The 52,224-nt window shown below is 72.1% G+C and carries 43 protein-coding genes and 1 pseudogene; 18 read left to right on the forward strand and 26 right to left on the reverse strand.

Annotation, left to right across the window (positions count from 1 at the left end; genetic code table 11):
- Positions 1 to 125 precede the first annotated feature (125 nt).
- Complete coding sequence (locus ACFRFC_RS21345) at positions 126 to 1,394, reverse strand: ABC transporter substrate-binding protein (RefSeq protein WP_382678737.1); 1,269 nt, start codon at positions 1,392 to 1,394, stop codon at positions 126 to 128.
- Positions 1,395 to 1,534: 140 nt separating this feature from the next.
- Here ACFRFC_RS21345 and ACFRFC_RS21350 point away from each other — a divergent pair, with 140 nt between their 5' ends.
- Complete coding sequence (locus ACFRFC_RS21350; RefSeq protein WP_382678734.1) at positions 1,535 to 2,260, forward strand: hypothetical protein; 726 nt, start codon at positions 1,535 to 1,537, stop codon at positions 2,258 to 2,260.
- Positions 2,261 to 2,374: 114 nt separating this feature from the next.
- Here the strand turns inward: ACFRFC_RS21350 and ACFRFC_RS21355 are convergent, their stop codons facing one another.
- Positions 2,375 to 3,565, reverse strand: a complete 1,191-nt coding sequence (locus ACFRFC_RS21355) for an acetyl-CoA acetyltransferase (protein WP_382678731.1) — start codon at positions 3,563 to 3,565, stop codon at positions 2,375 to 2,377.
- A gap of 1 nt (position 3,566) precedes the next feature.
- Positions 3,567 to 4,937 carry an OB-fold domain-containing protein gene (locus ACFRFC_RS21360; RefSeq protein WP_382678729.1) on the reverse strand — a complete coding sequence of 457 codons (1,371 nt, stop codon included), beginning with the start codon at positions 4,935 to 4,937 and terminating at the stop codon, positions 3,567 to 3,569.
- 57 nt (positions 4,938 to 4,994) lie between these two features.
- On the opposite strand from ACFRFC_RS21360, the gene ACFRFC_RS21365 reads away from it, so the two are divergent.
- Positions 4,995 to 6,206 (forward strand): CaiB/BaiF CoA transferase family protein, encoded by a 1,212-nt coding sequence (locus ACFRFC_RS21365; protein ID WP_382678726.1) that lies wholly within the window; start codon positions 4,995 to 4,997, stop codon positions 6,204 to 6,206.
- Positions 6,207 to 6,583: 377 nt separating this feature from the next.
- On the opposite strand, the gene ACFRFC_RS21370 is transcribed toward ACFRFC_RS21365, so the two are convergent.
- The 6 genes from ACFRFC_RS21370 to ACFRFC_RS21395 form a co-directional block, all read right to left on the reverse strand.
- On the reverse strand, positions 6,584 to 7,399 hold the full coding sequence (locus ACFRFC_RS21370) for an enoyl-CoA hydratase/isomerase family protein (protein ID WP_382678723.1): 816 nt from the start codon (positions 7,397 to 7,399) through the stop codon (positions 6,584 to 6,586).
- Complete coding sequence (locus ACFRFC_RS21375; RefSeq protein WP_382678720.1) at positions 7,399 to 9,042, reverse strand: AMP-binding protein; 1,644 nt, start codon at positions 9,040 to 9,042, stop codon at positions 7,399 to 7,401. The genes ACFRFC_RS21370 and ACFRFC_RS21375 overlap by 1 nt, the downstream gene beginning before the upstream one ends.
- 68 nt (positions 9,043 to 9,110) lie before the next feature.
- Positions 9,111 to 9,863 (reverse strand): GntR family transcriptional regulator, encoded by a 753-nt coding sequence (locus ACFRFC_RS21380; RefSeq protein ID WP_382678718.1) that lies wholly within the window; start codon positions 9,861 to 9,863, stop codon positions 9,111 to 9,113.
- 47 nt (positions 9,864 to 9,910) lie between these two features.
- A complete protein-coding gene (locus ACFRFC_RS21385) occupies positions 9,911 to 11,101 on the reverse strand; it encodes an amidohydrolase family protein (RefSeq protein ID WP_382678715.1) in 1,191 nt (396 codons plus the stop codon).
- 33 nt (positions 11,102 to 11,134) lie between these two features.
- Positions 11,135 to 11,680 carry a DoxX family protein gene (locus ACFRFC_RS21390; RefSeq protein ID WP_382678712.1) on the reverse strand — a complete coding sequence of 182 codons (546 nt, stop codon included), beginning with the start codon at positions 11,678 to 11,680 and terminating at the stop codon, positions 11,135 to 11,137.
- Positions 11,677 to 12,864 (reverse strand): CaiB/BaiF CoA transferase family protein, encoded by a 1,188-nt coding sequence (locus ACFRFC_RS21395; RefSeq protein ID WP_382678710.1) that lies wholly within the window; start codon positions 12,862 to 12,864, stop codon positions 11,677 to 11,679. The genes ACFRFC_RS21390 and ACFRFC_RS21395 overlap by 4 nt, the downstream gene beginning before the upstream one ends.
- A 46-nt stretch (positions 12,865 to 12,910) precedes the next feature.
- Here ACFRFC_RS21395 and ACFRFC_RS21400 point away from each other — a divergent pair, with 46 nt between their 5' ends.
- The gene (locus ACFRFC_RS21400; protein ID WP_382678706.1) at positions 12,911 to 13,681 is read left to right on the forward strand and encodes an enoyl-CoA hydratase-related protein; all 771 of its coding nucleotides are present in this window, start codon (positions 12,911 to 12,913) and stop codon (positions 13,679 to 13,681) included.
- A 361-nt stretch (positions 13,682 to 14,042) separates the two neighbouring features.
- On the opposite strand, the gene ACFRFC_RS21405 is transcribed toward ACFRFC_RS21400, so the two are convergent.
- Complete coding sequence (locus tag ACFRFC_RS21405) at positions 14,043 to 15,206, reverse strand: thiolase family protein (protein ID WP_382678703.1); 1,164 nt, start codon at positions 15,204 to 15,206, stop codon at positions 14,043 to 14,045.
- 24 nt (positions 15,207 to 15,230) lie between these two features.
- A complete protein-coding gene (locus tag ACFRFC_RS21410; RefSeq protein ID WP_382678700.1) occupies positions 15,231 to 15,998 on the reverse strand; it encodes an SDR family NAD(P)-dependent oxidoreductase in 768 nt (255 codons plus the stop codon).
- 86 nt (positions 15,999 to 16,084) lie between these two features.
- On the opposite strand from ACFRFC_RS21410, the gene ACFRFC_RS21415 reads away from it, so the two are divergent.
- From ACFRFC_RS21415 to fabG, 3 genes are all read left to right on the forward strand, one after another.
- Positions 16,085 to 16,537: a MaoC family dehydratase gene (locus ACFRFC_RS21415; protein ID WP_382678698.1), complete on the forward strand. Its 453-nt coding sequence runs from the start codon at positions 16,085 to 16,087 to the stop codon at positions 16,535 to 16,537.
- Positions 16,538 to 16,556: 19 nt separating this feature from the next.
- Entirely contained in the window at positions 16,557 to 17,771 is a 1,215-nt protein-coding gene (locus tag ACFRFC_RS21420) for an acetyl-CoA C-acetyltransferase (RefSeq protein ID WP_382678696.1), read from the forward strand.
- Between the two features lie 138 nt (positions 17,772 to 17,909).
- Positions 17,910 to 18,653 carry a 3-oxoacyl-ACP reductase FabG gene (fabG, locus tag ACFRFC_RS21425; RefSeq protein ID WP_382678693.1) on the forward strand — a complete coding sequence of 248 codons (744 nt, stop codon included), beginning with the start codon at positions 17,910 to 17,912 and terminating at the stop codon, positions 18,651 to 18,653.
- Positions 18,654 to 18,794: 141 nt separating this feature from the next.
- Here fabG and ACFRFC_RS21430 read toward each other — a convergent pair whose 3' ends face one another.
- Both ACFRFC_RS21430 and ACFRFC_RS21435 read right to left on the reverse strand, forming a co-directional pair.
- Entirely contained in the window at positions 18,795 to 19,184 is a 390-nt protein-coding gene (locus tag ACFRFC_RS21430; RefSeq protein WP_382678690.1) for a nuclear transport factor 2 family protein, read from the reverse strand.
- A 16-nt stretch (positions 19,185 to 19,200) separates the two neighbouring features.
- On the reverse strand, positions 19,201 to 20,112 hold the full coding sequence (locus ACFRFC_RS21435; RefSeq protein ID WP_382678687.1) for an SDR family NAD(P)-dependent oxidoreductase: 912 nt from the start codon (positions 20,110 to 20,112) through the stop codon (positions 19,201 to 19,203).
- A 77-nt stretch (positions 20,113 to 20,189) separates the two neighbouring features.
- Here ACFRFC_RS21435 and ACFRFC_RS21440 point away from each other — a divergent pair, with 77 nt between their 5' ends.
- Positions 20,190 to 21,824, forward strand: a complete 1,635-nt coding sequence (locus tag ACFRFC_RS21440) for a FadD3 family acyl-CoA ligase (RefSeq protein WP_382678685.1) — start codon at positions 20,190 to 20,192, stop codon at positions 21,822 to 21,824.
- Here the strand turns inward: ACFRFC_RS21440 and ACFRFC_RS21445 are convergent, their stop codons facing one another.
- Positions 21,825 to 23,078, reverse strand: a complete 1,254-nt coding sequence (locus tag ACFRFC_RS21445) for a CaiB/BaiF CoA transferase family protein (RefSeq protein ID WP_382678682.1) — start codon at positions 23,076 to 23,078, stop codon at positions 21,825 to 21,827. It abuts the gene before it with no gap.
- A 94-nt stretch (positions 23,079 to 23,172) separates the two neighbouring features.
- Between ACFRFC_RS21445 and ACFRFC_RS21450 the strand changes: the two genes are divergently transcribed.
- Positions 23,173 to 23,988 carry an enoyl-CoA hydratase/isomerase family protein gene (locus ACFRFC_RS21450; RefSeq protein ID WP_382678679.1) on the forward strand — a complete coding sequence of 272 codons (816 nt, stop codon included), beginning with the start codon at positions 23,173 to 23,175 and terminating at the stop codon, positions 23,986 to 23,988.
- Between the two features lie 108 nt (positions 23,989 to 24,096).
- Here ACFRFC_RS21450 and ACFRFC_RS21455 read toward each other — a convergent pair whose 3' ends face one another.
- From ACFRFC_RS21455 to ACFRFC_RS21470, 4 genes are read right to left on the reverse strand one after another with little or no spacing between them, the layout of a single operon-like run.
- Positions 24,097 to 24,891 carry an enoyl-CoA hydratase/isomerase family protein gene (locus ACFRFC_RS21455; protein WP_382678676.1) on the reverse strand — a complete coding sequence of 265 codons (795 nt, stop codon included), beginning with the start codon at positions 24,889 to 24,891 and terminating at the stop codon, positions 24,097 to 24,099.
- Positions 24,888 to 26,915 carry an AMP-binding protein gene (locus ACFRFC_RS21460; RefSeq protein WP_382678673.1) on the reverse strand — a complete coding sequence of 676 codons (2,028 nt, stop codon included), beginning with the start codon at positions 26,913 to 26,915 and terminating at the stop codon, positions 24,888 to 24,890. Before ACFRFC_RS21460 ends, ACFRFC_RS21455 begins: the two co-directional genes overlap by 4 nt.
- Positions 26,912 to 28,069, reverse strand: a complete 1,158-nt coding sequence (locus ACFRFC_RS21465) for an acyl-CoA dehydrogenase family protein (protein ID WP_382678670.1) — start codon at positions 28,067 to 28,069, stop codon at positions 26,912 to 26,914. Before ACFRFC_RS21465 ends, ACFRFC_RS21460 begins: the two co-directional genes overlap by 4 nt.
- A complete protein-coding gene (locus ACFRFC_RS21470) occupies positions 28,066 to 29,325 on the reverse strand; it encodes an acyl dehydratase (RefSeq protein ID WP_382678668.1) in 1,260 nt (419 codons plus the stop codon). The genes ACFRFC_RS21465 and ACFRFC_RS21470 overlap by 4 nt, the downstream gene beginning before the upstream one ends.
- Before the next feature lie 77 nt (positions 29,326 to 29,402).
- Here ACFRFC_RS21470 and ACFRFC_RS21475 point away from each other — a divergent pair, with 77 nt between their 5' ends.
- From ACFRFC_RS21475 to ACFRFC_RS21485, 3 genes are read left to right on the forward strand one after another with little or no spacing between them, the layout of a single operon-like run.
- Positions 29,403 to 30,149: an enoyl-CoA hydratase/isomerase family protein gene (locus tag ACFRFC_RS21475; RefSeq protein ID WP_382678664.1), complete on the forward strand. Its 747-nt coding sequence runs from the start codon at positions 29,403 to 29,405 to the stop codon at positions 30,147 to 30,149.
- Positions 30,146 to 31,417, forward strand: a complete 1,272-nt coding sequence (locus ACFRFC_RS21480; RefSeq protein WP_382678661.1) for an acyl-CoA dehydrogenase family protein — start codon at positions 30,146 to 30,148, stop codon at positions 31,415 to 31,417. Before ACFRFC_RS21475 ends, ACFRFC_RS21480 begins: the two co-directional genes overlap by 4 nt.
- Before the next feature lie 9 nt (positions 31,418 to 31,426).
- Entirely contained in the window at positions 31,427 to 32,641 is a 1,215-nt protein-coding gene (locus ACFRFC_RS21485) for an acyl-CoA dehydrogenase family protein (protein WP_382678658.1), read from the forward strand.
- Between the two features lie 252 nt (positions 32,642 to 32,893).
- Here the strand turns inward: ACFRFC_RS21485 and ACFRFC_RS21490 are convergent, their stop codons facing one another.
- Entirely contained in the window at positions 32,894 to 33,643 is a 750-nt protein-coding gene (locus ACFRFC_RS21490; RefSeq protein WP_382678655.1) for an SDR family oxidoreductase, read from the reverse strand.
- Between the two features lie 385 nt (positions 33,644 to 34,028).
- Positions 34,029 to 34,925, reverse strand: coding sequence for a LysR family transcriptional regulator (locus ACFRFC_RS21495; protein ID WP_382680145.1), 897 nt, complete (start codon positions 34,923 to 34,925; stop codon positions 34,029 to 34,031).
- 123 nt (positions 34,926 to 35,048) lie between these two features.
- Here ACFRFC_RS21495 and ACFRFC_RS21500 point away from each other — a divergent pair, with 123 nt between their 5' ends.
- Complete coding sequence (locus ACFRFC_RS21500; protein WP_382678652.1) at positions 35,049 to 36,371, forward strand: aspartate aminotransferase family protein; 1,323 nt, start codon at positions 35,049 to 35,051, stop codon at positions 36,369 to 36,371.
- 20 nt (positions 36,372 to 36,391) lie between these two features.
- Entirely contained in the window at positions 36,392 to 37,924 is a 1,533-nt protein-coding gene (locus ACFRFC_RS21505) for an amino acid permease (RefSeq protein WP_382678649.1), read from the forward strand.
- A gap of 115 nt (positions 37,925 to 38,039) precedes the next feature.
- Here the strand turns inward: ACFRFC_RS21505 and ACFRFC_RS21510 are convergent.
- Positions 38,040 to 38,169, reverse strand: a pseudogene (locus ACFRFC_RS21510) (amino acid ABC transporter ATP-binding protein); the annotation flags it as partial.
- 256 nt (positions 38,170 to 38,425) lie between these two features.
- Between ACFRFC_RS21510 and ACFRFC_RS21515 the strand changes: the two are divergent.
- The gene (locus ACFRFC_RS21515) at positions 38,426 to 39,013 is read left to right on the forward strand and encodes a TetR/AcrR family transcriptional regulator (RefSeq protein ID WP_382678647.1); all 588 of its coding nucleotides are present in this window, start codon (positions 38,426 to 38,428) and stop codon (positions 39,011 to 39,013) included.
- A 6-nt stretch (positions 39,014 to 39,019) separates the two neighbouring features.
- Here ACFRFC_RS21515 and ACFRFC_RS21520 read toward each other — a convergent pair whose 3' ends face one another.
- Positions 39,020 to 40,036, reverse strand: coding sequence for an SMP-30/gluconolactonase/LRE family protein (locus ACFRFC_RS21520; protein ID WP_382678644.1), 1,017 nt, complete (start codon positions 40,034 to 40,036; stop codon positions 39,020 to 39,022).
- A 249-nt stretch (positions 40,037 to 40,285) separates the two neighbouring features.
- Between ACFRFC_RS21520 and ACFRFC_RS21525 the strand changes: the two genes are divergently transcribed.
- Both ACFRFC_RS21525 and ACFRFC_RS21530 read left to right on the forward strand, forming a co-directional pair.
- Positions 40,286 to 42,103, forward strand: coding sequence for a flavin-containing monooxygenase (locus ACFRFC_RS21525; protein WP_382678642.1), 1,818 nt, complete (start codon positions 40,286 to 40,288; stop codon positions 42,101 to 42,103).
- Between the two features lie 26 nt (positions 42,104 to 42,129).
- On the forward strand, positions 42,130 to 42,987 hold the full coding sequence (locus tag ACFRFC_RS21530) for an SDR family oxidoreductase (protein WP_382680143.1): 858 nt from the start codon (positions 42,130 to 42,132) through the stop codon (positions 42,985 to 42,987).
- A gap of 256 nt (positions 42,988 to 43,243) precedes the next feature.
- Here the strand turns inward: ACFRFC_RS21530 and ACFRFC_RS21535 are convergent, their stop codons facing one another.
- The 3 genes from ACFRFC_RS21535 to ACFRFC_RS21545 all read right to left on the reverse strand — a co-directional run bounded on the left by ACFRFC_RS21535 (position 43,244) and on the right by ACFRFC_RS21545 (position 47,919).
- Positions 43,244 to 44,950: an FAD-dependent monooxygenase gene (locus ACFRFC_RS21535; protein ID WP_382678640.1), complete on the reverse strand. Its 1,707-nt coding sequence runs from the start codon at positions 44,948 to 44,950 to the stop codon at positions 43,244 to 43,246.
- 75 nt (positions 44,951 to 45,025) lie between these two features.
- Entirely contained in the window at positions 45,026 to 46,441 is a 1,416-nt protein-coding gene (locus tag ACFRFC_RS21540; protein ID WP_382678637.1) for a carboxylesterase/lipase family protein, read from the reverse strand.
- Positions 46,442 to 46,494: 53 nt separating this feature from the next.
- Entirely contained in the window at positions 46,495 to 47,919 is a 1,425-nt protein-coding gene (locus ACFRFC_RS21545; protein WP_382678634.1) for an FAD-binding oxidoreductase, read from the reverse strand.
- 152 nt (positions 47,920 to 48,071) lie between these two features.
- Between ACFRFC_RS21545 and ACFRFC_RS21550 the strand changes: the two genes are divergently transcribed.
- Together ACFRFC_RS21550 and ACFRFC_RS21555 are read left to right on the forward strand one after the other, a co-directional pair.
- On the forward strand, positions 48,072 to 49,964 hold the full coding sequence (locus ACFRFC_RS21550; protein WP_382678631.1) for a helix-turn-helix domain-containing protein: 1,893 nt from the start codon (positions 48,072 to 48,074) through the stop codon (positions 49,962 to 49,964).
- Positions 49,965 to 50,057: 93 nt separating this feature from the next.
- Complete coding sequence (locus ACFRFC_RS21555) at positions 50,058 to 50,534, forward strand: Lrp/AsnC family transcriptional regulator (RefSeq protein WP_382678628.1); 477 nt, start codon at positions 50,058 to 50,060, stop codon at positions 50,532 to 50,534.
- A 165-nt stretch (positions 50,535 to 50,699) separates the two neighbouring features.
- Here the strand turns inward: ACFRFC_RS21555 and ACFRFC_RS21560 are convergent, their stop codons facing one another.
- Complete coding sequence (locus ACFRFC_RS21560; protein WP_382678626.1) at positions 50,700 to 52,085, reverse strand: MFS transporter; 1,386 nt, start codon at positions 52,083 to 52,085, stop codon at positions 50,700 to 50,702.
- Positions 52,086 to 52,224: the final 139 nt, after the last annotated feature.

Raw genomic sequence — 52,224 nt, forward strand, 5'->3', positions numbered from 1 at the left:
ACCACAACACGGCTAACCCCCCCCCGTACCCCTCCCCGCTCACCAAATCCCCCAATATTCCCTACATGCGGGCCCCCCGGGGGTTACCCCCCGGGGGGCCGGGCGGGGCCGACGGGAGGGGTGGATCACTTGGTGAAGCACTTCAGGGGCTGTGCCATGACGTACTCGCCCTGCCGCACCTGGACGAGGGAGCCGCAGGGAGTGGGTTCCGTCGAGTTCAAGGGGAAGGTGAGCGTGCCGAGGGCGGGATTCTCGTAGGTCATCTCGCCCGCGGCGGACAGGAACGATTCGGCGGTGAGGTCCTTGCCCGCGTCGGACAGCGCCTTGAGGAAGACGTCCGCGGACCAGTAGCCCAGCGCGGTGGCCTGGGTGAACTGGTGGTCCGGGTCGATCGCGCGGACGTCGTCCATCAAGGTGCGCATCTCGGGGGTGTCCGCCTCGAAGGGGGCGAACTGACTGACCGTGTAGACCCCTTCGAGGACCTGGGCGGCCTGGGGATCGGCGAGGAGGTTGGGGTCGTAGCTCGCGGCGTCGATGATGGCGCCCTGGTAGCCGGCCTTGCGCAGGGCCCCGATCATGCTCAGGTTGGTCTTGCCGGACATCACCGAGAAGACGACGTCGGGCGGACCGCCGTTGTCGGACTCCATGATCTTGTTGACATAGGGGAGCCAGTCCTGTGGCGGAGTGGCGGAAGGGATGGAGGACGACGAGCCGACGACCCGGTAGCCGGAGGCGTCGAAGAGCCCGACGGAGCTCTTCACACCCTCGCTGCTCTCACTGTTGTCGAAGCCCTGGATCCAGACGGTCTGGCCGTCGGCCGTTCCGTCGGTGCCGCCGAGTTCCTCGGCGAGCAGGTGCGCGGTGACGGCGCGGCTCCATGTCCTGTCCGGGTCCGTGGTCTCCGGCGGCTGCATGCAACCGCTCACGCCGAAGGCGGTCTTCGATCCGCACCACAGGCTGCTGACCGCCCAGCCCCACCGTGAGACACCGGCCTCGTCCGCGGCGTTCGCGGCACCGGCGCCGAAGGCCACCCAGGGAACGATGGCGAAGACCTCCTCGCGCTGGACGAGTTCCTTGACCGCGGCGTCGGCCGTCGCCGGGTTCATGGCGTCGTCCTGGGCCCCGGTGAAGTCGACCGTGCGGCCGTGCACCCCGCCCTCCGCGTTGGCCCGCTCGAAGCGGGCCTTCGCTCCGATCTCCGCCGCGGCGGTGGTGTAGCCGATCGCGCTGGTCCTGGTGACGAGCCCGCCCACCTTGACGGTGTCGCCGAGGACATCGCTCTTGGCGCCGGAGGACCCGTCGTCGGTCTGCGCGGCGCAGGCCGTGGACAAGGTCGTCAGCGCCACCACGGCGATGAGCCAGGTCCGGGCTCTCATGGTCTTCTGACTGTGCATACAACACTCCCGCTTCGCTGCCGGGGTGGACGCGCCGATCCGCGCATTGCGGCGAGAGTAGGAAGGCACAAGTAGGCTGTCAATAAAGAAAACAATATATAAGATACATCCATCATCGTTCGGCGGAGGGACCCTCTCGGATGAACACCAAGGTCTACATCCATGAGTTCATCGACATCACGGGACACAACCGGGCCCGATACATGCAGCACATGACAGCCAACTGGAGCCCGGTCGCGCAGGAGGAGCGCGGACAGCTCTGCTACGGGGTCTGGGGTGTCGTCGGTTCGACCGGGCCGTGGCCCAAGGTCGTCAACATCTGGGAGGAGGACGGTTTCCAGGGACTCGCCGACTCCTTCCGGCACGAGCTGGGCCATGCCGACCTCCAGGATCCGGCGCTCGCCCGCTGGTGGGCGGCGGCGGCCGGGATGCGGTCCGGCGGCTTCGACCGCATCCTCGTCCCGCACCCCGAGATGCCCGCCGTCGAGGATCTGGCCCGCGACCGGCACCGGGGCGAGGTGTACGCCCATGAACTCATCACCGTGAGTCCGGGCTCGGCGTGGCGGTTCCTCGACGCGGTGTGGGAGGACGCCGGGAAGATCGGTGCCTCTTTCGGCTGGCGGCTGACCGGCGCCTGGTGCACGGCCATGCGCAACCGGGACGAGTGCGTGCTGCTGTGGTCGATCCCCACCTGGGACGCCTGGGCCGGGGCCGAACGGGAAGCGGCCCGGGGCCGTGAACTGCTGCCGACCACCGAGGTGTTCGTCCGCGGCCGGCAGCGCGTCCTGCTGGCCGACGCCCCGCTGTCCCCGATGCGGACGGGTCGCCAGCCATCCCGGGAGGACCGCGTCGACTGGAGCGACTGAGGCCCTCGGCCCGGGCGTTCCCGTTCAGGTCCGGCCGGAGCCCCGGTGCGCCACCTCCCGTAGCACCCCTCGCCGGACCACCTCGGCCGGACCGTCCTGGCCGGACCGCCCTCGTCACTCCGTGCCGAACACCCCCACGAAGCTCACCATCTCCCCCGGATAGCCGCCGAGGTTGTGGGTGAGCGCAAGGGAGCGCCTGCCATAGGTGGCGATCCGGCGGTCGGCGGGCGCCTCGCCCCGCAGTTGCAGCCAGGTCTCGAACACCATGCGCAGGCCCGTGGCGCCGACCGGGTGGCCGAACGACTTGAGCCCGCCGTCAGGATTGACCGGCAGATCGCCGTCGAGGTCGAAGGCACCCTCCTGGACCTGGCGGTGGGCGGTGCCTCGGTCGGCGAGCCCCAGGTCCTCCAGCAGGACCAGCTCCGCCGGGGTGAAGCAGTCGTGGACCTCGGCCATGGCCAGCTCCGCGCGGGGATCGCTGATTCCGGCCTGCCGGTACGCCTCGCGCGCCGCGGCGGCCACCTCCGGGAACGTCGTGTAGTCGTAGGACGGATCCATCAGCCCTGAGCCGTCGCCGGAGACGAAGGACAGCGCCTTCACCAGCAGCGGGCGATCTGTGTACCGGTGGGCGTCCGCCGCCCGCACCACGACCGCCGCGGCGGCGCCGTCCGCCACTCCCGCGCAGTCGAGCACCGACAGTCCCCCCGCGACCGGCGGCATGGCGAGCAGCCGTTCCACCGGCATCTCCTTGCGGAACTGCGCCCTCGGATTGCGGGCGCCGTTGGCGTGGTTCTTCGAGGCGATGTGTGCGAGGGCGGTGCGCATCTCCTCCTGGTCCACGCCGTAACGCCGCGCGTAGGCGGGGACGATCATCGAGAACATGGCGGCGGCCGTGAGCGAGCGGGCGGTCCCGTCACCGGGGACGGGAAAGGCGTTGAGCCCCTGGTAGCCGGAGTCCTTGACCTTCTCGGCGCCGATCGCCACGGCCACGTCGTAGGCGCCGGACGCGACCGCGTACACCGCCTGCCGCAGGGCCTCCGAGCCGGTGGCGCAGTAGTTCTCGACGCGAGTGACGGGCTTGTTCCGCAGCCTCAGGGGGCGCGACAGTGCCAGGCCGCTCATGCCCGACTGCACGGTGCCCAGCCAGAACGCGTCGACATCGTCCTTGGTGACGCCCGCCGACACGAACGCCTCGTCGGCCGCCGCGCGCAGCAGGTCGTCGAAGCCCATGTCCCATCGCTCGCCGAAGCGGGTGCAGCCCATGCCGACGATCGCGACGCGATCGGTGATCGGGTGCGCGGCCATGTCAGTCCCCCGTCTCGCGGACCAGCCGCGCCTTCCAGAAGTAGTTGTGCACCCCGTCGGCCGTGTGGAGCCGGCGGAAGGTCATCTCGACCCGGCCGCCGAGGGCCAGTTCGTCGATGTCGACGTCGGTGAGTTCCACCGGGAGCCGGCCGCCGCCGTCGAAGTCCACGACGGCGAACACCACGGGCGGGCTGGGCGAGTAGGCGAGCCGGTCCACGGTGAAGGTGACGACGGTGCCGAGCCCCTCGGCCATGGGGACCCGCTTGGGGTCCAGCGCCGACGGTGGCAGGCTGACGGTCCCGTCGGCGTCCGCCGACCCGACGAAGCCGTACTTGAAGTCCTGGCCGCGCAGCGCCGCCGAGGCCGAGGTACGCGCGGGTTCCGGGCGCCGTGGGGGTTCGGGCGCGAGCATCCCGCGCCAGTCCAGGAAGGTCCGGTACGGCACCGTCCGGCCACGGCCGGCCTGGGCCGCGACCGGGTCCGGCCGCGGATGCGCCTTGAGCGCCGGTGTCGTCCGCAGTACGACGGCGTCCGCGCCGTCGGACAGCGAGAGCAGGACGATGTACTGGCCGGGCACCGCCCGCTCCAGCGCGGCCACCAGGAGCAGCGCCGGCTGTGCGGCGCCCACGTTGCCGACCTGCCCGTCGAGCCGGTCGGTCCGGGCGGCGGCGGGCACGTGCGAGGTGTCCGCGACCGCCTTCGCGGCCCTGGCGTGCAGGCCCGCCACCACGAGCGCGCCGACCTGACCGGGCGCGATCCCCGCCTCGTCGAGGACGCTCGCCAGCGCCTCGCGCCCGAGGTCCGTGTAGACCGTCTCGCCGAACCGCTCCTCCCACAGCCGGGAGAAGGACTCGCCGGGGACCCGCCACCGGTCCAGGAACTCCGCGGTGCGCGAGGCGGTGGCCACGATCTCGGCGAGGACCGGGCCCTCGGCATCGGAGCCGATGAGCAGGGCGGCGGCCCCGTCCCCGCCGGCCGCTTCGTCCGGGCCTCCGGGCCGGCCGGTACGCAGGTCCGACGCCACCACCAGGGCCGGTTCCGCCGACTGTGCCGCGGCGCGCAGGGCGCCCATCGCGGAGCGCACGGAGCCCACGGTGTCGTAGGCGGCGCAGGCCGGCTCCAGCCGCAGGGCCGCGTGGACCGCCGTCGCGTTGGTGCGGTCGGCGTACGGCGGATCGGTGGTGGCGAACCACAGGGCCCTCGGTGCGGCCCGGGTCCGCCGCAGCGCCAGCCGGGCCGCGGCCACCCCCATCGTCGTCGCGTCCTCGTCATATCCGGCGACGGACCGGGTCCCCTTCAGAGTGGGCGCGATCTCGGCCCGGTCCAGGCGCCAGAAGGGGACGTAGCCTCCCCAATCCAGGATTCCTCGCATGCAGTCAGGCTATCTGTATTTTGTATAAAAGATCTAATCTTCATCTACCATGGCGACATGACTTCGAGCACACCGCTGGCCGGCGTCCGCGTCCTGGCACTGGAGCAGATGCAGGCCCTCCCCTACGCCACCCAGCTGCTCGGCCGGCTGGGCGCGGACGTCGTCAAGGTCGAACCACCCGGGAGAGGAGACAGCGGACGCGGCTCGCTGCCCGCCATGACCGACCCGCGGGGCCGGGGCGTCGGCGCCACCTTCCTCCGCAACAACCTGGGCAAACGCAGCGTCTGCGTCGACCTCAAGGATCCTCGCGGCCGGAACCTCGTGCTGCGCCTGGCCCCCCGCTTCGACGTGATAGCCGAGAACTCGCGGCCCGGCGTGCTGTCCCGGCTGGGCCTCGGCTACGACGACATCAGGGCGATCCATCCCCGCGGGATCTACGTCTCGGTCTCCGGCTTCGGCAACACCACCCCCACGCCGTACCGCGACTGGCCGGCCTACGCCCCCGTCGTCGAGGCGATGTCCGGGATCTACGAGATGAAGCGCGCGGACGGCGCCGCGCCGGCCGTCGCCCCGGTCGGCGCGCTCGGCGACATCGGCGCCGCTCTCTTCGCCACCATCGGCATCCTGACGGCCCTGCGGCACCGGGAGACGACGGGGCGCGGACAGTACGTCGACATCGCCATGTTCGACACCATGGTCGCGATGACGGACATCGTCACCAACTTCTGGTCCATGGGCCTGCGCCGGGGTGAACTGGGCCCGCTGATCATGCACGGCTTCCGGGCCAGGGACGGCTGGTTCGTGCTCCAGGTGGCCCGCGAAGGGCACTTCGCCCGGCTGGCCGAGGTCGTGGGCCACCCGGAATGGACCACCGATCCCCGGCTCGCCACCCGGGCGGGCTGGCTGGAGCACCTGGAGGACGTGCTGCGCCCGGCCATCGAGTCCTGGGCGGCCGACCGGACCGCCCACGAGGCAGCGGCGCTGCTGGCCGGGCACGGCATCGCCGCGGGCCCCTGCCTGGCCGACGCCCAGGTGGCGGCCGACCCGCACGTCCGCGCCCGCAACATGCTGGTCGAGATCCCCCGCACGGACGGCGTCCGGCAACCGGTCCTCGTGCCGGGAAACCCGGTGAAACTCAGTGAGCTGCCGGAGTCGGACGCCGGGCGGCCACCCTGGCTCGGCGAACACACCGACGACGTCCTCGCCGCCGAACTCGGCCTGGAAGCCGCCGAACTGGCCGCGCTGCGTGCCGCGGAGGTCATCGCCTGACAGTGAGGATTGACCATGGCATCGCCCGGAGGTCCGACTCTCCGCCTGACTGACGCTTCGGTTGTCCTTCTGGGGAATCGTCGGCCGGTCGGGCTTCCCCGGCGGCACGGGCCGCTCGCGCCGGTCGGCGGCGGACAGCGGCTGCGGGCTCCCCCGAACCGTCGGCGGCGACGGACCTCAGGGCCGCTCCAGCGACGAGCTGCCGGTCCGCCGGGGGCCGTGTCGACGTCGGCCGCCGGTCGCGCCCCGGCGACGACGCCGGTGTCCGCCGGCTCCTGGACCACCGGATCGCCCCCGTGCACCCGGACGCCGACGAGCGCGTGCTGCCGCTCCCGCAGGTGGGCGCGTCGGCCCTTCGGCGGGGCGCACAGCGTGCGTCACAGGCGGCGGCCGGTGCGGAACTCCTCGGGCACCCAGGACGGCTCGCGCTTCTCGGCGAAGGCGCGGGTGCCCTCCCGCATCTCGTCGGAGTGGAGGAAGGCGTCCATGGTCGTGCGGTCCACCATGCCGTATCCGTCGTTGATGATGCGCTTCACCTGGAGTCTGGCCCGCGGGGCGGTCCGGCAGATCTGCACGGCCACCTCGCGTGCCGTCTCCCGTACCTGCGCGTCGGGGACGACCCGGCTGAACATGCCCCAGCTCTCGGCCTCGGCGGCGGTCACCTCGCGTCCGGTCAGGAGCATGTCGCGGGCGCGGGCGATGCCGATCTGCGCGGGCAGGTAGGCCGCGTAGCCGGTGTCCGCGATGCCCCGCAGCAGTTCCGGGGCGCGGACGGTGACGCTCTCCCCCGCCACCGCGACATCGGAGAGCATCGCGATGATCAGACCGCCGCCCTGCGCCTTGCCGTTCACCGCGGAGACGACCGGCTTGGGCGAGCGCCGGATCGCCTCGAAGGGCGTGGAGTCCATGCCGAGCAGGTCCGGGAAGTCCAGCCAGCGGTCCGGCTCACTGCCCCGCAGCTCACCACCGGGCATGAAGATGTCGCCGGTGCCGGTGATGAGGAGGGCCGCCAGGGTGTCGTCCCGGTTGACCACGTCCACGGCACGCCGGATGCCGAAGTACATGGCACTGGTCAGGGCGTTGCGGGAGTCGGGCCGGTCCACGACGCACCACGCGAGGGAGCCCTCGCGTTCGAGGCGGAGGTACGGGGTGCCCAGATCGTCGCCGGACAGGCCGGCCGGGGTGGCGCCCATCAGCGCCGCTCGAAGGTGACGCCGGCCGCCTCGCGGTCCCAGGTGGCGCCGGTGACGCCCTCGGCCCTCAGGAGGTGCTTGGTGGAGCGGCCGGTCCGGCTCAGCGGCAGCGCGGCGCGGAACTCGAAGTAGCGCGGGACGGCGTAGTAGGGCAGTTGATCGATGGCCCAGCGGCACAGGGCCTCCGCCGTCAGGGCCGCGCCGTCCGCCTCCGTCCGCAGGACGACGGTGACCTTGACATCGTCCTCGGAGACCTCGCTCGGCACGGCGTGGACACATACGTCGCGCACCGCGGGATGGGTGTGGAACACCTTCTCGATCTCCCAGCTGGAGATGTTCTCGCCGCGCCGCCGCAGATAGTCGGACTTGCGGTCGACGAAGTACAGATAGCCGTCCTCGTCGAGGCGGCCGATGTCACCGGTGTGGAACCACAGGTTGCGCCAGGCCGCGACGGTCGCCTCGGGGCGGTTCCAGTAGCCCTCGAACATGACATGGGGTTTGCGCGGCCGGCAGACGATCTCGCCTTCGGCGCCGATGGGGACCGCGCGGTCGTCCTCGTCGAAGACACCGACGACGAACGCCTCGGCGTTGACCAGTCCGGCGGAGCCGGGCCGCCCCGGGTTCCCGGCCGGCAGCCAGGAGATGAGGGACGCCTCGGTGGTGCCGTAGGCGTTGCTGAAGGTGGCCGCGCCGAACCGGGTCCGGAAGATCTGGTCGGTCTCCGGAGGCATGGGGGCGCCGGTGACCAGCCGCAGGGTGGTGTTGCTGGTCCGCGCCCCGCCGTTCTTCGCCTGGGGATGGTCGTCGGCCTTGGCGACGAGCACGGCCAGGGAGCCGAGCATGGAGGCGATGGTGGCGCCGGTGCGGTTGATCTCCGGCCAGAATCCGGAGACGGAGAACCGGCGGGCCAGCGCGGCCCGGCCGCCGCTGAGCAGGGTGCCGGTCAGCAGGCACGAGATGGCGTTGAAGTGGAAGAGCGGGAGCGGGCTCCACACCACGTCGTCCGGGGTACGTCCCCAGGAGTCGATGATCTGCCGCGCGATCGACAGGTGGTACTGGTGGCTGAGCGCACAGCCCTTGGACGGTCCGGTGGTGCCGCCCGTGTAGACGATGGTGCCCAGGTCGGCCGGGCGCACGACGACGCCCGGCCGGGGTCCGGAGGCGGTCAGCAGGTCCGCCCAGGCGTGGACGGCGGCCCCGGGCGCGGCGGGGAGCGCTCCCCCGCCGTCGTCCACGACGACGAGGTGGCGCACCGAGTCCAGGGTGCCGAGGACGGCCAGGGCACGCTCCGCCAGGTCCGCGTCCACGATGATCACGGCCGAGTCCGCGTCCGCCAGTTGGTGGCGCAGCAACTCACCCTTCAGGGCCGTGTTCACCGGTACGGCTATCGCGCCGAGGCGGTGGATGGCGAACCAGGCGACGACGGCCTCGGAGCCGTTCTCCAGCAGGGTGGCGACCGTCGCGCCCTGGCCGACGCCGAGTGCGGACAGGCCGACCGCGATCCGTTCGGCGGCCCGGTCGAGACCGGCCGCGGTGTACGCGGTGCCGCACAGGTCCAGGAAGGGCCCGTCCGGGTCGGCGGACAGCCGCCGTTCCAGCAGATCGAGCAGAGTGTGCTGTTCCTCGTTCACCCAGTCAGCCATACCGCCCTCATCGCATAAAGTATTCACTCGTCAGGAACAAGAGGAGCGACAACGGGCCGCGTGGCGGGTCAGGAGGCCGATTCCGCCGCCGGCTCCGGGTCGCCGTCGAACATGCCCTTCCCCCGGAAGAGGTCGACCACCAGATCGCCCTGGCGGCGCAGCATGGCCGCGTACTCCCGCTCGGCGAGTTCGGAGTATCCGCGCTCGATCGCGGTCACGATCGCCTCGGTCCCGTCCCGCTCCACGGCGTCGGCGCCCGGCACCAGTTCGAAGAAGTTGCCCGGCACGATGTCGGTCATCTGCCGCACCAGCGTCTTGAGTCGCGGCGACTGCGCGGCGTCGATCACCGTACGGTGGAAGTTCAGGGTCAGTTCGTGCAACGCGCCCGCGTCCTTCTCCTTGCGGATCCGCCGCACGATCGGCTGGAGCCGTTCGGCGAGGTCGGCGCCCTGGCGCTCGACGGCGCGGCGCACACCGAAGCCGTAGAACATGCCGTACAGCTCGTAGTGGTCGCGTACGGAGTTCTCGTCCAGGGCGTTCACGAACGCGCCGCGGTGCGGGATCATGGTCACCCAGCCCTCCCGCTCCAGGGCGATGAGGGCTTCGCGGACGGGAATGCGCGAGACGCCGAGGGCGTCGGCGATCGCGTCCTGCGGGACCCGCTGGCCCGCCTTGAGCACGCCGTCGAAGACCAGCCGCCGTACATAGAGGCGCACCTGTTCGCCGCTGCTCAGCCGGGGCAGGCTGTGACCCGGCAGCGGCTTCTGCTCGTCCGTCGCCGACCGGGTGGCGGAATCCGGAACCTGGCTGATGACCGTCACGTCCTTGACTCGTAGGTACTGCTGCACATTGCAGATTACCTACAATATCAAGTGGGAAGATCCAGCCCGAGCAGCCGAATGGCGTTGCCCCGCGCGATCTTGCGGACGGCGTCCGCGTCCAGATGGCCGAACTGTTCCGCCGCCGCCTCCCGCGAGTGCGGCCAGGTGCCGTCCTGGTGCGGATAGTCGGTCTCGAAGGTCACATTGTCCAGGCCGACCCGGTCGAGCAGCTCCACGCCCACCCGGTCCTTGAAGAAGCAGCTGGTGATCTGCCGGTAGTAGTACGTCGACGGCGGCTCGGGGCACTGGTCCTGTCCCTGTGCCCAGCCCCGGTGGGTCTCCCATACGTCGTCGGCCCGGTCGAGCAGGTAGGGCACCCAGCCGATCTGGGCCTCGGCGTAGAGCAGCTTGAGCCGGGGGAAGCGGTGCAGGACTCCGGAGAACAGGAAGTCCGTCATGCTCGCGACGCTGTTGCCGAAGATGATGGTCGCGGGGACCGCACCCGGCGCGTCGGCGGAGGTCTGCGGGGTCTTGGTGCCGGAGCCGATGTGCATGGCCAGCACCGTGCCGGTCTCCTCGCAGGCGGCGAAGAACGGATCCCAGTAGCGGGAGTGCAGGCTCGGCAGGCCCAGGTAGGCGGGCAGCTCACTGAACGCGACGGCCCGCACCCCCCGGGCGGCGTTGCGGCGCAGTTCGGCGATGGCGAGGCCGACGTCCCACAGGGGGATCAGGCACAGGGGGATGAGCCGGCCACCGCTGGAGCCGCACCACTCGTCGACCATCCAGTCGTTGTAGGCCCTGACCGACTGGAGCGCCAGCTCCCGGTCCTTGCCCCACAGGAAGATCTGCCCGCAGAAGCGCGGGTAGTTGGGGAAGCACATCTGCGCCTCCACACCGTTCAGTTCCATGTCCGCGACGCGTTCGGCGGGGATCCAGCAGCCGGGGCGCATGTCCTCGTAGGTGACGCCCTCATTGGTGACCTGGTCGGCGGGTACTCCCGCGGCGGCGACGTACCGCTTGATCTGGGTCCAGGTGTCCTCGTACACCCACCAGGCGACGTCGGGGCCGTCGGTCCCGGGCTTCTCCACGTACCTGCCGTCGACGAGTTCCACGTCCCCGCGCGGGGCGTGCACGATGCGCGGGCCCCGGTCCCGGAGCCCGGCGGGCAGCCGGCTCTGCCACAGGCCCGGCGGCTCGACGACATGAGCGTCGACGTCGATGAGTTTGGGGATCTCCATGAGGCCCTCCTCGGGGCGGTTCACGCGGATGGGTCAGGACACCGGTGCGCCGTCGGCGGGGAGCGGCGGGTCCGGTTCGGGCCGGCGGGACGGGCGCCAGCAGACGGCGAGCAGCGTGGCGGCGCCGGCGCCTCCGATCCCGGCCGCGGCGGCCAGCCCGGGCCAGCCGTCGAGGCCGGTGCCGAGCAGGTGGTCCGCGGAGACCCGGCCGGGGCCGAGCGCGGCCAGGGCCGCCGCCACGACGGCGATCATCAGCACGTACTCGTAACCCTCGCCGGGGCGGAAGATGAAGAAGCCGTTCCGCAGGTGGTGGGCGATCAGCGCGACGGCCATGGTGCCGATGACGGCGCCCGCGGCCGGCGCGGTCAGCAGCCCGGCCACGAGCAGGAGGCCGGCGCCGGTCTCGGTGACCGTCGCGAGCAGGGCGTGCACCCGGCCGGGCCGGATGCCGAGGGACTCGAACCAGCGCGCGGTGCCGGGGAGGCGTCCGCCGCCGAAGGCGTGGTGCCAGCCGTGCGCGATCATGGTCCCGCCGACGACCAGGCGGAGCAGCAGCGCGGCGGTGTCGACGGGGTTCATCCCCGGCTCCGCTCGGTGGCGGCGGTCAGGTCCGCGATCTCCTCGGGTCCGTAGCCCAGTTCCCCCAGCACGGTCGCGGTGTGCTCGCCCAGTGCGGGCACCGGATCCAGCCGCCACTCCCAGGAGTCCGTCTCCGGCGGCGGCAGCAGCACCGTGACCGGTCCGCCGGGTGAGCCGACCTCGCGCCATCGGTTCCGCGCGGTCAGCTGCGGGTGGTCCAGCACCTCGCCGGGTGAGTTGAGCCGCGCGTGGCCCAGACCCGCGCGTTCGGCCACCGCCCGGCACTCGGCGAGGTCATGCCCCCCGGCCCAGGCGGCGAGCAGCTCGTCCAGTTCGGACCGGCGGGCCACCCGGCGGCTATTGGTCGCGTAGCGGGGGTCGGCGGCGAGGTCCGCGCGGCCCAGCACCCCGGTCGCCAGCCGGCGCCACTCTGCGTCGTTGGTCGTGCCCAGCACCAGTGTCCGGCCGTCGCGGGTCGGGTAGGCGCCGTACGGCGCGACCATGGGTGAGCCGACGCCGTTGGGCTCGATGTCGACACCGGCGTACCGGGCCTGGTTGAGCGCGAAACCCATCCACTCGGCGACGGCGTCGAAGAGCCCGACGGAGATGGCGGCGCCCTCGCCCGTGCGCTGCCGGGTGTAGAGCGCGGCCAGCACGCTCGCGAAGGCGTACATGCCGGCGCCGATGTCGGCGAGCGGGATGCCCGGCTTCGCCGGGGATCCGGGGGTTCCGGTGATCGCGCACGATCCGGCCTCGGACTGGACGAGCAGGTCGTAGGCGCGGGCGTCGGCGTAGGGCCCGCCCTTGCCGTATCCGGAGATGTCGACGGTGATGAGGTCCGGCCGGCCGGTCCGCAGCGCGGCCGATCCGAGGCCCAGCCGGTCGGCCGCGCCCGGGGCGAGGTTCTGTACGACGACATCGGCGCGCGCCAGGAGCCGGTCGAGCGCGGCCCGCCCGGCGGGCCGCTTGAGGTCGAGCACCACGGACTCCTTGTTCCGGTTCGCCCAGGTGAAGTGGGCCGACTGTCCGTGCACCACGTCGTCGTAGTCGCGGGCGAAGTCGCCGCCGTCGGGGCGCTCCACCTTCACGACCCGGGCGCCCAGGTCCCCGAGGTGTCGCGTGCACAGGGGCGCGGCGACGGCCTGTTCGAGGGCGACGACCAGTATTCCGGCGAGAGGCTGCATGATGCTTGTATATAATATTCATGCCGTCTGATGGAAGGGGCCGTTCATGACCGAGCCTGCCGCGCTGGTCGTCCCACGTCTCGTCGACGCGGTGGCCGTGCTCCGGTTGGCCGATCCCGGCCGGCGCAACGCGCTCTCGCGGCAGCTCAGCGACGCGCTGGCCGATGCCGTGTCGGCCGCGCTGGGAGCCGGCGCCCGCGCCCTGGTGCTGACGGCCGCCCCGCCGGTCTTCTGCGCGGGCGGTTCGCTGGACGCGCTGGTCGACCGCGCCGACCCGCTGCCCGAACTGTTCGCCGGTATGCGGGCGCTGGCGAACGCCCCCGTCCCGACGATCGCCGCGGTCGGCGGGCCGGCCATCGGCGCCGGGGTCAATCTGCCGCTCGCCTGCGACATCGTCGTCGTCACCCCACGGGCCAGGTTCGACCCGTGTTTCCTGGACGTGGGCATCCACCCCGGCGGCGGCCATCTCCAGCGCCTCGCCCAGCGGATCGGCCCGCAAGGAGCCGCCGCGCTGGTGTTGTGCGGCGACGTGCTCACCGGCGCCGAGGCGGTCGCACGGGGACTGGCCTGGCGCTGCGTCCCGGAGGAGGACCTGGAGTCCACCGCGCTGTCGCTGGCCGCGCGGGCGGCGGCCCGGCCGCCCCGGCTGGTGCGACGGACGAAGGAGAGCCTGCGCGGCAGCCTCCCGCCGGCCACCGCGGACGAGGCGTTCGCCCTGGAACTCGCGGCACAGGAGTGGTCCATGGCCCAGCCCGAGTTCGCCGAGTCCGTCGCCCGGGTCCGGCGGCGGGTCAGGGACGGCGGACGGCGAACCTGAGGCGCGGACGGCGAGCCCGGGGCGCACGGGCGGGGACCAGGGCGGAGGGAATCGGGGAGCGCCGGCGCGTGGCGGACGGGCGGGCGGCGGTGAGCACCGGCGGCCCCGACCACGAACCCCATGCCTCCCCCGCTCACCCGGCGAGAGCCCGCCCCCGAGGCCATCCACCGGACCGGAGCCACCCACCACACATGCCAAGCCCTCCACCGCACCAGGGAATCCGGCCGACACCCGCCCCCGGCCCGACCGGCCAGAGCCCACCCGCGCCCAGACCCCAGGTCGACCATCACGGCCCGAGGAGTCCGCCCCGACCCGAGGGTGCGGCCCGGGCTCGGTCGGCGGGCTCGTGCCCGCGGGTGGTTCAGAGCAGTTCGATCACCAGGGCGGAGCCCATTCCGCCGCCCGCGCACATCGCGACGCAGCCGAACGTCCCGCCCCTGCGGCGCAGTTCCCCCAGCATGGTGACGATCATGCGGGCCCCGGTCGCGGCCACCGGGTGGCCCAGGCCGCACCCGCTGCCGTTCACGTTCAGCCGGGTCTCCTCGATGCCGAGGAGCCTGGCCGACGCGGCCACGACGGTGGTGAACGCCTCGTTGATCTCGAACAGATCGATGTCGCCGAGGGTGAGGCCGGCCCGCTCCAGGGCCATCGGGACGGCCTCCGTCGGGGCCAGTCCGGTGCGTTCGGGCGCCACCCCCACCGAGGCCCAGGCGACGATCCGGGCGAGCGGGGGGATTCCGTGGGCGGTGACGTAGGGGTCGGAGGCGAGGACGAGGGCGGCGGCGGCGTCGTTCAGGCCGGCGGAGTTGCCCGCGGTGACGACGGCACCCGGCAGCTCCGGATGGAGCACGGGCAGGGCCGCGAGGCGTTCGGCCGAGGTGTCCGGCCGGGGATGCTCATCGGTGTCGAACACGGTGCCGTCCGGCAGCGGCACCGGGATGATCTCAGCGGCGAAGTGGCCCGCCGCGAGGGAGGCGAGGGCACGGGTGTGCGAGGCGAGTGCCCAGTCGTCCGCCTCCTTGCGGCCGATCCCGGCGAGCCGCGCGGTGTTCTCACCGACGGTCACCGACATGTCCCCGGCCGGGGCACGGGGTGTCTCGGGGTGGGTCGGCGACATCCATGGCTGGAAGTCACCGGCCGACGCCGGGGCGGAGCGCAGGACGCGGGGCATGGTGCTCAGGCTCTCGGTGCCGCCGGCCACGACCACCTGGTCCATGCCGGACCCGATCGAGGCCGCCGCCAGTTGGACGGCGGTGAGCCCGCCGGCGCAGTGCCGGTTGACCGCGAACCCCGGGACGGCGGTCAGGCCAGTCTCCAGGGCGACGTACCGGCCGATGTCCCCGCCGCCCTGGAGGGACTCGGCGAGGATCAGGTCGTCGATGTCCTCGACCGGGACCGGGGACCGGCCGACCGCCCCGGCGACGGCCGTACGGGCCAGCCGGAAGGCGTCGATGTCGCGCAGGGTGCCCTTGTAGGACCGTCCGATGGGGGTGCGGGCGGCGGAGACGATCAGCGCGTCGGGCATGGGGGCGGCTCCTTGTCGTGACGATCAGCGAGGGGCGAAGCGCTGGCCGCCGTCCAGGCGGATGGTCTGCCCGTTCAGCATCGGGTTGCGGACGATGCCCTCGGCCAGCAGGGCGTACTCCTCGGGGAATCCGGGACGTCTGGGGAAGGCGGCGTCCTTGGTGAGCGCGGCGACGACCTCGGCGGGAGCGCCCTCCATCAGGCCGGTCGCGAAGAGGCTCGGCGCGATCGCCATCACCCGGATCCCCAGGCTGCCCAGGTCACGGGCCATGGTGAGGGTCATTCCGGCGACGCCGGCCTTGGCCGCGGAGTACGACACCTGGCCGATCTGGCCCTCGAAGGCGGCGATGGACGAGGTGTTGACGATGACTCCCCGCTCGCCGCCCGCGTCGGGCTCGTTCCCGCTCATGTGCCATGCCTGGAGGCGGTTGAGGTTGAACGTGGCCACCAGATTGAGTTCGACCAGCCGCCGGAACTCCTCCAGGGGCAGGGGACCGTCCTTGCCGATGACCCGTCTGCTGACACCGCCGCCTGCCGTGTTCACCGCGATGTGCAGGGCCCCGTGGGTCGCCACGGCCGCCGCGAGGGCGGCTTCGGTGGCCTCGGCGTCGGTGACGTCACAGGGATGGAACGTGGCCGACGCGCCCAGTTCCGCGGCCGTCTCGGCGCCGCGTCCCGACGGCAGGTCGAGCACCGCCACCGCGGCGCCCTGTCCGGCCAGCAACCGGGCCGTGGCACGCCCCAGTCCGGAGCCTCCCCCGGCCACCACGGCCACCTTTTTCGCTGTGTCCACGGGCACGTCCTCCCGTACGGGCTTCAAAGCAGGATCGGATCTATGATACAGATTTTGTATATCATATTTAGTTAGGGGGTCACCTCATGCGAGTGCTGAACGGAATCGACGAACTGCGCGCGGCGGTCGGCGAACATCTCGGCCACAGCCCCTACCGGACGGTCACCCAGGCCGACATCGACGCCTTCGCCGAACTGACCGGCGATCATCAGTGGATCCACACCGATCCCGGGCGGGCCGCCCAGGGCCCGTTCGGCACGACGATCACGCACGGGCTGCTCACGCTGTCACTGGGGCCGCGGCTGGTCAACGACATCTACCGGATCACGGGGATGCGGATGGGCGTGAACTACGGCTACGACCGCATCCGGTACCCGGCGCCGGTACCCGTCGACTCCAAGGTCAGGGTCGGCGCGGTGCTGGAGTCCGTCGAGGACGTGCCCGGCGGCGTGCAACTGCGGCTGGCATTCACCTGGGAGATCGAGGGCGGGACCAAACCGGCGTGCGTGGCCTCGATGCTGCTGCGCTACAGCGCCTGAGCGGGAAAGGGCGGGAACCATGCGAGAAGCGGTCATCTGCGAACCCCTGCGCACACCGGTCGGCCGGTACGGCGGCGCGCTGCGGGACATACCGGCGGCCGGGCTGGCGACGATCGCGCTGCGGGCGCTGCTCGACCGCACGGGGCTCACCTCGGACCACATCGACGAGGTGCAGCTCGGCCAGTGCTACCCCACCTCGGAGGCGCCCGCGATCGGCCGGGTGGCCGCGCTCGACGCGGGGCTGGACGAGACCGTCACCGGGCTCCAGCTCGACCGGCGGTGCGGATCCGGGCTCCAGACGGTCCTCAACGCGGCCATGCAGGTGGCCTCCGGGGTCAGTGAACTGGTCGTGGCGGGCGGCGCGGAGAGCATGAGTTCGGCCGCGTTCTACTCCACCGAGGCCCGCTGGGGGGTGCAGGGCGGCGCGCTCACCCTGCACGACGCGCTGGCCCGCGGCCGGACCACCGCGGGCGGGCGGCTCCACCCGGTGCCGGGCGGGATGCTGGAGACGGCTGAGAACCTGCGCAGGGAGTACGGCATCTCCCGGCAGGAGCAGGACGAACTGGCGCTCGCCTCCCAGGTCCGCGCGGTGACCGCGCAGCGCGAGGGGCGGTTCGCCGACGAGATCGTGCCCGTCGAGGTGCCCGGTCGGGGCGGGGTGACCGTGGTCGGCGCGGACGAGCACCCCAGGCCCGACACGTCGCTCGGCACGCTGGCACGGCTGCGCCCGGTCCTGGCCCGCGACGACGAGGGGGCGACGGTCACGGCCGGCAACTCCAGTGGCCAGAACGACGGGGCCGCGGTCTGTGTGGTCACACATCCCGACCGCGCCGCCCGGCTCGGTCTGCGCCCGCTCGCCCGGCTGGTCTCCTGGGCGGTCGCCGGGGTGCCCCCGCGCACGATGGGCATCGGCCCCGTACCGGCGACCCGGGTGGCGCTGGAGCGCGCCGGGCTGACGCTGGCGGACATCGATCTGATCGAGGTCAACGAGGCGTTCGCCGCCCAGGTTCTCGCCTGCTGCCGGGAATGGGGCTTCGGCGCCGCCGACCTGGAGCGCACCAATGTCAACGGGTCGGGGATCTCCCTCGGCCACCCGGTGGGCGCGACGGGCTGCCGCATCCTCGCCACGCTGCTGCGGGAACTGGACCGCAGGCAGGGTCGCTACGCCCTGGAGACGATGTGCATCGGCGGCGGCCAGGGCCTCGCGGCGGTCTTCGAGCGCGTACCGGGGTGAGCGTCGGCCTCCCATTTGACCGCGCGGGCGGTCCCCTCCCACCCGGACAGCCGCGCACCCACGCACCCACGCACCCACGCACCCACGCACCAGGAAACACCCACATTCACTGTCCCACCCACACAGAAAAGGATCGGGATGGAACTCCTCGCAGGACGGACCGCGATCGTCACGGGCGCCGGCCAGGGCATCGGTCTGGCCATCGCCCGGGTGTTCGCCGAGCACGGTGCCCGGCTGGTCGTCGCCGATGTCGACGGCGACTCGGCCGGGGCGGCGGTAGAGTCGCTGCGCGCCGGCGGGGCCGACGCCTGCCCGGTCAGGTGCGACGTCACCCTCCAGGACGATGTGGAGGCGCTGATCACCGGCGCGGTCGAGCACTACGGGGCCGTGGACGTCCTGGTCAACAACGCGGGCATCACGCGTGACGCGACCCTGCGGACGATGGACGAGGAGCAGTTCCGCGCGGTGCTGGACGTCCATCTGCTGGGCACCTGGCTCGGCACGAAGTACGCCTCCCTGCACATGCGGGAACGGCGTACCGGGTCGATCGTGAACATCTCCTCGATCTCCGGGAAGGTGGGGCTGCCCGGCCAGACCAACTACAGCGCGGCGAAGGCGGGCGTCGTCGGCCTGACCAAGGCCGCCGCGAAGGAACTGGCGCACCTGGGAATCCGGGTGAACGCCATCCAGCCGGGTCTGGTCCGCACCGCCATGACCGGGGCACTGCGGCCGGAGATCTGGCAGGAGAAGCTCGCCGGGGTGCCCATGGGCCGGGCCGCGGAGCCGGAGGAGATCGGGAAGGTGGCGCTGTTCCTCGCCGGGGATCTGTCGAGTTACATGACGGGTGCCGTGCTGGAGGTGACGGGCGGTCGGCACATGTGACCGCCCGCCCGGTGCGGGCGGCCCACACCGTGAGACCGCTCACCTGGTACGGGCCCCTGCACTGGGACGGCGCACCCGGAACGGGCGGCCCACACCGTGAGGCCGCTCACCCGGAACGGGCGACCCGCTCGCTGGGACCGCTCACCCGGGCCGGACGATCCGTTCGGACAGCAGCCAGCCCGCCTCGGTGCGCCGCAGGGTGTCGTGGTACGACCCCATCGCGGCCAGCACGGGGCGGGCCGCGGTGCCGGTGCAGAACTGCCAGCAGGACTCCGCGACAGCACGGTCCCCGTCGACGGTGACGGCGACCGTGCTGACCAGATGCCGGGTGTGGGTGCCCGGCCCGGTGGTGCCGGCCCCCCGGCGTTCGGCACCGGCCGCGGCGATCTCCGCCCGCCCATGCCGGACCGGCCGGCCCGCCATCTCCCAGCGCGCGTCCTCGGTGAAGCACGCGGCGTACTCCTCGATCGTCCCGGTGTCGGAGGTGTGCGCTATCCGCGCCAGTACGTTCCTGACCGCCAGCTCGTCCACGTGTCCGCCTCCTTGGTCAGCGCAGTCCGGGGGCCCGGGTGCCGAAGAGGTCCGTGGCCACCTGGGCACCGAGCGCGGTCGCGTCCCAACGCCGCTCGCCGCTGCCGATGGTCCGGGCCTCGTGCCAGCCGCCCATGAGATGGATCTTGTCGTGGATGGCACGGATCACCTGGCCGGTCACCTGTTGCGCCTCGGCGCTGGCGAGCCAGGCGACCAGCGGTGAACTGCCCGCGGGATCCATCGGGTGATACGCGTCCTCGGCCAGTTCGTCGGGCTCGAACGGGACGAGTGCCTCGCCCATGGTCGCGGTGAGCCGGGTCATTCCGCCGGGACCGATGGCGTTGACGGTCACCCCCAGCCGGTACAGCTCCAGACTGGTGGTGAGGGTGAGCCCGACGATCGCGGCCTTGGCGGTCGCGTAGTTGGACTGGCCCATGTTGCCGCTGAGTCCCGCGCCGGACGTGGTGTTGATGATCCGTCCGGTGAACCGCTCCCCCGCCTTCGCCCGGGCCCGCCAGTGCCGGGCCGCGTGGTGCGTGGTCAGCCAGGTACCGCGGACATGGACGCGCATCACACTGTCGAAGTCGTCCACGGTCATGTTCCAGATCATCCGGTCACGGGCGATGCCCGCGTTGTTCACCAGGATGTCGACCCGGCCGAACTCCGCGACGGTCCGCTCGAACAGGGCGGCGACGGCGTCCGGGTCGGACACATCGCCGTAGTCGGCCAGCGCGGTGCCACCGCGCCCGGCGATGAGCCCCACGACCTCGTCGGCGTCCTTCCCCTCGCCCTCGCCGCGCACCGACGAGCCGAGGTCGTTCACCACCACCCGGGCTCCCTGCCGGGCCAGTTCCAAGGCATGGCCACGGCCGATGCCGTGTGCCGCGCCCGTGACGATCGCGACCTTGTCCTCCAGAAGACGGGTCACGCACACCTCCCGAGACTCGATACCACTCACAATGCAGACTATATATAGTATCAATACACCGAAGGAGAGTGCCTGGTATGGCGACCACAGATCCCCGGGGCGACCTGCGCTGGCGAACCACCGGCCGGCTCCTGACCGAGATGGCCGCGCGCCGCGGCACGGCGGAGGCGATCGTCGACGGGGCGAGGAGGATGTCGTACACCGAACTGGACGCCGAGGTGACCCGGCTGGCCCGGTCGTTCCTGGCCACCGGGCTGGAGAAGGGCGACCGGGTGGCGATCTGGGCGCCGAACAGCGCCCGGTGGATCGTCGCGGCGCTCGCGCTGCAACGGGCCGGCGGGGTGCTCGTCCCCCTCAACACCCGGTTCCGGGCGGCCGAGGCGGCGTACATCCTGGCCCGCAGCGGGGCGCGGGCCCTGGTCGTCACCGGCGAGTTCCTCGGCCGTGACTACGCGGGCGAACTCGCCGCCGAGGCGGGACCCTCCGGCGGCGGACTCCCCTGGACGGGGCTGCCGTCGCTGCGGACCGTGGTGGTGCTGGACGGGGAGCCGCGGCGGCCGTTCCGCACCTGGGAGGACTTCTCGGCCGCCGGAGCCGCGGTGACCGACGAGGACGTACGGCGCCGGGCGGCGTCGGTGGGTCCCGACGACCTCTGCGACATGCTGTTCACCTCGGGCACGACCGGCCACCCCAAGGGCGCGCTGAGCACCCACGGCCAGACCCTGCGGGCGTACGCCGTCTGGGCCGAGGTGGTCGGACTGCGCGAGGGCGACCGGTATCTCGTGGTCAACCCGTTCTTCCACGGGTTCGGCTACAAGGCCGGGTGGCTCGCCTCGCTGATCGTCGGCGCCACGGTGCTGCCCGAGCGCACCCTGGACGTCCCCCGGGTGCTGGCCGCCGTCCGCCGGGAGCGCGTCACGGTGCTGCCGGGCACCCCCGCCCTGTACCAGACGATGCTGGAGCACCCGGAGTTCAGCGCCGAGGGCGTGGGTCATCTGCGGCTGGCGGTGACCGGCGCGGCGGGTGTCCCGCCGGCCCTGCTGGTGCGGATCAAGGAGGAGCTGGGGTTCTCCCACATCGTCACCGGCTACGGCCTGACCGAGTCCTGCGCCATCGTCTCCATGTGCCGCTACGACGATCCGCCCGAGGTGGTCGCGACGACGTCCGGGCATCCGCTGCCGGGCCTGGAGGTCGCCGTGGTCGACGCCTCGGGCGTCTTCCTGCCGCCGGGGCGGGAGGGCGAGATCGTGGTGCGCGGATACACCGTCATGAAGGGGTACTTCGGCGAGGACGCGGAGACCGCGGCCACCATCGACGCGGACGGCTGGCTGCACACCGGTGACATCGGCGCGCTGGACGCGTCGGGGCGGCTGCGGATCACCGACCGGCTCAAGGACATGTTCATCGTGGGCGGTTTCAACGCGTACCCGGCCGAGATCGAGCGCGTCCTCGACCGCCATCCGGGCATCGCGCGGTCGGCCGTCGTCGGGGTGCCCGATGCGCGGCTGGGCGAGGTGGGCGCGGCCTTCGTCGTGGCGCGGCGCGGCAGGTCCCTGGACCCGGCGGGGGTCATCGCCTGGGCGCGGGACAACATGGCCAACTACAAGGTGCCCCGGCAGGTCCACGTGGTGGCGGACCTGCCGGTCAACGCGGCCGGGAAGGTGCTCAAGGGCGAGCTGCGCGAGCGTCTCGCCCAGGCCGGGCAGGGCTGATCACTCCGGGCCGAACGCCCCCGCCGCCCGCAAGGCCTCGATGCGCGCGCGGTCGTAGCCGAGGAGGTCGTGCAGGATCTCCTCGGTGTGCCGGCCGGCCGCCGGGGCCCGGTCGGCCGCGGCGGGCGGCGCCTCCCCCACGACCCGCGCCGGGAACGGGAGCTGGTCCGCGCCGAGGCGTTCCGCGCTCTGCCAGGGCATCCGGTCCGCGAACTGCGGGTCCTGACCGATGTCCGCCGGGGTGTTGACCGGGCCGATGGGGACGTCGTGGGCGAGTCCCAGCCCGATCCAGTGCGCGGTGGGGTGTTCCCGGAAGACTGCGGCCAGTTCGCGGCGCAGCCAGAGGTCGCCGCGGGCGTGGTCGGCGAGCGGTGCCCCGGGGCGGGCCTCGTACAGATCGTCCCGGCCGACGGCGGAGCAGAAGTTCTTCCAGAACTTGCGCTCGGAGGCCATGAACAGGATGTGGCCGTCGGCCGACGCGTAGAACTGGTAGCGGACACCGTCCGCCATGCCCGCGGTGCCCGGTGGCCGCCGCTCGAAGCCGTCCGCCGGATTCCCGGTCACCTCGCCGGCCGGGCGCCGGTAGGCGCGGTGTCCTTCGCTGCGCAGCCAGTCGAAGGCCGCCGCCGCGTCGGACTGGGCGACCTCCAGATGGCAGCCGTGGCCGCTCTCCCGGGCCCTGAGCACGGCCGCCAGGATCGCCGTGGTGCCGAACAGCGGGCCCGCCGTGATGCCGATGGAGGTGTGGTCGGGGATCGACGGCAGGCCCCCGGGGCCAGGCACCGGGGCGACGGTACCGGCCCAGGCGTCGTAGGCGACGCCGTGGCTGGGCAGTTCGCGGTACGGCCCGGTCATGCCGTATCCGGTGATGCTGAGCAGCACCACACGCGGATTGACCTCCCGCAGCCGCGAGTAGCCGAGCCCGCGGCGGTCCAGGCCGCCGGGGCGCATGGCCTCGATGACGGCGTCGGCGCCGGCCACCAGGGCCAGGAAGGTGTCCCGGCCGGCCGGTGTGCGCAGATCCAGCACGATGCTGTTCTTGCCCCGGCTGATGTGCAGATGGAGCAGCGACTCGCCCTCCACCATCGGCCAGCTCATCCGCCGGATGTAGTCGCCGCCGGGCGGCTCCACCTTGATCACGTCGGCGCCCAGGTCGGCGAGCGGGGTGGAGACCGCGCCCGGTCCGAGCATCGAGCACTCCACGACCCTGAATCCGGCCAGCAGCCTCGGTCCCAGTGGTGTGTCGTCGGTCATGTGCGCCCCTCTCCCTCACCTACATCACTATAGATATTGTCTATTGTATATTTCTATCGGCTAGACTCGTCCTCCCGGGAATCGAGGAGGCACGGTGGGATCGAGCTACCAGTCGGCGCAGGGCCTGGACGCGCGGGTCGAGGGCACCGTCCTGCGCCTCACCCTGGACAATCCACGGCGCCGCAACGCCCTTGACGATGTGTCCCTCGGCGCGTTCGTCCGGGCGCTCGAACAGGCCGCCACCGATGAGGATCTGCGTGCGATCCTGCTCGCCGGCCACGGTCCCACGTTCTGCGGCGGCTTCGACATCGTCGGCCGCAACTCCGGCGACCCGGGCCTCAGGCCGCGTACCGGGAGCATCCAGCGCCGGCTGCCGATCCAGGCGGGCCGGCTGCTCACGCTGCTCCTGGAGGTGCAGTTGCCGGTGGTGTGCGCCGTGCGCGGCGCGGCGGTCGGGATCGGGGCGCAGCTCGCGCTCGCCGCCGATTTCACCGTGGCCGCGCTCGACGCCCGCTTCTGGTACCCGTTTCTGCGGCGGGGCTTCACCCCCGACTCGGGCAGTACCTGGCTGCTGCCCCGGATCGTCGGCCCGCTGCGGGCCCGGCAGTTGCTCATGCTCGGCCGGGAGCTGTCCGGCGCCGACGCGCAGGCGTGGGGCCTCGCTCACGAGGCGGTCCCCGAGGCCGAGGTCGCCTCGGCCGCCGAGGCCCTCGTGGCGGAGCTGGCCGCGGGCCCGACCGTCGCGCTGGGCCTGACCAAGTCGCTCCTCAACGCCGCGGCGGGACACGATCTGCGCGCCCATCTCGCCGACGAGGCGTACGCCATGGAGCTGAGCAGCCGCAGTCCGGACTTCCGGGAGGGGCTGCGGGCCTTCACGGAACGCCGGGACCCCGAGTTCCACGGCAGGTGACATCGGCGCGGGTGACTTCGGCGCGGGCGACTTCGACGCCGGTGCCGGCCGTGGCCCGCCGGCGGTCACGGCCCCGGGTGCCCGGGGTGTACGCGGTTCCATACCGGGTCAGTCCCCCTGCCACCGGGGTTCGCGCCTGGCGGCGAACGCGGCGGGCCCCTCGGTCTGGTCCGGGTGTCCCCACAGGCCGACCACCTCGGCGGCGCCCGCCCGGCATGCCTCGGTCAGTCCCTGTTCCAGTGCGCCCCACAGTGCGCGTTTGGTGGCCCGCAGTGCGGCGGGCGAGTTTCTGGCGATCTTCTCGGCCAGCTCCCGGGCGGCCTCATGGAGACGCTCCGGGGGATCCACCACCTCGCTGACCAGGCCCAGTTCAAAGGCGCGGGCCGCCGGCATCCGCTCGTGCGCGCCGGTCAGGGCCATCCGCAGGACCGCCTCGGCCGGCATCTTGCGGATCAGGCCGATCGTCTCGATGGCGCTGACCTGCCCGACGGAGACATGGGGGTCGGTGAACGCGGCGTCCGAGGCGGCCAGCACGATGTCCGCGTCCGCGACGAAGTGCAGGCCGCCCCCCGCGCAGATGCCGTTGACCGCGGCGATCACCGGTTTGTCGACGCCGAGATGCCAGGCGGTGAAAGCCAGCTCGAAGGAGTCCAGGGAGGCGCGGTAACGTTCCATCCCCTGTCCGTCGGTGGCCAGTTCCACGACGTCCGCGCCGGTCTGGAAGTCACGGCCGCGGGCCGCGTTCACGATGACCCGCACGGCGTCGTCCTCGGCGAGTTCGGTCCAGGCGGCGCGCAGTTCGTCACGCATCGCCGCGTTCATGGCGTTGCGGCGCTCGGGCCGGTCGAAGACCAGCCAGCCGACCCGGCCTTCTCGGTACACCTGGAGGGTCCGGTAACTCATGGGGTGTCGCTCCCTTCGCAGTCCGGGCCCCGCCCACCGGCGCCGACGGTCCCGGGCCGCGCGTCGGGCCGCCCCGGCGGGCTGGAGGGGGCGGGTGTGTCTGTGCCGGGTGGGTCTGTACCGGGTGGGTTGTTGCCGGGTGCCTCCGTGCCCGACGCGTCCGTGCCGGGTGCCTCCGTGCCTAGTACCTCTGTGCCGGGGGTCTCCGCGCCCGGGCTCCCTGTGCCCGATGCGCCTGGGCCCGCTGTCCCGACGCCCGGCACTCCCGGGCCGAGCGTTCCCGCGCCTGCCGTGCCCGGACCGGGCCTTCCCGCGCCCGGTGTTACTGTGCTCGGGGTGCCCCTGCCCGGTGCCCCCGCGCCGGACATCCCCGCACCCGACGTACCTGTGCCCGGCCTTCGCTCACCGGGCACTCCCGGACCCAGCGCCGCAACGCCCGACCTGCCCGCACCGGGCATCCCCGCACCCGCCACCCCCGAACCGGGCATCCCCGCCTCCCGGGTCCCGGAAGGGTCCCCCGGGTCTCCGGCGCGCTGCCGGGCCAGGCCTGCCACCAGTTCGCGTCGGAGCACCTTGCCGATCTCCGTGCGGGGGAACTCGTCGACGCGGTGCACCTCCACCGGCACCTTGTACCCCCCGAGCCTGCCGCGGGCGAAGGCCCGGATCTCGCCCGGGTCCGGGGTCCGGCCGGTGGCCGGGCGGACCCAGGCGACCGGGACCTCTCCGAGCCGGGCGTCGGGCACCCCGGCGACACAGGCGTCGGCCACGTCCGGGTGTTCACGCAGGACCTCCTCGACCTCGTGGGGGACGACCTTCAGTCCACCGCGGTTGATCGTGTCGGAGACGCGTCCCTCGATCCACAGGAACCCGTCGTCGTCCAGGCGGCCGAGATCACCGGTGCGGCGGAATCCGTCCGCCGGGTGCTCCCCGGGCCCGGCTGCCTCAAAGGTGGCGAACGGCGATCCGATCCAGATCTCGCCCACCGCGCCGGCCGGCAGCCCCCGTCCCTCCTCGTCGACGATGCGGATCCGCACGCCGGGATGGGGACGGCCGACCGCGCCCAGCTTGCCGGTCCCGTGCGCGCGCAGATCGGCCGCGGTCCAGCCGGCCACCTCACCGCCGAGTTCGGTCTGGCCGTAGGAGTTGAGGACACCGACGCCGAAACGGTCGTGGAAGCGGCGGGCCTGCGCCGGGGAGAGGGGGGCGGTGACCGACCGGACATAGCGCAGCGGGCCGAGGCCGGTGATGGCCGGGTCGTCGCAGAGCATGGTCATCATGGGCGGCGCCAGGATGGTGGAGCGGATACCGAAGCGCTGGACGAGGGCCGCGTAGCGGGCGGGTTCGAAGGGGTCGAGCAGCACCACCTCGGCGCCCAGGCGCAGGGCGAACAGGGTGTTCCAGACACCCGCCCAGAGGGCGAGCGAGGTCGGTACCAGATTCGGCATCGGCCGCCCGGCGCTCCCCCGCCCGGTCCCGCGCAGACTGCGGATGACGGTGTCGATGCCGCTGCCGACGCCCTCGTGGTCCAGGACCACGGGCCGGGCGGCGCCCGTCGTCCCGGAGGTGCGCATCACCAGCGCGGCCCCGGGGCCGAACAGGTCCGCGTCCTGGGGCGGTTCGGGTCCCGACACCGCCCAGCCGGCACTGCCGTCGCCCCGGTCGCCGCCCGCGCCGACGACGAGCCGGTGCGGGCCGTCCGGCAACCGCTCCGCCTGCCGCCCGCCGACGACGACCGCCGCGGGGGCGAGCGCGCCGAGCTGCCCGGCGATCTCGGGATCGGGCAGCCGGGCGTTGACCGGCACATACACACCGCCGGCCCGCCAGGTCGCGAACATCGCGGTGACGGCGAGCGGTCCGCCGTCCACCAGACAGGCGACCGGCCGACGGGTGACCGGGCCGAGCAGCCGGGCGAGGGCCGCGGCGCCGGACGTGAGGTCCTCCAGAGTGCGTACGCCCTCCGGCCAGTGCAGTACCGGGGTGCCGGGGGCGCCGGGGAAGTCCGTGAGGAAGGAGCTGAGGTTCATGGGCTCGCCGCCAGATGCGTCGCGAGGGTTTCGAGGTGTTCCTCGGGTCTGCCGAGCAGTTCCCGGCTGGTCCACGCCCGCTTCAGATACAGATGCGCGTCGTGCTCCCAGGTGAATCCGATCCCGCCGTGCACCTGGATGTTCTCGGCCGCGGCCACGGCGAAGGCGTCGGAGCAGCAGACCTGCGCGAGGGCCGCGGTGACGGGAAGGGGAGGTACGTCCGGCAGCGCACCCGCCTCGGGCGGCGGCCCGCTCACGCCCCGGGCGGAGAGGAACCCGGCGGCCGTGTGGGCGGCGGCCAGCGCTGCGGAGTTGGCCGACTCCACGGAGATCAGCAGGTCGGCCGCCTTCTGCTTGATGGCCTGGAACGAGCCGATGGCCCGGCCGAACTGGACGCGGGTCCTGGCGTGGCCGACGAGGTCGTCCAGGCACTGGGCGGCGCCACCGGCCTGCTCGCAGGCCAGCATTGCGCGTCCGATGTCGAAGGCGTCCTCAAGGACGCTTGCCGGACGGTGTGCGGCCAGCCGGGTCGCGCGGGCCCGGGTGAAGGTGAGCCGGGCCTGCCGACGCGTCAGGTCGAGACTGACGAGCGGCTCGGCAACGAGCCCCGCCTGGCCGGCCGGGACGGCGAACAGGGCGATCTGACCGTCCAGGCGGGCCGGGGTCAGGACCAGGTCGGCACGGGCGCCGTCCAGGACATGGCCCGCCTCGCCGTCCAGTGCGTATCCGCCGTCGACGGCGACCGCCTCGACGGGCCGGCCGGTGAGGATCGGCCGTCCGGTGGCGTCGCTGGTCACGACGGTCGCGGTCCGGCGTCCGGCGCACAGGTCCGGCAGATGGTCGCGGCGCGCGTCGTCGTCGTCCGCCAGGAGCAGCAGGGGGATCGCGAGACCGGCGGTGGCCAGCAGCGGACCGCACAGCATCCGGCGTCCCGCCTCCTCGAAGACCAGGCCCTGCTCGACGGCCGACAGTCCGGCGCCGCCGTACTCCTCGGGCACGGCCAGCCCGGTCACGCCGAGTTCGCCGCACAGGCGGCGCCACAGAACGGGGTCCCAGCCGTCGGCCAGCTGGCGGCGCACCTGCCCCGTGGAGGACAGCTGGGCCAGCGCCTCGCGGGCGGTGCGGCGCAGCAGCCGGAGGTCGTCGCCGGTCACGGCCGGCCTCCGGGGAATGCCCCGATCGTCGCCTCCAAGGCGCCCTCCAGAGTGTTCGCGGGTGGGTCGGGCAGCCGGACGGGGCCGTGTTCGCGGCTGGGCAGCAGGATCGTGGCGTGCGCCGGTGCCGTGGTCTCGCCCCGCTGGTTGCGGGTGCCCAGTTCGAGGTCGACGGCGGGTCGGCCGCCCGGGGCGAGATAGCGCCGGGTGACCTCGCCCTCGGCCCATTGGACGTCCCCGACGTAGTTGAACCTCCGGAACTCCACGCGCAGCCGCCACAGCCAGGCGTCGTCGCCCATCCAGTCGGTGCAGGCGTGGATGAGCCAGGTCTCGCGCATCCGCCCGTAGTCGAAGGTCGTGGGATTCCCGGACTTCCGGGCGAACGCCGGGTCCCAGTGGACGCGTTGCATCACATCGGGTATCCCGAGTTCGTCGCGGTGGTAGAAGCGCGGGATGCGGCGGCGGTTGCGCTGCGCGAGGCGCAGGGGCGCCACGCCGTACATGCCCATCCCCATGCCGACGTGCCAGCAGACCATGTCGGTGACCGTGAGCGGGCCCTTGACCAGGGGACCGACCCGGTCGCCGACCCGTACGTCCTCCCACCAGCGCGGCTCGCCCCCGCGCGGGCCCTCGGCCGCCAGCTGGGTATCGAGTGCGGCGATGCCCTCCGCGGACCAGGGCTCGATCACGGTCCGCGCGTACTTGCCGCGCTCGCGCGCCTTGCCCCGCTCGGTGCGGTACATCATGCGGTTCTGGGCGCCGAGCAGCACACCGGAGGTGGTGCGGTACACCTGGGACGTCCACTCCTGCACCCCTCTGCCGCCGAACTCGCCGGCCCCGTCGACCACCCCCACCAGCGCGGTGCGTCGGTGGATCCGCTGGTCGGCGACGAGCGGCGCCCACCATTCGCGTTCGCTGGCCGCGTAGAAGGCGTGGACCCCGCGCAGCGGGTCGCCTCGCAGCTCGTCCTGGCGGGCCCGCTCGGCGCCGGTCATCGACTCCTCGCCGATGAGGGCGTCACCCCCGACGAGCGGGGGCGGGGCGATGCTCTCGCGCCACCTGGTCGACCGCGCGTGGTCCGGATCCCACCACAGCGGGTTGTCGTCCCCGTAGGCCCACGCCACATGACGGAAGGCGTCCGTACCCGGGCGGAGGTAGTGCGGGGGCACCGGGTACGCCTGGGGCAGGCCGATCCTCGACCGCAGTGCTGCGACGCCTGCGTCCGTGATCGTCCCGGATGTCGTCGGTTCCCCCATCGCGGCCTCCTCAGCGGCTCAACGAGAGCGCGGCTCAACGAGGGCTCTTTGTATCATCAATATGATATACAGTCCACGTGAGTGACAGTGATGATGACTCGCTCCTCCTCGAACGCCGGGGCCCGGTGGGCTGGCTCCGCTTCAACCGGCCCGCGACGGGCAACGCCATGGACGCCCGGATGATGGATCGGCTCCCCGCGGCATGGGCCGGGTTCGAGCACGACGACGCGGTCACCGCCGTCGTGGTCACCGGCACCGGCGACGCGTTCCAGACCGGACTGGACGTCCGTCAGCTCAGTGGCGATCCGAAGGCTCTGCGCGCCATGGCCCGCCGCACCCGACGGGCGGACCTCCGCCTCACCGGCTGGCACCTGGGCGTGACCAAGCCCATCGTCACCGCGGTCAACGGCGTCTGCGCGGGCGGCGGACTGCATTTCGTCGCCGACTGCGACATCGCCCTCGCCTCGGCGGACGCCACCTTCCTCGATCCGCATGTGACCGTCGGGCAGGTCAGCGCGTTCGAGTCCATCGGCCTCGCCCGGCGCGGCGCGTTCGGCGCGGTCGCCCGGATGGCGTTCACCGGCGCGCACGAGCGGGTGGCGGCGCAGGACGCCCGCCGGCTGGGCTGGGTCAGCGAGGTCGTCGCTCCGGACCGGCTGGCACAGCGGGCCCAGGAACTCGCCGAGGCCGCGGGCCGCCACCCGGACTCGGCCGCGCGGCGCAAGCGGGCTCTGTGGCTCGCGCTGGAGACCGGCCTGTCGGCGGCGCGTGCGACAGCGAGTCCGGCGGATCGCCCGGTGGCGAGAGAGGCAGGCAGTCCATGAACGAGGCGTTGAGCGCGTGCCGTACCCCCGCACAGGCGCGGGCCGCGGTCCGCGACTGGCTGCGGCGCGAGGTGCCGTCCGCATGGCTCGAGGCCGCCGAGCAGGGCGGTCGCGGGGCCGTCCGCCGGCTCCGCACACCCGGCGAGTACCGCGCCTGGTACCCGGTGTTCGCCCACAGCGGCCTGGTCGTACCGCGCTGGCCGGTGGAGTACGGCGGGCTGGGCTGGCCGGACGATCTGGCGCGGGCCGCCGAGGCGGAGCTGGGGCCGTGCCATCTGCCGCGGCTCAACCCGCTGGGCCTCAATCTCGCCGCCCCCGCGCTCTTCGCGCACGGGACGCACGAACAGCGGCTGCGCTTTCTGCCGAGGCTGGTCGCCAACGAGGAGGTGTGGTGCCAGTTGTTCAGCGAGCCGGGGGCAGGGAGCGATCTCGCCTCGCTCGCGACCACGGCGGTACGCGACGGCGATGTGTGGCGGGTCACCGGACAGAAGGTGTGGACGACCTGGGCTCACCTGGCCGATTTCGGAGTGCTGCTGGCCAGGACCGACCCGAAGGTGCCCAAGCGCGAAGGGATCACGTACTTCCTGATCGACCTGCGCCAGCCCGGCGTGGAGGTGCGGCCGTTGCGGCACATCGGCGGCGAGGTCGACTTCAACGAGGTGTTCCTCGATGGCGCGGAGGTCCCCGACAAGCAGCGGGTCGGCGCGGTGGGAGCGGGCTGGACGGTGGCGCGGGCGACGCTGAGCGGGGAGCGCCAGATGGTCTCCGGCGCGGGGTCGGGCGGGGTCGACCGGATCGGCGGGTCGGGGGCCGGACGACTGATCCGGCTCGCCCGGGACCGGGCGGAGCAGGGGCTGCCGCACGGCTGGGACGACATCGGCACCCGCCACGGCCTGGTCCGGCTGTGGTGCGAGGAGCGGATCCGCACATGGACCAACGCCCGTGTGCGCGCCGGGCTCAGGGCCGGTTTCCCGCCGGGGCCGGAGAGTTCGATCGGCAAGGTGCACGGCTCCGAGCTGAACCAGCGGCTCCAGGAGGCGGCGGCCCGTCTGCTCGGTATGGGTGCCACCGCCTGGCCGGGCGATCCGGACGGCTATGCCGAGGACATGCCCGCGGAGGTGAGCGGCATGCTGCGCAGCCGGGCGAACACGATCGAGGGCGGCACCAGCGAGGTGAACAAGAACATTCTCGCGGAACGGGTGCTGGGACTACCCAAGGAGCCCGATCCGTGGGAGGGCAGGCCCTGGCGCGAGGTTCCCCGAGGCTGAGGAGAGATCATGGACGGCACGGACGGTTCGCACACCACAGACGGTATGCACGGCATGGACGACAGCGACTTCGAGGACGTCCTGCGCACGACCCGGCAGGTGGTCCGGGAGCGGGTCGTACCCCTGGAGACACAGATCGACGAGAGCGACGAGATCCCGGCCGGGCTGCGCGAACTGGCGGCCCGGACCGGCCTGTTCGGCTTCGCGCTGCCATGCGAGTACGGCGGTTTCGGGCTCAGCATGGCGCGCGAAGCGCGGCTGGTGATGGAGCTGGGCTACACCACCCCGGCGTTCCGATCGCTGTTCGGCACCAACAACGGCATCGCCGGGCATGTGCTGATGCTCGGGGGCACCGAGGCGCAGAAGAAGGAGCATCTGCCGAGGATGGCCTCGGGCGAGTGCACGGCCTCTTTCGCGCTCACCGAGGACGAGGCGGGCTCGGACCCCTCGGGGCTGCGGACGACGGCGCGGCGGGTGCCCGGGGGATGGTCGCTCACCGGAGCGAAGCGCTTCATCACCAACGCGCCCGTCGCCGATCTCTTCATGGTCTTCGCCCGGCACGGTGAGAACGACCGCCCCACTCGGGACATCTCCGTGTTCCTCGTGCCCAGGGGGACCCCCGGGCTGACGGTCGGACCGCGCGACGCGAAGATGGGGCAGCACGGCGCGTGGACCGCGGAGGTCCTCCTCGACGCGGTCGAGGTCCCCGACACGGCGCTGGTCGGCGGGGCGGCCGGAAAGGGCCGCGGCTATCTCACGGCCATGGCCTGTCTGGCGCACGGCCGGCTGCACATCGCCGCGCTGTGTGTGGGAATGGCCGAGCGGCTGCTCGACGAGACGACCGCCTACGCGCTGGCCCGCACCCAGTCCGGCCGCCCCATCGCCGAGTTCCAGCTCGTCCAGGGCCTGATCGCCGACTCCCAGACCGAACTGTACGCGGGCCGGGCGCTGGTCCTGGCCGCGGCCGAGGCCTACGACCAGGGCCACGACACCCGGCTGGGCCCGTCCTGCGCCAAGTACTTCGCCAGCGAGATGGTCGGCCGGGTGGCGGACCGGGCCGTCCAGGTGCACGGCGGCACCGGCTACATGCGTGGTGTAGCGGTCGAACGCTTCTACCGCGACGCGCGCCTGTTCCGGATCTACGAGGGGACGAGCCAGGTCCAGCAAGTGGTGATCGCCAGGCAGGCCCTGGAGGCGGCGCGGCGCCGGGGCCCGGTCTCCTGAGAGCGGGACGCGGCCCGCGCCGGGCAAGGGTCCCGCACCGGGCCGGGCCGGATCCGCGGACCCGGGCGGCCGTCCGTGACCGGACCCTTTGCGTGGGCCGCCCGCTCTCCGTCGTTGCCTGCGCGGGCCATCCACTGCCCGTCGTTCCGTGCGCGAGCCACCCACTGCCCGTCATTGCCTGCGCGGACGGCCCGCCGCCGTCGTGCTGTGCGCGGGGCGCCACGCACAGCACCGTACGGGAGCCCGCCCGCTTCAGAGCCGCACGATCTGCCCGCCGTCGGTCGCGATGATCTGGCCGGTCATCCAGGCCGACTCGGCCGAGAGCAGGAACAGCAGGGCGCCCACATGGTCCTCGGGCCTGCCGAGCCTCTTGATCATCAGCGAGTTGACCAGGGGGTCGAGGTAGGGCTCGGGAACGACCGCCCGCGTCGCGGCCGTGTCGGTCGGTCCGGGTGCGATGGCGTTGACACGGATGTTCCGGCCGCCGAGTTCGGCGGCGAGATTCACCGTCAGCGCGTTCAGGGCGGCCTTGGCCACCGAGTAGTAGCCGCCGGCCATCCAGGCGGCCGTCGAGGACTGATTGACGATGACGCCACCGCCTCGTTCGACCATCGAGGCATAGCAGGCGCGGGCGCAGTGCAGCGCCCCGTTCATGTTGACCGCCAGAAAGCCGTTGTAGTAGTCGAGGTCGACGCTCAGCAGGGGCTCGACCCTCATCCCGCCGTAGATGGCCGCGTTGTTGACCAGGAAGTCGATCCCGCCCCAGGCCGAGCACACCGAATCGGCCATCGCGGTGGCACTGGCGGGTGCGGCCACGTCCACCGTGACGGCGAGAGCCGTGCCGCCCGCCTTCGCTATCTCCGCGGCCACCCGGTCGGCCTGCTCGGAGTTGAGGTCGGCGACCGCCACCCGGGCGCCCTCGGCCGCGAGCGCCTTGGCATAGGCTTCCCCGATTCCCTGCCCGGCTCCGGTCACGATCGCGGTCTTGTCCTCGAAGCGCATGAGTGGCCTCCTCGACGCATCACACGATGCTCTACATTTTCAATACTGTATATAACATCAGAGTCTTGTGGCATAGCGTACGGACACACTCCCGCCGCACCCGACCCAGCGGGGGCCCTCGGCAGAAAGGCGGGATGGTCTGCTCCCGACAGCCCGGAGCGGCAGAGAGACGGCGGACCGGAGACTGACGTCGTGGGGGACAGCGGGCCGAATCCGGAGCGGGAAGCGGCCGAGAATCCGGTCGCCGGCACTGCCCGGTACCCGCGCGGTGAAGCACGTCGTACTGGTCGAGAACGGGCTCGTACGACGGTTGACGGCTTGGGTACGAGAGTACGCCCGGCGCGGCGGCGGTGGACCCGGCACGGCCTCGCGGCAGTCTCCCCGATCACGTCGTGCTGGTGGCCCCGACGATCCGCCGGGCCAGATCGGCGAAGCGGCGTGCGGCGGGCAGCGGGCTGGGCGGTAGTACGACGGCGACATCGCACCAGGTGGCGTCGGTGATCACCGGGAAGGCCAGCCCCGGGCGGGCGTAGAACCGGGCTGCGGTGGCCGGGGTGATCGAGATACCGCGGCCGGAGGCCACGGCCTGCAGTTCGGCCTCGAAGGTGGCCGCCTCGTACACGACCGGCGGGGCGGAGTCACCGCGGTGGTCGAGGAGCAGCCAGTAGTCACGCCACGTGCCGCTGCCGGGTGCCGCCACGATCGGCTGGTCCAGGAGGTCGGCGACCCTGACCTCGGGGTGTGCCGCGAGCGGGTGGAGATCGGCGACGCACGCGACCCGGGGTTCGCTGCGCAGGACATGGAGGTGCGCACCGGAAGGGAGGTCGACCGGTGGCCGCAGGATGGCCACATCGGTCGCACCCACGTCCAGACCCGCCTCGGGCGAGCGGAAGTCGTACTCCACGACCTCCAGGGACACCTCCGGATACGTCTCACCGAAGGCACGCAGGATCGCGGGCATGTGGTCGATCGCGGCGCCGTTGAGATGGCCGAGCCGCACCTGGCCCACCAGCCCGCAGGCGACGCGGTGCGCCTGTCCCATGGCCCTGTCGAAGCGATCCAGCACGGCTCGTGCCTCGGTCAGGAACAGCTCGCCGTTCGGTGTCAGTACCGCGGAGCGCGTCGTACGGGCCAGGAGCGGAAAACCGAGGGCGTCCTCCAGCTGACGGACGGTCTGGCTCAGGGCGGGCTGTGACATGTGCAGCCTGGCGGCGGCGCGATTGAAGTGCAGCTCGGTGGCCACGGCCACGAAGGCCCTCAGATGCCGCAACTCGACATTCATCGCTCGCACGAATGAATTCTATGAGAATTGCTATTTCACTTCCAGAGCCACCGCTCCTAGCTTCTCCTCAAGGCGGCCGGCGCCTGTCATCTGGTCCCCGCTCACCGGAAAGAGGCACCACTCATGGATGTCCATGCCGTATCCCCCTCGGAGGAGACCCTCGCCCGTGGCCGTCACGCCCTTCTGCACCAGTCCCCGCAGGCCAGCGACGAGATGCTGACCCTGGTGTCGGCCCGAGGCTCGCTGGTGTGGGACGCCGACGGCCGCGAGTACCTCGACTGCACCGCCCAGGCCTGGTCGAACAACCTCGGCGCGAACGACCCCCGGGTCGTGGAAGCCGCCGTGGCGCAGCTGCGCCAGATCACCCACGCCAGGCCCACCTTCCACACTCCGGCCGTGCTGGAGCTGGCGGACCTCATGGTCGACATCGCCCCCGAAGGGCTGGAGCAGGTCGGATTCACCCTGCACGGCTCGATGGCCGTCGAGATGGCGATGAAGTTCGCGCTGCGCAACCGGCCCGGAGCGCAGCACATCCTGACCCTCCAGGACGGCTACCACGGCCGCTCCCTGTCCACCATGGCCGCCAGCTGGCCCCATCCGGAGAATGTCTTCGGTTCCCTCCAGCCGAGCTTCACCCGGGTCCCGCACCCCGACACCTACCGGCCCCGGCTCGGTCTGACCCCCGAGGAGGACGCGGAGCTGTGTCTCCAGCTGCTCCGGGAGACCATCCACAAGGGTGTCGACGGCAAGGTCGCCGCGATCATCTACGAGCCCGTCCAGGGCAACGGCGGACATATCGAGTTCCCGGCCAACTGGCATGCCGGGCTGCGCCGGATCTGCGACGAGGAGAACATCCTCCTCATCCTCGACGAGGTGCAGACCGGGCTCGGCCGCACCGGCAGCATGTGGGCCGCCCAGCACTACGGCATCCAGCCCGACATCCTGGTCTTCGGCAAGGGCGTCGGCGGTGGCTTCCCCCTCGCCGGCATCCTCGCCCACCGCGACCTGCACCGCTTCGAGCCGGGCGACGACCAGCTCACGTTCGGACAGTTCCCGGTGTCCATCGCCGCGGGCCTGGCCGCCGTACGCGCCATCGTCGACGACCGGCTGTCCGAGCGCGCGGCCGGACACGGCGCCTACGCCACCGAGCGGCTGCTGGAGATGCAGACGCGCCACCCGCTGATCGGCGATGTGCGCTGCCCCGGGCTGATGGTCTCCCTCGAACTCGTCACCGACCGGGCCACCAAGGAACCCGCCACGAAGGAAGCGCACCAGGTCTACCTGCGCGGCCTCGACCATGGTGTCATCTTCGGTGAGAGCCGCTACGCCGGACTCGGCAACCTCATCAAGGTCAAGCCGCCACTCGACGTCACCCGCGAGCAGCTCTCACACGCCCTGGACGTCCTCGACACCGTGCTCACCGAGATCGAATCCGGGCAGGACTAGGAAGGAAGGCTGCGCACGCCATGGACAGAACCTTCGCGGCCTCCGGCACGTCACGCCCGGACGCCGCTCCTGCGGCCGATACCGACAGCAGTGAACTGAGCGAGCTGGGATACCAGCAGCAACTCCGGCGCGGTATCGGGAGCTTCACTTCCTTCGCGCTCGCCTTCTCGATGGTGTCGATCAACACCGGGATCGTGACTCTCTTCGCCGACCCCTTCTCGCGGGTCGGCGGAGCGGCCATCCTGCTGTGGCTCGTGGTCATCCCCCTGGTGTTCACCCTGGTCCTGGTCTACGCCCATCTCGCCGGCCGTATTCCGCTGACCGGCTACGCGTACCAGTGGTCCAGCCGTCTGATCGGCCCGCACTTCGGCTGGTTCACCGGCTGGATCGCCCTGATGTCGTTCGTCGCCGGCACCGCCGCCACCGCGGCGGCGGTCGGTTCGGTGTTCGCGCCGGAGATCTGGGACTCCCCCAGCCGTGGCCAGGTCCAGGCGCTGAGCATCGGTGTCACCCTGGTGGTCTGCCTGCTCAACGTCGTCGGCGTACGCATCGCCGGCCTGGTCAACAACGTCGGCGCGTCCATCGAACTCGTCGGCACGCTGCTGCTGGCCCTCGTCCTGGCCATCGGTGCCTTCTTCGCCTTCGGCGACACCCAGGGGCCGTCCATCCTGCTGGACACCAACCCCGTGGACGGCGGCCCCCTCACGCTCACCGGCATCGCGCTGGCCGCGTTGCTGCCGGTCTATGTCCTGCTCGGCTGGGAGGGCGCGGCGGATCTCGCCGAGGAGACCACGGACCCCCGCCGGACCACCCCGCCGGCCATGATCCGGGCCGTGGCCGTCTCCGGGGCGATGGGGCTGATCGTCTTCGCCCTGCTGGCGATCGACCTGCCCGAGGCACCTGCCGCCTTCCTCAGCGGATCGGGCAATCCCGTACTGCACCTCGTCGGCGTCCAGCTGGGCGGGTTCGCCCGCGCGGTCATGACGATCGTGGCCTTCGCCTCACTGTTCGCGTGCCTCATCGCGAACATGGCGGTCGCCACCCGCATGGTCTTCGCCCTCGGCCGGGACAAGATGCTGCCCTGCTCCCCCACCCTGTCCGCGGTGGGCCGGCGCACCGGCGCACCGGTCAACGCCATCCTGCTGATCACCTCACTCGCCATCGTGCTGAATCTTCTGAACGCCGGTCTGGTCGAGAAGATCTTCGCGATGGTGGGGCTCACCTACTACCTCACCTACGCCCTCACGCTGACCGCCACCGCGATCGCTCACCGCAAGGGCCGCATCCCCGAGGCCCCTCAGGGCGTCTTCAGCCTCGGCCGCTGGCTGTGGCCCACCCTGGTCGTGGGTCTCCTGTGGTGCGGGGCGGTCATCGTCGTCCTCACCGTTCCGGAGGTGAACAACCAGACCGCCCTGACCGTGGTCGCGGGTATCGCCCTGGGCTTCCTCTGGTGGCTGTTCGGCCTCCGGCGCCGTATCGACTCCGGCCGGGCGGGACCGCGTACGGTGCCGCTGGAGCCGAAGAGCGAGCGCCAGAACACCCCTGCCGCCTGAATCCGTCCGGCACCCCGCCGGGCCCCCGCTGACCCGTCGGCGTGTCCGCTCCTGCCGGAGGACGCGCCGACGGGTGCTGTGCGCGGACCGGTCCCGGCTCATGGCCCGGCGGCGGCACCCGGCCGACCTTGACCGGGCCCGGTCTCACGTTCTCCAGGACCGTCCGGTGCGCGAACAGGTTGAGGGACTGGAAGACGATGCCCGCGTCGGGGCGCTACCGCCGGCTCCGTGCCCTCCTCGGGCAACGAATGCCGACCGGCGGACTCCCGTAGGTCCCCGGCCGGATCCGGGTCGGCACTCCATGGCGGGCCGTCATCTGGTCCTGAGGTCGCCGGGGTCACGGTTCCGGGTTTGCCGGGCTCGCGGGACGGAACACCGGAGCCGGGGCGGGAGGAGTCAGGCACAGGGGGTCGCCCGTGCTACGGCCAGCCCCCGCCGGCGCGGCCGGGACCACGGGCGCCGTCCCTCTGTCCCCCGGTGTTCGCCCGGTACCCTTTCCGGATGACGGAGCCAGCCGAGCATGCCGAGCGCGGGCCGCGGAATCCGGGGCGCAAGGCCGCTGCCCGCAACCGGGCCGCTCTGGTCGCCGCGGCTCGGGAGATCTACACGGAGTACGGGCTGGACGCCCCGCTGTCCGTGATCGCCCGCCGCGCCGGAGTCGGCCAGGGGGTGCTGTACCGGCATTTCCCCGATCGGGAGTCCATGGCGATCGCGGTGCTGGAGGAGAACATACGTCACATCGAGGCCGCCGCCGCCGCGAAGGAGGCGACCCTGGCCGGAGTGCTGGGCGTGCTGACCTGGCATCTGACCGAATCGGCCGGCTTTCTCACCCTGTTGCACGCCGAGGAGACCGGCGCCCGCTCCGGTGTCCTCGCCTATGCCCAGGCGGTGCACGAACGGGTCGGGCGGGCGCTGCGGAGACATCTGGCGGGCCATGACGGCCGGCTCCGCACGGTGGACGACGTGATGCTCGCGGTCACCATGGTCGCCGGCGCCGTGCGCGGCTCCACCCGCGAGGCGCGCGAAGAACGGGCGCTGGCGGCCTGGGGACTGCTGGGCGTCACGGTGGGGCCCTCCCCGCGCCCGTGAGCGCGGTCAGCCGCCGTTGGACTGCCGGATGCCTTCCGCCAGGGCGTCGAAGCGGTAGAGGTAGCCTCCGGCGGAGCCGCTGACGGTCATGTAGGCCGTGGTCGAACCCGGTCGGATCGCCACGTTCGTCGCCGAGGTCAGGCCCTCGGTCCCGGCCGGGATCTCCACGGTGGCCAGCCGCTCGCCGTGGCGGTCGTACACGACCATGGCGGGACGGCCGTGCAGCGCCTGGTAGAGGTTGCCGTCCGCGTCCACGGCGATCGAATCGGTCTGGGCGATGCCGTTGTCCACCTGCATGGCGGTGTGCCGGGACAGCACCGAGCCCTGTGCGTCGAGCAGCAGATAGGAGATGCGGTTCTCGGTGAGTTCGCTGATCCACAGGCCGCGGTAGTCGGCGTCGAACGAGATGCCGTTCGTCGCCGCCAGCCCATCGGCCAGCACGGTGGCACTCTCCCCGGACCGGTCGAGGCGCACCACGCGCCCCCGGTTGACTCCCTCCATCATGCCGAGGGAGTCACTGATGTACAGGTTGCCCTCGCGGTCGAAGGCGATGTCGTCCGGATTCATCCGGGCGCCGTCGACCTCACCGTCGAAGAAGGTCTGCGGGGCGCTTCCGTCGGGCTTGAGGCTGATGATGGTGCCCTGGACGAAGTCGGTCAGGTAGAGGCGCCCGTCGAACGGGCTGAACTGGGCCGATGTGTAGTACCCCGGACCGTCGGTGAAGATCCCCCGTGCGGTCCTGCGCTGAACGTCGACGCTCAGGACCTTCGGCGCACCGGCGGGCGCGGTGACGTCGACGACGATCAGCTGCCCCGCCGGGTCGAAGACCGGGCCCTCCAGCAGGGTCATCCCGCTCTCCTCGTGCACCGACGTCAACCGCATCACCTCCTGCGCGCGGACGATCCGATCGGTGCCACCGGCTTCGGCCGCGCGGCTCGCTGCGGCAGGGTCGGTGCCGCAGCCCGTGAGAGCCGCCGTGCCGAAGGTGAGGAGCAGGGCGAAGGACAGCATCGGACGTCGCATGGGGGGTGGCCTTTCTGTCCGCTGGGCGGGGGCCGCTACCGGTGGGAGATGCCGTCGGTCACCCGTGTCGCTCCACACCACCCGGACAGTGTTGTCCGGTTGCTGTTACCGTAGTCGACGGCGGTCGGCGTCCACAACGGCACCGGACCCACCGTCAGACACCCCTGTTCCAGGCATCCCGCCGTCAGGCGACCCACCTGCCCGCGCCGCACATCCCATGCCTCACATCCACGGGAGCGAGCCCCCCACATGACGGCCACTCATGTCCCGACCCCCAAGGAACTCGCCACACTCAGACAGCGCTACCAAGCCGAGCGCGAGCGACGCCTCCATCCCGAGGCGCAACGCCAATACCGCCCCGCCGAAGCCGAGTTCGCCTCGTTCGCCACGGATCCGTTCTCCCCGGCGACAGCCTCCCGCGCACCCCGGCGCGACCCTGTCACCGTGACCGTCGTGGGCGGTGGATTCGGCGGTGTGCTCGCCGCAGCCCGGCTGCGGTTGCAGGGGGTGAACGGGATCCGGATCGTCGAGAACGGCGGTGGCTTGGGAGGCACCTGGTACTGGAACCGGTACCCGGGCGTCCACTGTGACGTCGAGTCCCATGTGTATCTGCCGATGCTCGACGAGACCGGCTATGTGCCCGCGTGGAAGTACGCCCCGGGCGAGGAGATCCGCAGGCACGCGGAACGCATCGCCCACCGGTACGACCTCTACGCGGACGCCCTGTTCTCCACCTCGGTCACCGCGCTGGCCTGGGACGAGGAATCCCAGACCTGGACCGTCTGCACCGATCGCGGCGACGTGTTCGGCTCCCGCTACGTCATCACCGCGACCGGCACCCTGACCGAGCCCAAGCTACCCGGAATACCAGGCGTCCAGGACTTCGCCGGACACACCTTCCACACCTCGCGATGGGACTACGCCTACACCGGCGGCACCCCGGAGGGCGGGCTGACCGGCCTCGCCGACAAGCGGGTGGGCATCGTGGGCACCGGCGCCACCGCGGTCCAGGTCCTCCCGCTGCTGGCCCAGGACGCCCGGCACGTCCATGTGTTCCAGCGGACCCCGTCCACCGTGGACGTCCGCGCCAACCGCCGCACCACCGCGCACGATGTGGGCGCCGAGCACGACGGCTGGGCCCGTGAGCGCCGCGAGAATTTCCTGCGCATCGTCTCCGGCGAGAGCGTCGAGCGGGACCTCGTGGCGGACCGCTGGACCTCGTCCGCCGCACTGCTGGAGAAGCTCCTTCCCAGCTTCCGGCGCACGGACCGGGGTGATGCCTTCGAAGCGGACTACGAGATCGCCGATGCCGCCAAGATGAACGAACTGCGTGCCCGTGTCGAGTCGGCCGTCACCGACCCGGAGACGGCCGAGAAACTCAAACCGTGGTACCGGTACGCATGCAAACGCCCCACGTTCTCCGACACGTACTACGAGGCGTTCAACCGGGCCAATGTCACCCTGGTCGACACGACCGACACCCACGGCATCGAGCGCATCACCCCGCGGGGAGCCGTGGTGGGTGACACGCTCTACGAGTTGGACTGCCTGATCTTCGCCACGGGATTCTCCCTGGGGACCGCCGGTGTCGAGTCCGGCAGGCTTCCGGTGCGCGGCCGGGGCGGGGCGACGCTGCGCGACACCTGGAGAGAGCACGGCGTGCGCAGCCTCCACGGCTTCACCAGCAATGGCTTCCCGAATCTGATCCGGATGGGCGTGCTGCACAACACCGTCAGTGTCAACTTCACCCATGTGCTGGACGAGCAGGCGGTCCACGCCGCGGCCCTCGTCGCCGCCGCCGAAACCAGGAACGCCCTGGTCGAACCGTCACTCGCCGCCGAGGACTCCTGGCTGGCCGCCCTGGCCGAAGACGCCCCCGAGCACGCCTGGTTCCACGCCGAGTGCACCCCCGGCTACTACAACCGGGAGGGACGCGGACGCCCCGACGGCCCGAGCGCCTACCCGCACGGCGCCGTCGCCTTCCACTCGCTGCTCAGGCGCTGGCGCGAAGAGTCCCTGGACGAGATCCTGCGCACCCGCGGGGACCGCGTCCCCTCCACCCAGTGAGAACGCCGAAAGGAAGCGAGCGGATGATGACACCCGGCGTACTGACCGTGATCGGTGTCGGCGGCATGGGCGAAGCCATCGCCCGACGCTGTGGCATGGGCCGCAAGGTGCTCCTGGCCGACTACGACGTGCCTCTGCTCGACGCCCTCACCGAGCGGCTGCGGGGCGACGGGTACGACGTCGAGGGCCGGCGGGTCGATGTCGGTTCCGCCGATTCCGTGGCGGAGCTGGCGAGAACGGCGGCGTCGCTGGGCGCGGTCACCGGGATCGCCCACACCGCCGGCCTGTCCCCCGCTCAGGCACCGGTCGACGCGATCCTGCGGGTCGACCTGCTCGGTGTGGCCCTCACTCTCGACGCGTTCGAGCGGGTCGTCGCCCCCGGCGGCGCGGGGGTGGTCATCGCGAGCATGGCGGGGACCCTCGCCCGAGGGGCACTCACCACGGACACGGAGCAAGCGCTGGCCAACACCCCGGCGGACGAGCTGCTGGCCCTGCCGATCCTGCGCGGCGAGGCGCTGCCCGACGCCGGGTTCGCCTACAGCCTCGCCAAACGGGCCAACCAGCTCAGGGTCCAGAGCGCCAGTACGCGGTGGGGTCTGCGCGGGGCGCGGGTCAATACGATCAGCCCCGGCGTCATCTCCACACCCATGGGTCAGCAGGAGCTGGCCGGGCCGGGCGGGGCGGGGATACGCGCGATGGTCGAGGCCTCGGGAACCGGGCGGCTCGGCACCGCGGGCGACATCGCCGCCACGGCGGCGTTTCTCCTCGGCCCCGACGCCACCTTCGTCACCGGCACCGATCTGCTGGTCGACGGCGGCGTCGTAGCGGCGATGTCGGCCGGTCTGCCGGGCACCTCCGGCCTGTCGCCCCGCCCGCCGAGCTGAGCCGCATGCCGGTCAGGGGGCGCTGTCGTCGCCCTTCCGGGCCACTTCCGCCGCCTCGACCGGGTCTCATCTGACGAACGGACCTCCCGATTCCTGGCGCGGTACGCCTGCCGACTCCCCTGCCCCCTCGGGTCCCTCATCCGGGACGGACAGGGGGTGACGACCAGCGGATCTCTGTGCGGACCGGGGCCCAGCGGCCCGCGTTCGCCTACGGCGAATCCCTGCGGCGGCGACGGCGGTCATGCTCCCCGCACGGTCAGGCGGTTCGCCCGAGAATCCGTAGCAGCACCGATGTCAGCTCGCCCGTGGGGTCTGCCGGGAGTCCCTCCGCCCGGTAGGCCACATGGCCGTCGGGGCGGATCAGGACCGCGCCGTCGGGCTGAATGCCGTACAGCTTGCAGAAGTCAGTCTCGGGGACGAGATCGCCGTCGGCGGCGACGCGGTACGCGGTGATGGCCGGAGTGTTGTCCAGCGGGAGGGCGCGCGCCGCTTCCGTCCACGGCTGACCGTCTGGGCCCGTGAAGACTACGAAGTCGCCGTCGCACAGGGCGATGGAGCTCACCCGGTCGCCGTCGAGCGCTGCCCAGAAGTGCGGTGCTCGGTAGCCCGGCTTGGCATGGGGGACGTAGTCGATGACGGGGTTCTCGACATAGGGCGCCGGGACGTCGTCGGGAATGAACGCGCCCGCCTCCTCGTAGTGCACGCCCAGGTCGAGGCCCCACCAGTTGCCGTACTGGCGTGAGGCCCCGATGATGGCCGACCGCTTCTCCTCGTCGCTGCCCTGGCCCACCGACCGCATCAGCTGCTCGATGTAGCCGGAGTTCGTCCGGGCGAAGTCCATCACCCGGCGCCCGACCTCGTGGCGTTCGGTCTGGTAAGTGTCGAGCAGTTCCTCGGACGCCGTCCCGCGCAGCACCTCGACCAGTTTCCAGGCCAGGTTGTGGGCGGACTGGATCCCGGTGTTCAGGCCGAAGCCACCGAACGGTGGGACCTGGTGGGCGGCGTCGCCGGTCAGCAGCAGACGGCCCTTGCGGAACTGATCGGAGATCGTCATCGTCAGGGCGAAGCCGTAGGACCGGATGATGTCGATCTCGGTCTCGTCGGCTGCGGGGTCCCCGATCATCGCCCGGATGTGGGCCAGCGCCTCCTCCTCCGTCCAGCGGCCGACCACGCTCGGGTCACCCTCGCGCTGGACCTGGACGGCCCACCGGTCGACGCCGTCCAGCGGCTGGAACAGCCCTTCACGGCCGGGCGCGAACGTCCAGATCAGCGAACCCTCCCGGCCCGCCGTGAAGCGGCTGAGGTCGGCGCGCACATAGTTGTTGATGTAGGTCCGCAGGGTGGTCCGGCCGGTTTCGGTGATGCCTGCCATCTCCCGGAGCGGGCTGCGGGCTCCGTCCGCCGCGACGATGTACGCGGAGCGCAGCCGGGTCAGGGTGCCGTTGGGGTTGACCACAGTGGTGACCACGCCGTCGGCGTCCTCGGTGTACTCGATGACTTCAGTCCCCATGCGCACCTCCGCCTCGGGGTAGCCGATGGCGGCCTTAAAGAGCATCGGGTCGATCCGGTCCTGCGCGGCCACGACATAGTGCGCCGGAGACAGCGCGGCGGCGTCGGTGGTACTCGTGGCGTCCGTGGCCATGGTGCCGACGATCTTCCCGGCCAGTGTCTCGGTGTAGACGAACTGCCGTGTCCACGCGTACGGCAGCGCCGTCGACTCCAGCTCCTCCCGGAGTCCGATCTGGTCGAGGAGTTCCATCGTCCGGACCGTGACGCCCCGCGAGCGGGGCAGCTCGCCGATGCGCTCGCGTTTCTCCACCACCACGTTCCGCACGCCTGCCCGGGACAGCAGGATGGACAGGATCAGGCCGACCGGGCCCGCGCCCGAGATCAGCACCGGTACGTACGCGCTGGCCCCGTCCGTTCGCGGGGCGGTGTCCGTCGTCGTGGTCGCGTCGCTCATGATGCGTCCTGCCTTCCGTCAGTACTGCTCTGTACTGTGCGTGTGGTTTCCGGTGGGATGGCCTCTCACCGGGTCCTAACCCATCACGGCAACCTGACCGGTGAGACCGTGGACCGGCCAGCCGGGGTCGCCGTCCGTGGCGAAACGCGTCCAGGCACGGTGCATCCGCCGGGCCAGGTCGTGCGGGGGGTGGTCGCCGACGAGTCCGTCCGGTCCGCCGGCCGTGGGAAGGGTGTCGAAGACGAAGGGGAGCTCGATGCCGTGACACGCGCCGAGGCGCCCTTCGAACAGGGGGGACGGCCAGCTGAATTCGTAGCAGTGGGTGCGGTCCGCGTGGGCCGCCGCGTATCGCCGGGCGGGCGCCCGGAATGCCAGATCGGTCAGCGCCTCGGCGAGAACGGTACCCGCGGGCCGCCCGTCGCCCAGCCCGTACTGCTTGAGCACCTCCTCGGGGTGGGGGTGACTCGCCCCCAGCCGCGCCACGAGGGGGGCGGCCTCATCGGAAGCGGTCACTCCGGGCGGGACAAGGTAGGCGTTCATCTCTTCGGCGCAGTTGCCGATAAGGACATCGACGGGGGCGGTGGCGGCGTTCGAGGGAAGAAGGTCGTCGTCGAGGAACGGCAGGTACTGCAACATGCCGTGGCCAGGATCGTGTCCGGTGGGGTCCCGCAGATCGAGGGCGCGTCCGGGCGCGGCGACCGCTGCCTGCGCGGCGAGCAGATCCTCGGGAGCGATCTCGCGCATCGCGCGCGCGGTGGCGACGACGCCCAGCTCGTCGGCGACGGCCGCGCTCAGCCGCCATGCCTCGGCCGGGCCGCGCACGCTGCCGAAGCCGCCGCTCTGCAGAACGGCCCTCCGGAACAGGCCCGAGGCGCGCGGCGACTCTAGCAGGGCCCCGGCACACACCGCGCCCGCGGAGTGGCCGACCAGTGTGATGTTCCCCGGGTCGCCGCCGAAGGCAGCGATGTTCTCACGCACCCATTCCAGTCCCGCGATCTGGTCGCGGAGCCCGGCGTTGGTCACGCCGCCGGACAGAGGGAGGAAGCCTTCGGCGCCGATCCGGTAGTTCATCGCCACGACCACCACGCCGTCGCGGGCGAAGGCGGTGCCGTCGGTGGCGGGTGCCGAGGCAGTGCCCGCGACGAACGCCCCGCCGTGCAGGAACACCAGGACGGGCAGTCCCCCGGAGCCGGGGTCCGGGGTCCACACGTCCACAGTCAGGTAGTCGTCGCCGGTCCGCCAGCCCGTGCCGATGATCGGTGTCAGGTCCAGCCCGGGAAGGGAGCGCGGGCGCTGGGGAGCGGTGGGCCCCAGGCGGGTGGCGTCACGGACGCCGTCCCACGGCGGGTGGGGGGCCGGGGCGGCGAAACGCAGGGCCCCGACGGGCGGCGCCGCGTACGGCACGGACCGGTAGCGGACGACCGCGGCGTTGGTGGCGCCGCGTACGCGCCCGCCCGTGGTGCGGGTGACGGGATCCAGGGTGTACGACATCGGACCTCTCCTGGGTGGTGCAGAGTGGGGCGGGGTGGCCCCGGAACGGGCGGTCAGCCCCGGCGGGGAACGGTGTCCAGGACCTTCCCGGGGTTGAAGATGCCCGCGGGGTCGAGGGCTGCCTTCACGGCGTGGTGCATGGCAAGGGACGCGGGGCCCAGTTCGGCGGCCAGGCCGTCCTTCTTGAGCAGCCCGACACCGTGCTCTCCTGTGACCGTCCCGCCGAGCGCCAGGGCGGTCCCGATGATCGCCTCGACGGCGTCCTGTGCCCGCGCTCCGGCCGCGTCGTCGCCCCGGGGCACGACGATGAGCGGATGGAGGTTGCCGTCCGCCGCGTGCGCCACGGTCGCGATCATGAGGTCGTGCTCGGCAGCGGTACGGGTCACCGCGGCCAGCATCGCGGGCACCGCTCCCCGCGGAACGCACACGTCCTCGGAGAGCACGGCACCGATCCGGTCCACGGCCGGGTAGATCTCCCGGCGGGCCTGGAAGAGCGCCTCGGCCTCGGCCTCGTCGGCGGACCGGTCGGCCCAGCCGGCACCGGCGTTGCGGAAGCACTCCAGCATCGCGTGGCTCTCGGCCTCACCGGCCGCGCCCGAGGCGTCGGTCCGTCCGAGCAGCACGGTGTCCGCCTCACCCGCGAGGTCCGTGCCGCCCACGGCGTCCAGTGCCTTCAAGGAGGCGTGGTCAAGCAGTTCGAGCGCGGACGGCACGACCCCGGCGGCTATGACGGCGCTGACCGCCTCACCCGCGGCGACGGCGGAGTCGAAGAAGCCGACGACGGTGCGTTCTGGCGCACGGGCTCCCCGGAGCCGGAGGGTGACCTCTGTGATCACACCGAGCGTGCCCTCCGACCCGACCATGAGACCGCACAGGTCGAAGCCGGCGACCCCCTTCGCGGTGCGCCGGCCCAGCCGGACCACCTCTCCGAGCCCGTTCACGATCTCCATCCCGAGCACATAGTCCCGGGTGACGCCGTACTTCGCGCAGCAGATGCCCCCGGCGTTGGTGGCGACGTTGCCGCCGATCGTCGACCACGACGCGCTCGATGGGTCCGGCGGATACCACAGGCCCTGCGCCGCGCAGGCGTCGCGCAGATCGCCGTTCACGACGCCGGGCTGGACGACCGCGAGGCGTTCGGCGGCGTCGATCTCGACGATCGTGTCCATCGCGTCCAGCGAGAGGACGATCGCGCCATCGCTCGCGGTCGCGCCGCCCGACACGCCCGATCCGCCGCCCCGGGGCACGATCGCGATGCCGTGCGCCAGGCAGCACCGGACGACCGAGGCAACCTCGGCGGTGGTGCGGGGGCGGACCACGGCGAGCGGATTGCCCGCCTGTGCCCACTCCGCCTCGTCCCGGCGGTATCCCTCGATCACGGAGGGGTCGGTGATGACCCGGCCGTCGGGAAGCGCTTCCTTCAGTTCCCGCAGCGCCCGTGCCTCCGGCACCGTCTTCTCCGCATTCTCCTTCTTCACCGTCCCGCCTCCTCCTCACGGTCGGCCTCGTCCGGCCTCGGCTCGTCCGCCGGGTCCGGAGAGGCCCTCGGGCACCCACGCTAGATCCGCCGCAGTCTCGCCGAAATGGAGAAGATCTCTACAGTTCGATGCCAAGGGAGTAGATTTCCTCCATGCTCCCGTCCAAGGTTCCGACGTCATGGCTCAGCCTGCTGATCGACGACTCCCCCGTCGAGTCCTTCGAGGCTCATCGCGCCCGCGCGCTGGGCGAGGGCCGGGAGGATCCGGCGACCGTCGAGTCCGAGGCACGGCAGGCACTGCATCTACGGGCCCTGCTCGCCGGTCATCGTCACCGGGCGGCGGAGCTGGGGGTGCTGATCGATCTGGTGCGCAGGCTGTCCGCCATGCGCGAGCCCGGCGAGGTGCTGGGCGAGATCGCGGCGCAGAGCCGGCGGCTGCTGAACGTCGACCTGGGCTACGTGATGCTGTCCGATGATGACCAGGTGCTGACGATGGAGGTCGTGGACGGCTCGATCGGGTCGGCCCTGCGGGGGTCGCGCATCATTCCGGGGGCCGGCATCGGCGGGCTGGTGATGCAGACGGGGCAGCCGCGCTGGACCGCCGATTACGCGCACGACGATGCCCTGGTACATCCCGATGCCCTGTACGCCGGTGCGGTCGAGGAGGGACTGACAGCGGTGCTGGGTGTGCCGCTGCGGGTCGGCCCGGAAACGATCGGGGTACTGTTCGCCGCCGACCGGCATCCACGCGCCTTCGCCGACCACGAGATCACACTGCTGGCCTCGCTCGCCGCGCACGGGGCGATCGCCATCCACAACGCGAGGCTCTTCGCCGAGCACCAGCGCACCACGGCTCGGCTGGCGCGCAGCGACCGGGCCAACCGCCGTGCCGTGGAGATGCATGAGCGGCTGACCGCCGTGGTACTCCGCGGCGGCGGTCTCGGCGAGGTCATCGAGGTACTGGCCGGGGCACTGGACGCGACGGTCGCCGTGCTGGACCCCGACGGTACGGCGACAGCCCGCACCTCCGCCGGGCGCACGGAAAGGCATGAGGAACCCGAGGGGTGGGGGGAGGTGGTGCGGATGGCCTGCGGGCCGGACGGGGCCTCGCCCTGGAGCACCCGCATCGAGCGGGTGGCGGGCAAGTACTGCGCGATCGTTCCGATCGACCTGGCCGGCACCTCCGCGGGCAGCCTCGTCGTGCTGCGGGCGTCGCCCTTCGACGAGGAGTCGGCCGGTTCGGTGGGCGCGACGGCGATCGCCACGGGTCTTGTCCTGGCCTCCGACCGCGCGGTGGCCGAAGCGGAGCGCAGGGCGCACGGAGAACTGCTCGCGGCGCTGCTGGGCGGGCATCTCGACGAACCGGCGCTGTACCGGCGGGCGGTCCGCTCGGGCGTCGATCTCTCGTCGGTCCGTACGGTCGCGGTGCTCGACGCCGACCACGACTCGGCTGCCGTCGGCGCCGCGATCGACCGGCTGGTCGGCAGTGCCGGCGGGTGGTGGGCGGAGTTCGAGGGACGGTGGGTGGTCCTGCTGCCGGTGGAGAGCTCTTCGGCAGCACGGCTCAGGCTCCAGGCGCACCTGTCGGTGGCGCGGGTGACGGGCGCGGTCGCGGACGCCGGCGGCACGGTGGCCGGGGTCCAGGACGCCTACCGGTCGGCGGTGGGAAGCGTGGCCCTGCTCCTCGCCCTCGACCGGGCGGGCACCATCGCGCCGGCCGACGAGTTCGGCGCGTACCGCACCCTGTTCTCGCATGCGGGACGCGCCGAGCTGGCCCGCTTCGTGGCGGCACACATCGGCCCGCTGATCGCCGTGGACGACCAGCGGGACACCGAACTTGTCCGCACACTCGACGCCTACCTCGCGCACGGCGGCCGACACGCGAGCGCCGCGGCGGCGCTGCGCATTCATGTCAACACGCTCTATCAGCGCCTGGCCCGCGTCACCGAGGTGCTCGGCGAGAGCTGGCGCGAACCGGACCGCACACCCGAGCTGCAACTCGCGCTCCGCCTGCACCGGCTCACCCGCTCACTGACCGACGCATGAGCCAGCAGGGCATTGAGCATTCTGCATCCCATTTCTCACACTACCTGAGCATAATGATGGAGTGGAGTCCGTCGGCGCGAAGGGAGAAGCGGTATGAGCACACTGGATCGCACGGGGGCGCGAGTGCTGCTCGCGCTCGATGAGGAGCCGCTGGCGACGACCGTGGCGCTCGCCGAGCGGCTCGGTCTCGCCCGCAACACCGTGCAGAGTCGGCAGCGCAGGATGGAGTCCGAAGGCACGCTCGCCCCGCCGAGCGTCCGGGTCCGCCCGGAGCGGCTCGGCCGACCGGTGATGGCCTTCATCACCCTGGAGATCGGGCAGGTGGGGGGCGAACGGACGCTGGACGAGATCGCCGCCGTGCCCGAGGTGTGCGAGGTGCACGCCGTCACCGGCAACGCCGATCTCCTGGTTCGGGTGGTGGCCCGGGGCAGCGACGACCTCTACCGGGTGACCCGGCTCCTGCTCTCGTGCAGCGGAGTCGTCCGCTCGAACACCATGCTGTCTCTGGTGGAGGTCGTGCCACTGAGGATGGCACCACTGCTACAGGAGACCGCCGAGAACGGTGAGTAGGCCGGCTCCTCCTCCGGCTCACCGCCCGCTGTGTCGGGAGTCGGGGGTACGGTCCGCGCAGTGGACCGGCGAGGAGTTTCCGCTGCCGTGCCACGCGATGTTCCACGGAGGACGCGCACGGCACAAAAAGGGGGGTCGGTGTGCCGTGCGCTGGTCTCCGGAGCGTCAGACGACTGGGCCAGGCCGCCGCATCGCCTTGGCCTCGTCGCCGGCGGCGACGGGAACGCCGCTGGGGACGGTGACCGCGGACTTGTGGACGAAGCCCACGAGGAACACCACCAGTCCGGTGCACAGGGCAACGGCTCCGGCGAGCTGGAACAGGGCTGAGACGCCGACCCCCGCGCCGATGAGCGCCGCGCCGAGGGTCGGGCCGAAGATGGCACCCAGCCGTCCGGCCGCGATGGACCAGCCGACTCCGGTCGCCCGCAGACGGGTCTCGTAGTACGTGGCGCACAGGGCGACCGTGCACAACTGCGCGCCCACGGCGAAGAATCCGGCGACGAAGGTGATGCCGAGCAGCCCGGCGGTGGACGAACCGACCTCACCGATCAGGGCGATGGCAATGGCTCCCAGTGCGTAGCAGACGGCGATCACCCGGGTCGCGGAGTACCGGTCGGCGAGTCGGCTGATCAGCATGCAGCCAGCCACTGAGCCCAGGTTGAGGGTGGCCACGGCGAGCAGGGCGCCGCGGGTGTTGTCGCCGGGGGCGATGGTGGGCAGCCAGGTCGCCAGGAAGTACACCATGAGAAGGGTGAGGGCCATCGCCGTCCACAGCAGAGCCGTGCCGGTGCCCCGGCCCTGGCGGAACAGGTCCAGTACGGGGAACCGTGAGCCACCGGCGGGCTGTGGCGCGGGGGCGGTCGGCGCCCCGGTGTGGTCGGTGACCCCCAGCCGCGCGAAGATCTCGGCCGCGCGGGCGGTGTCGCCGCGCACCTGGAGGAAGCGGGCCGATTCCGGCAGCTTGAACCACAGCAGCACCAGGAGGATCAGGGGACCGACGCCGCCGATGTAGAAGAGGCTCTTCCAGCCGAAGTCGGGGATGAGTGCCGCGGAGAGGACGCCGCTGAGCACACCGCCGAGCGGGAAGCCGCACCACATCCAGCTCACCACCGTGGCCTTGGAGTGGGCGGGCGCGTACTCGGAGGCGAGCGAGATGATGCCCGGCACGGCAGCGCCGAGGCCGAGGCCGGTGAAGAAGCGCAGCCACTCCAGCGCGGCGAGGGAGGTGCCCAGCGCGGGGGTCAGGACGGTGAGCAGCCCGAAGACCGCGACCCCGAAGAGGACAACCGGACGGCGGCCGACGCGGTCACCGACCCAGCCCGCGGCGGTGGCGCCGATCAGTCCGCCGAACAGCCCGATCCCGAAGACCAGGCCGAACGCGGAGGGCTTCTCGTTCCAGTCCGCGCCGATGTCGGGGGCGGCCAGGGCTATCGCCTGGGTGTCATATCCGTCCATCAGCGCGACCAGGGCGCACAGGACGATCACGTAGAGGACAGGGCGCGGCATTCGTTCCTTGGGTCGACGGGCGTCGTCGGCCGACGAGCGGTTCATGGGGCTCCTCGTTTCTGGTTGAGCCGTTCTCTCGTTGCATGCGGCTGCCTGACCGCGACCAGGGCAGGTTGCGCGGTCGTGAACGGGGGGGGGACGGGTGCCGGTGTACCGGGATGCACCTACGGGTTTGACTCGCGGA

This window comes from Streptomyces sp. NPDC056734, from assembly GCF_042790455.1.
Classification (GTDB): domain Bacteria; phylum Actinomycetota; class Actinomycetes; order Streptomycetales; family Streptomycetaceae; genus Streptomyces.

Excerpts from the sequence above, each read along its gene's own strand:
- ACFRFC_RS21345 (WP_382678737.1), bottom strand. The coding sequence starts at position 1,394 with ATGCACAGTCAGAAGACCATGAGAGCCCGGACCTGGCTCATCGCCGTG.
- ACFRFC_RS21350 (WP_382678734.1), top strand. The coding sequence starts at position 1,535 with ATGAACACCAAGGTCTACATCCATGAGTTCATCGACATCACGGGACAC.
- ACFRFC_RS21355 (WP_382678731.1), bottom strand. The coding sequence starts at position 3,565 with ATGGCCGCGCACCCGATCACCGATCGCGTCGCGATCGTCGGCATGGGC.
- ACFRFC_RS21360 (WP_382678729.1), bottom strand. The coding sequence starts at position 4,937 with ATGCGAGGAATCCTGGATTGGGGAGGCTACGTCCCCTTCTGGCGCCTG.
- ACFRFC_RS21365 (WP_382678726.1), top strand. The coding sequence starts at position 4,995 with ATGACTTCGAGCACACCGCTGGCCGGCGTCCGCGTCCTGGCACTGGAG.
- ACFRFC_RS21370 (WP_382678723.1), bottom strand. The coding sequence starts at position 7,399 with ATGGGCGCCACCCCGGCCGGCCTGTCCGGCGACGATCTGGGCACCCCG.
- ACFRFC_RS21375 (WP_382678720.1), bottom strand. The coding sequence starts at position 9,042 with ATGGCTGACTGGGTGAACGAGGAACAGCACACTCTGCTCGATCTGCTG.
- ACFRFC_RS21385 (WP_382678715.1), bottom strand. The coding sequence starts at position 11,101 with ATGGAGATCCCCAAACTCATCGACGTCGACGCTCATGTCGTCGAGCCG.
- ACFRFC_RS21390 (WP_382678712.1), bottom strand. The coding sequence starts at position 11,680 with ATGAACCCCGTCGACACCGCCGCGCTGCTGCTCCGCCTGGTCGTCGGC.
- ACFRFC_RS21395 (WP_382678710.1), bottom strand. The coding sequence starts at position 12,864 with ATGCAGCCTCTCGCCGGAATACTGGTCGTCGCCCTCGAACAGGCCGTC.
- ACFRFC_RS21400 (WP_382678706.1), top strand. The coding sequence starts at position 12,911 with ATGACCGAGCCTGCCGCGCTGGTCGTCCCACGTCTCGTCGACGCGGTG.
- ACFRFC_RS21405 (WP_382678703.1), bottom strand. The coding sequence starts at position 15,206 with ATGCCCGACGCGCTGATCGTCTCCGCCGCCCGCACCCCCATCGGACGG.
- ACFRFC_RS21415 (WP_382678698.1), top strand. The coding sequence starts at position 16,085 with ATGCGAGTGCTGAACGGAATCGACGAACTGCGCGCGGCGGTCGGCGAA.
- ACFRFC_RS21420 (WP_382678696.1), top strand. The coding sequence starts at position 16,557 with ATGCGAGAAGCGGTCATCTGCGAACCCCTGCGCACACCGGTCGGCCGG.
- fabG (WP_382678693.1), top strand. The coding sequence starts at position 17,910 with ATGGAACTCCTCGCAGGACGGACCGCGATCGTCACGGGCGCCGGCCAG.
- ACFRFC_RS21440 (WP_382678685.1), top strand. The coding sequence starts at position 20,190 with ATGGCGACCACAGATCCCCGGGGCGACCTGCGCTGGCGAACCACCGGC.
- ACFRFC_RS21445 (WP_382678682.1), bottom strand. The coding sequence starts at position 23,078 with ATGACCGACGACACACCACTGGGACCGAGGCTGCTGGCCGGATTCAGG.
- ACFRFC_RS21455 (WP_382678676.1), bottom strand. The coding sequence starts at position 24,891 with ATGAGTTACCGGACCCTCCAGGTGTACCGAGAAGGCCGGGTCGGCTGG.
- ACFRFC_RS21460 (WP_382678673.1), bottom strand. The coding sequence starts at position 26,915 with ATGAACCTCAGCTCCTTCCTCACGGACTTCCCCGGCGCCCCCGGCACC.
- ACFRFC_RS21470 (WP_382678668.1), bottom strand. The coding sequence starts at position 29,325 with ATGGGGGAACCGACGACATCCGGGACGATCACGGACGCAGGCGTCGCA.
- ACFRFC_RS21480 (WP_382678661.1), top strand. The coding sequence starts at position 30,146 with ATGAACGAGGCGTTGAGCGCGTGCCGTACCCCCGCACAGGCGCGGGCC.
- ACFRFC_RS21485 (WP_382678658.1), top strand. The coding sequence starts at position 31,427 with ATGGACGGCACGGACGGTTCGCACACCACAGACGGTATGCACGGCATG.
- ACFRFC_RS21490 (WP_382678655.1), bottom strand. The coding sequence starts at position 33,643 with ATGCGCTTCGAGGACAAGACCGCGATCGTGACCGGAGCCGGGCAGGGA.
- ACFRFC_RS21495 (WP_382680145.1), bottom strand. The coding sequence starts at position 34,925 with ATGAATGTCGAGTTGCGGCATCTGAGGGCCTTCGTGGCCGTGGCCACC.
- ACFRFC_RS21500 (WP_382678652.1), top strand. The coding sequence starts at position 35,049 with ATGGATGTCCATGCCGTATCCCCCTCGGAGGAGACCCTCGCCCGTGGC.
- ACFRFC_RS21505 (WP_382678649.1), top strand. The coding sequence starts at position 36,392 with ATGGACAGAACCTTCGCGGCCTCCGGCACGTCACGCCCGGACGCCGCT.
- ACFRFC_RS21515 (WP_382678647.1), top strand. The coding sequence starts at position 38,426 with ATGACGGAGCCAGCCGAGCATGCCGAGCGCGGGCCGCGGAATCCGGGG.
- ACFRFC_RS21520 (WP_382678644.1), bottom strand. The coding sequence starts at position 40,036 with ATGCGACGTCCGATGCTGTCCTTCGCCCTGCTCCTCACCTTCGGCACG.
- ACFRFC_RS21525 (WP_382678642.1), top strand. The coding sequence starts at position 40,286 with ATGACGGCCACTCATGTCCCGACCCCCAAGGAACTCGCCACACTCAGA.
- ACFRFC_RS21530 (WP_382680143.1), top strand. The coding sequence starts at position 42,130 with ATGACACCCGGCGTACTGACCGTGATCGGTGTCGGCGGCATGGGCGAA.
- ACFRFC_RS21535 (WP_382678640.1), bottom strand. The coding sequence starts at position 44,950 with ATGAGCGACGCGACCACGACGACGGACACCGCCCCGCGAACGGACGGG.
- ACFRFC_RS21540 (WP_382678637.1), bottom strand. The coding sequence starts at position 46,441 with ATGTCGTACACCCTGGATCCCGTCACCCGCACCACGGGCGGGCGCGTA.
- ACFRFC_RS21550 (WP_382678631.1), top strand. The coding sequence starts at position 48,072 with ATGCTCCCGTCCAAGGTTCCGACGTCATGGCTCAGCCTGCTGATCGAC.
- ACFRFC_RS21555 (WP_382678628.1), top strand. The coding sequence starts at position 50,058 with ATGAGCACACTGGATCGCACGGGGGCGCGAGTGCTGCTCGCGCTCGAT.
- ACFRFC_RS21560 (WP_382678626.1), bottom strand. The coding sequence starts at position 52,085 with ATGAACCGCTCGTCGGCCGACGACGCCCGTCGACCCAAGGAACGAATG.